37 protein-coding genes and 1 pseudogene are annotated in these 47,427 nt (G+C 69.0%); 18 read left to right on the top strand and 20 right to left on the bottom strand.

The features are described from left to right. Positions 1-1,920, top strand: a 1,920-nt coding sequence (locus FJV41_RS18000; protein WP_246137265.1) for an outer membrane protein assembly factor BamB family protein, incomplete at its 5' end; no start/stop codon positions are given. 40 nt (positions 1,921-1,960) lie between these two features. Here FJV41_RS18000 and FJV41_RS18005 read toward each other — a convergent pair. Continuing rightward, positions 1,961-2,875 carry a hypothetical protein gene (locus FJV41_RS18005; protein ID WP_174456665.1) on the bottom strand — a complete coding sequence of 305 codons (915 nt, stop codon included), beginning with the start codon at positions 2,873-2,875 and terminating at the stop codon, positions 1,961-1,963. 51 nt (positions 2,876-2,926) lie between these two features. On the opposite strand from FJV41_RS18005, the gene FJV41_RS18010 reads away from it, so the two are divergent. Further along, positions 2,927-3,961, top strand: coding sequence for an alpha/beta fold hydrolase (locus tag FJV41_RS18010; protein WP_141643738.1), 1,035 nt, complete (start codon positions 2,927-2,929; stop codon positions 3,959-3,961). Between the two features lie 13 nt (positions 3,962-3,974). On the opposite strand, the gene udk is transcribed toward FJV41_RS18010, so the two are convergent. The 4 genes from udk to FJV41_RS18030 are packed head-to-tail and all read right to left on the bottom strand — an operon-like array spanning position 3,975 to position 9,330. Then, positions 3,975-4,613, bottom strand: a complete 639-nt coding sequence (gene udk / locus FJV41_RS18015) for a uridine kinase (RefSeq protein ID WP_141643739.1) — start codon at positions 4,611-4,613, stop codon at positions 3,975-3,977. Positions 4,614-4,624: 11 nt separating this feature from the next. Continuing rightward, positions 4,625-6,322 (bottom strand): MbnB/TglH/ChrH family RiPP precursor modification enzyme, encoded by a 1,698-nt coding sequence (locus FJV41_RS18020; protein WP_141643740.1) that lies wholly within the window; start codon positions 6,320-6,322, stop codon positions 4,625-4,627. Positions 6,323-6,344: 22 nt separating this feature from the next. Beyond that, the gene (locus FJV41_RS18025; RefSeq protein WP_141643741.1) at positions 6,345-7,235 is read right to left on the bottom strand and encodes a phosphatase domain-containing protein; all 891 of its coding nucleotides are present in this window, start codon (positions 7,233-7,235) and stop codon (positions 6,345-6,347) included. Between the two features lie 7 nt (positions 7,236-7,242). Further along, entirely contained in the window at positions 7,243-9,330 is a 2,088-nt protein-coding gene (locus FJV41_RS18030; RefSeq protein ID WP_141643742.1) for a hypothetical protein, read from the bottom strand. Between the two features lie 198 nt (positions 9,331-9,528). Here FJV41_RS18030 and FJV41_RS18035 point away from each other — a divergent pair, with 198 nt between their 5' ends. After that, a complete protein-coding gene (locus tag FJV41_RS18035; RefSeq protein WP_246137266.1) occupies positions 9,529-11,403 on the top strand; it encodes a vWA domain-containing protein in 1,875 nt (624 codons plus the stop codon). A 155-nt stretch (positions 11,404-11,558) separates the two neighbouring features. After that, positions 11,559-12,308 (top strand): GNAT family N-acetyltransferase, encoded by a 750-nt coding sequence (locus FJV41_RS18040; protein ID WP_306440889.1) that lies wholly within the window; start codon positions 11,559-11,561, stop codon positions 12,306-12,308. A 9-nt stretch (positions 12,309-12,317) separates the two neighbouring features. Here FJV41_RS18040 and FJV41_RS18045 read toward each other — a convergent pair whose 3' ends face one another. Both FJV41_RS18045 and FJV41_RS18050 read right to left on the bottom strand, forming a co-directional pair. Continuing rightward, on the bottom strand, positions 12,318-12,989 hold the full coding sequence (locus FJV41_RS18045) for an RNA polymerase sigma factor (protein ID WP_246137267.1): 672 nt from the start codon (positions 12,987-12,989) through the stop codon (positions 12,318-12,320). 66 nt (positions 12,990-13,055) lie between these two features. Then, positions 13,056-17,102 carry a protein kinase domain-containing protein gene (locus FJV41_RS18050; protein ID WP_141643744.1) on the bottom strand — a complete coding sequence of 1,349 codons (4,047 nt, stop codon included), beginning with the start codon at positions 17,100-17,102 and terminating at the stop codon, positions 13,056-13,058. 195 nt (positions 17,103-17,297) lie between these two features. Between FJV41_RS18050 and FJV41_RS18055 the strand changes: the two genes are divergently transcribed. The 4 genes from FJV41_RS18055 (at position 17,298) to FJV41_RS18070 (ending at position 22,089) form a co-directional block, all read left to right on the top strand. After that, complete coding sequence (locus FJV41_RS18055) at positions 17,298-18,884, top strand: hypothetical protein (RefSeq protein ID WP_141643745.1); 1,587 nt, start codon at positions 17,298-17,300, stop codon at positions 18,882-18,884. Then, on the top strand, positions 18,826-20,403 hold the full coding sequence (locus tag FJV41_RS18060; RefSeq protein WP_141643746.1) for a Dyp-type peroxidase: 1,578 nt from the start codon (positions 18,826-18,828) through the stop codon (positions 20,401-20,403). Before FJV41_RS18055 ends, FJV41_RS18060 begins: the two co-directional genes overlap by 59 nt. Positions 20,404-20,482: 79 nt before the next feature. Then, entirely contained in the window at positions 20,483-21,307 is an 825-nt protein-coding gene (locus tag FJV41_RS18065) for a hypothetical protein (protein WP_141643747.1), read from the top strand. 110 nt (positions 21,308-21,417) lie between these two features. Beyond that, entirely contained in the window at positions 21,418-22,089 is a 672-nt protein-coding gene (locus FJV41_RS18070) for a 2-hydroxyacyl-CoA dehydratase family protein (RefSeq protein ID WP_141643748.1), read from the top strand. A 288-nt stretch (positions 22,090-22,377) separates the two neighbouring features. On the opposite strand, the gene FJV41_RS18075 is transcribed toward FJV41_RS18070, so the two are convergent. Further along, on the bottom strand, positions 22,378-23,388 hold the full coding sequence (locus tag FJV41_RS18075; RefSeq protein WP_141643749.1) for an Ig-like domain-containing protein: 1,011 nt from the start codon (positions 23,386-23,388) through the stop codon (positions 22,378-22,380). Between the two features lie 336 nt (positions 23,389-23,724). On the opposite strand from FJV41_RS18075, the gene FJV41_RS18080 reads away from it, so the two are divergent. The 5 genes from FJV41_RS18080 (at position 23,725) to FJV41_RS52325 (ending at position 28,399) form a co-directional block, all read left to right on the top strand. Then, the gene (locus FJV41_RS18080) at positions 23,725-24,246 is read left to right on the top strand and encodes a hypothetical protein (protein ID WP_141643750.1); all 522 of its coding nucleotides are present in this window, start codon (positions 23,725-23,727) and stop codon (positions 24,244-24,246) included. Continuing rightward, positions 24,240-25,451, top strand: coding sequence for a hypothetical protein (locus FJV41_RS18085; RefSeq protein ID WP_141643751.1), 1,212 nt, complete (start codon positions 24,240-24,242; stop codon positions 25,449-25,451). Before FJV41_RS18080 ends, FJV41_RS18085 begins: the two co-directional genes overlap by 7 nt. A 44-nt stretch (positions 25,452-25,495) precedes the next feature. Beyond that, positions 25,496-27,619, top strand: coding sequence for a hypothetical protein (locus FJV41_RS18090; RefSeq protein WP_141643752.1), 2,124 nt, complete (start codon positions 25,496-25,498; stop codon positions 27,617-27,619). 114 nt (positions 27,620-27,733) lie between these two features. Continuing rightward, complete coding sequence (locus FJV41_RS18095) at positions 27,734-28,147, top strand: hypothetical protein (RefSeq protein ID WP_141643753.1); 414 nt, start codon at positions 27,734-27,736, stop codon at positions 28,145-28,147. 102 nt (positions 28,148-28,249) lie between these two features. Then, the gene (locus FJV41_RS52325; RefSeq protein WP_174462411.1) at positions 28,250-28,399 is read left to right on the top strand and encodes a hypothetical protein; all 150 of its coding nucleotides are present in this window, start codon (positions 28,250-28,252) and stop codon (positions 28,397-28,399) included. A 76-nt stretch (positions 28,400-28,475) separates the two neighbouring features. Here the strand turns inward: FJV41_RS52325 and FJV41_RS18100 are convergent, their stop codons facing one another. Continuing rightward, entirely contained in the window at positions 28,476-29,309 is an 834-nt protein-coding gene (locus FJV41_RS18100) for an endonuclease I family protein (RefSeq protein WP_141643754.1), read from the bottom strand. Between the two features lie 133 nt (positions 29,310-29,442). Between FJV41_RS18100 and FJV41_RS18105 the strand changes: the two genes are divergently transcribed. Genes FJV41_RS18105 through FJV41_RS18115 form a run of 3 tightly spaced genes read left to right on the top strand, consistent with a single transcriptional unit; the run spans position 29,443 to position 32,126 of the window. Next, positions 29,443-30,141 (top strand): response regulator transcription factor, encoded by a 699-nt coding sequence (locus tag FJV41_RS18105; protein WP_141643755.1) that lies wholly within the window; start codon positions 29,443-29,445, stop codon positions 30,139-30,141. After that, the gene (locus FJV41_RS18110; protein WP_141643756.1) at positions 30,110-31,747 is read left to right on the top strand and encodes a sensor histidine kinase; all 1,638 of its coding nucleotides are present in this window, start codon (positions 30,110-30,112) and stop codon (positions 31,745-31,747) included. The genes FJV41_RS18105 and FJV41_RS18110 overlap by 32 nt, the downstream gene beginning before the upstream one ends. 13 nt (positions 31,748-31,760) lie before the next feature. Beyond that, positions 31,761-32,126 (top strand): GatB/YqeY domain-containing protein, encoded by a 366-nt coding sequence (locus FJV41_RS18115; protein WP_141643757.1) that lies wholly within the window; start codon positions 31,761-31,763, stop codon positions 32,124-32,126. On the opposite strand, the gene FJV41_RS18120 is transcribed toward FJV41_RS18115, so the two are convergent. The 3 genes from FJV41_RS18120 to FJV41_RS18130 all read right to left on the bottom strand — a co-directional run bounded on the left by FJV41_RS18120 (position 32,114) and on the right by FJV41_RS18130 (position 36,531). Beyond that, positions 32,114-33,301, bottom strand: coding sequence for a hypothetical protein (locus FJV41_RS18120; RefSeq protein ID WP_141643758.1), 1,188 nt, complete (start codon positions 33,299-33,301; stop codon positions 32,114-32,116). The two genes, FJV41_RS18115 and FJV41_RS18120, sit on opposite strands and share 13 nt — an antisense overlap. Before the next feature lie 7 nt (positions 33,302-33,308). Then, positions 33,309-34,619: a hypothetical protein gene (locus tag FJV41_RS18125; protein ID WP_141643759.1), complete on the bottom strand. Its 1,311-nt coding sequence runs from the start codon at positions 34,617-34,619 to the stop codon at positions 33,309-33,311. A 118-nt stretch (positions 34,620-34,737) separates the two neighbouring features. Then, positions 34,738-36,531, bottom strand: a complete 1,794-nt coding sequence (locus FJV41_RS18130) for a choice-of-anchor X domain-containing protein (protein WP_141643760.1) — start codon at positions 36,529-36,531, stop codon at positions 34,738-34,740. Between the two features lie 214 nt (positions 36,532-36,745). Here FJV41_RS18130 and FJV41_RS18135 point away from each other — a divergent pair, with 214 nt between their 5' ends. Continuing rightward, positions 36,746-37,414 carry a hypothetical protein gene (locus tag FJV41_RS18135; protein WP_141643761.1) on the top strand — a complete coding sequence of 223 codons (669 nt, stop codon included), beginning with the start codon at positions 36,746-36,748 and terminating at the stop codon, positions 37,412-37,414. Positions 37,415-37,423: 9 nt separating this feature from the next. On the opposite strand, the gene FJV41_RS18140 is transcribed toward FJV41_RS18135, so the two are convergent. The 8 genes from FJV41_RS18140 to FJV41_RS18175 form a co-directional block, all read right to left on the bottom strand. Beyond that, positions 37,424-38,845, bottom strand: a complete 1,422-nt coding sequence (locus FJV41_RS18140) for an RICIN domain-containing protein (protein WP_141643762.1) — start codon at positions 38,843-38,845, stop codon at positions 37,424-37,426. Positions 38,846-39,042: 197 nt separating this feature from the next. Beyond that, positions 39,043-40,047: a cysteine synthase A gene (locus FJV41_RS18145; RefSeq protein ID WP_141643763.1), complete on the bottom strand. Its 1,005-nt coding sequence runs from the start codon at positions 40,045-40,047 to the stop codon at positions 39,043-39,045. A 56-nt stretch (positions 40,048-40,103) separates the two neighbouring features. Continuing rightward, positions 40,104-41,336, bottom strand: a complete 1,233-nt coding sequence (locus FJV41_RS18150) for an ABC transporter permease (protein ID WP_141643764.1) — start codon at positions 41,334-41,336, stop codon at positions 40,104-40,106. A 4-nt stretch (positions 41,337-41,340) separates the two neighbouring features. After that, entirely contained in the window at positions 41,341-42,579 is a 1,239-nt protein-coding gene (locus FJV41_RS18155) for an ABC transporter permease (RefSeq protein WP_141643765.1), read from the bottom strand. Continuing rightward, positions 42,576-43,328 carry an ABC transporter ATP-binding protein gene (locus tag FJV41_RS18160; RefSeq protein ID WP_141643766.1) on the bottom strand — a complete coding sequence of 251 codons (753 nt, stop codon included), beginning with the start codon at positions 43,326-43,328 and terminating at the stop codon, positions 42,576-42,578. The genes FJV41_RS18155 and FJV41_RS18160 overlap by 4 nt, the downstream gene beginning before the upstream one ends. Then, entirely contained in the window at positions 43,325-44,590 is a 1,266-nt protein-coding gene (locus FJV41_RS18165) for an efflux RND transporter periplasmic adaptor subunit (RefSeq protein WP_141643767.1), read from the bottom strand. The genes FJV41_RS18160 and FJV41_RS18165 overlap by 4 nt, the downstream gene beginning before the upstream one ends. After that, entirely contained in the window at positions 44,587-45,927 is a 1,341-nt protein-coding gene (locus FJV41_RS18170) for a TolC family protein (RefSeq protein WP_141643768.1), read from the bottom strand. Before FJV41_RS18170 ends, FJV41_RS18165 begins: the two co-directional genes overlap by 4 nt. Beyond that, a complete protein-coding gene (locus FJV41_RS18175) occupies positions 45,924-46,637 on the bottom strand; it encodes a YIP1 family protein (protein ID WP_141643769.1) in 714 nt (237 codons plus the stop codon). The genes FJV41_RS18170 and FJV41_RS18175 overlap by 4 nt, the downstream gene beginning before the upstream one ends. Positions 46,638-46,869: 232 nt before the next feature. Here FJV41_RS18175 and FJV41_RS18180 point away from each other — a divergent pair. Continuing rightward, a pseudogene (locus tag FJV41_RS18180) lies at positions 46,870-47,427 on the top strand (Clp protease N-terminal domain-containing protein); the annotation flags it as partial.

A 47,427-nucleotide genomic window follows, 5' to 3' on the forward strand; every position in this document is an offset into this window, starting at 1 on the left:
CGGCTGATGCGCCCCCCCGTGCGGGTGGACGCCGAGGAGCTGACGGAGGCGGTCCGGGGCACCGGCGCGCGCTTCCTGTCGGACGTCACCCGCGTGGCGCCCCGAGCGGTGTCCGGGCCCCTGGCCCAGGCCCTGGCGGAGCCCCTGAAACAGCTCGGTCGCCCGGCGAGGCCCCCGGAGGAAGAGCCCGCCCGCCCGTCGGTGAAGCGGGTGGAGCCGCCTGAAACACCCGGTTTCGGCTTCGAGCTGAAGGACGCCGGCGCGCGAGCCAGTCGCGAGGGAGGCAAGCGGGGCGCGTCCGGAACCCTGGCCTCCCTGTTGGGCGCCGGTGAGGTGTGGCTGGCGCTGCCCGGCCGGCCGGACGCGTGGAAGGTGCAGGCCCCGCCGTTCCTCACCGTGCTCGAGCTGTCGCGGCAGGCGGTGGAGCTGACCCGGGCGGTGGAGCTGGGGGAGGCGCGCTTCGAATTGGAGCCCGCGGGCGCCCGGACTCCGCTGCTTCTGGACCTCCAGACGGGCAAGGCCCGGACGGGGCGCACCGGAGCGCCCTTCGCGCTCACCGGAGGCACCCTGGCCACCGCCCTCTTCCACCTGGGTGAGGCGCTCGCCGCCGCGTTCGCGGAGGAAGACCGCGCGCAGGTGAGCAACCCCTATCTGGTGGAGCTGGCGGACCGGTGCCGGGAGGGCCTGTCCCACCTGCGCGGCGCGGTGGAGCCCCCGGAGCAGACCGGCGCGGCCCGCGAGAAGCGGACGAGGACGGCGGAGAGCGTGTCGAAGCCACTCAAGGTGCCCGGTCGACTGCGGCGGCTGCGGTTCGACCGCCTGTGGGAACAGCGCGGGCTGGAGGACGCGGAGGAGTCCCGCCTGTTGCTGGGGCGCCATGGGCCCGTGTGCTGCGCGCCCCAGGCGGCGGTGGCCTTCTCGCGCAAGGACGGGTCGCGACTGTGGAAGCGGGCGGCGGCGCTGGGCGTGGCCGCGTCGGCGGATGGGCACGCGGTGGCGGCGGACCTGTCGCGCGTGTACGGCTTCACGGGCCGGGGCACGGGTGCGCGCTGGCTGCATGACCACGACGGCATCCCCCTGGGGCCGTTGCTGCTGCGCAAGGACGGGCTGCTGCTCACGCTCTCCGAGGACCGCACCGTGGTGGCCTTCGCGGAGGCGACCGGACGCGAGGTGTGGCGGCTTGCGCCTCCCCGCACGCAGCGAAGCTGGCTGACGACGCAGGGACACCGGGCCCTGGTGACGACGGACTCCGGCTACGTCTACGGGTTGGATTTGGAGGACGGCCAGGTGCGCTACCGCATGCGCGCGCCCATGCCCTTCCATGGCGCCCCCGTGCCGTGGGGACGGCGCTTCCTGGCGCTGCTGGGACGCGGCTCGCACTGGGCCCTGCTGCTGGCGGACGCGCACACGGGCGAGGCGGCGTGGACGCACGAGCCCAACCTCACCCACCCCTCCGCGCCGCTGCCCGTGGGCTCGCGGGTGTTCATCGCGGGAGAGCGCGAGCGCGAGGGCATGTTGCTGTGCCTGGACGCCAAGGGGCAGCGGGTGTGGGAACGGCCGCTGAACCTGGGGCCGGGCCCCTATGCGCTGTCGCCCCTGCCGCGCGCGGTGGTGGTGACGAGCGCCTCTGGCGCGGCGGCACGGGTGGCCGCGTCGGGCACGGTGGACTGGCGCGTGGGGGCCGCGGGAGAGCCCCTCATCGGCGCGCTGCCGGCACGCACCGCGCGAGGCGTCACGCTGCTGGCCGGCGAGAAGGTGCGCGCGGTGGACCCTCGCGGGGGCCAGGTGCTGGCGGAGGTCCGCGCCGGGCTGGGGCTCGTCGCGCTCCAGGCGGACGTGCGCCTCAACCTCTACTTCCTGGACGACACCGGCACGCTGTCCGCGTACCGGCTCGGCTCCCACTTCACCGTCGTGGAGTGAGGGCGCGAAGTCCCACCGCGCCCCCTCCTCCCCAAGGCCGCTAGTTCGCGGCGGCCTTCTTGCTCGGGTCGATCTCGTCCTCGGGGCGCTCTTCCTGCGTGGCGCCTTCCCACGTCTCGCCCGCACCCAGCTTCCACTCGGAGGGCACGTCCAGCTTCCACACGTAGGAGGCCGTGGCGTCACCGCCCGAGGCCGCGCGCGAGGAGATGTTGATGGTCATGTCCATCTTCGCCACCTCGATGGGCATCAGGTCCAGGTCGTAGTGGCCCAGCACCATCTGCGGAGGGAACTCCGCGATGAAGCGCTCTGGGTGGTCGACCTTCATCGACGGGTCGCTCCCGCGCATCTCGCCCAGGAGCTTCCCCTTCGCGTCGGTCAGCTTCCACACCGTGTCGAACGAGGCGCTGGTGATCATCTTCCGCACCTTGCCCTCGTCCTTGAGCGTCCGCTGCGCGCCCCACAGCGCGAGCTGCAAGCGCACCTGGGGCTTGCCCATCACCATGATGACGTCCGAGGACACGACATCCAGCCGCATGCCCTTGTCCGTGGCCGTCCACACCGGGCGGTAGCGCCCCTCGCGCAGACTGTCGAAGACCTTGCGCGTGTAGTCGTAGAACGCCTTGCGATCTCCCGCGCGCTCGTCCTTGCCGCTGTCGGCGCGCTTCTCCAATTCCTGGAGGTAGTTGTCGAAGTTCTTGTTGCCGTTGAACGCCTTCAGGTGGTCGTCCACCTGCTCGAAGTAGCTTTTGAAGAAGGGCTTCAACTCCTCGCGATACGCGTTGTCGTCAGGGTTGACCCGTATCCAGGAGACGCGCTCCAGATAGTCGGCGTGGATGCGCTGGATGTCCGCCTCACGCTGCGCCTCCTTGGTGCGGGCACTGGCGCTGCGGTAGCTCATGATGGCGCCCAGCAGCACACCAGCGACGAGGACAATGACTCCGAAATAGCGCTTCAAGCGGCAGTCTCCTGTGCGGTGGAGCAGGCAGTGATATGAAAATTCCCCAACGTGATCCAGGCCACCGGCACCCACCTGTTCAACTCGCTGCTTCCTCTGGAGGAGGGAGAGCTGTTGCGCAACCCCCAGGTGGCTTGGGAGGCCTACGGGGAACCGTGCGACGGCAAAGCGGTGGTGCTGCTGCACGACTTATCTCACTCGCACCGAGCGCTCGGGCCCGTGGAGGACTCCGCGTACCAGTCGTCGGGATGGGCGCGGGAGGTGGTGGGGCCGGGGCGGCCGTTGGACCCGGGCATCATGCCCATCGTCGTCCCGGGGCTCCTGGGCAGTCCCTTCGGGAGCACGTCACCGGCGACGGTGGACGTGGAGACGGGCGAGCGGCTGGGGCTCAACCTGCCGCCGCTCACCGTGCTCGACATGGCGCGCGGGGTGTCCGCGCTCTTGAGGGCCCGCGGGCTGAACCGCGTCCGGGGCCTGGTGGGCGTGGGGCTGGGAGGCCAGGTAGCGCTGCGACTGGCGGCCCTGTTCCCAGAGCTGTCGGACTCGGTGGTCGTCATCGGCGCGGCGCGGGCGCTGCCCGAGGGCGTGCGCGAGAAGCTGGGGCTGGCGTGGCAGTTGCTCCGCGCGGACCCGGACTTCCGCGAGGGCCTGTACGAGCCGGACGCCCAGCCTCGCAAGACGATGCGGCGGCTGCGGCTGGACTTCCAGAAGCTGCTGTACGGACGGGAGTACCTGTCCCGGAACTTCCCTGACGTCGACACGGCGAAAGCCGCCCTGGACGCGGAGGCGGAGGACTTCGCCGACCGCTTCGATGCCACGTCGTGGGCCACGCTGTGCTCGGCCTACGCGGGCTGCGACGTGGCGGACTGCTTCTCGCAGATTCGCGCGCGGGTGCTGCTGCTGGCGGGGAGCTCGGACGTGCTGGCGCCGGTGAACCGGGTGCGGGACACGTACCATCTGCTGAGCGCCGCGGGCGTGAGCGCGCGGATGGTGGAGCTGCCCGGCCCCGGAGACCATGGGGCCCTGCTGACGGAGCCGGAGCGACTGCACGCGCCGCTGGGGGATTTCCTCCGGCGCGTGGGCTGAAGACGGCCCTCCGCTACTCGCGGGGCTGCGGCGCGGAGAGCTTCCCGCGCAACGCGCCCACCAGCATGCTGATGGCGATCTCGTTGTTGCCGCCGTGCGGAATGATGATGTCCGCGAAGTGCTTGGACGGCTCCACGAAGCCCATGTGCATGGGGCGCACGTGGCGCAGGTACTGGCTGACGACGTGGTCGAAGTCGCGGCCCCGGTCCTTGATGTCGCGGGTGAGGCGCCGGAGGATGCGCAGGTCATCGTCCGCGTCGACGTAGATCTTCACGTCCATCTCGTCGCGCACTTCCTTCATGTGCAGGACGAGGATGCCCTCGATGAGGATGATGTCCCCCGGGTCCACGCCCATGGTGCGGGGCTGACGCGACGAGGTGACGAAGTCATAGACGGGCTTCTGGATGGGGCGTCCGGCCTTCAGCTCCCGGAGGTGCTTGACCAGCAGGTCCGTGTCGAACGCGTCCGGGTGGTCGAAGTTCACCTCCCGGCGGTCCGCGATGGGGAGGTCCTTCAGGTCCCGGTAGTACGAGTCCTGATCGATGAAGGCCACGCGGCAGTCGGCAAGCGCCTCACGGACCTTTCGGGCGACGGTGGTCTTGCCGGACGCGGTGCCACCCGCGATGCCGATAACCAGGGGTGACGACGTCATTGCGGCGCGACCTACCCTACCGGACGGGCAGGTGCAAGGGTTCGGTCCACTCCGGGGGTGTCACCCAGGCGGATCAGCCGGTGATGGAGCCCCTCCGCCAGCAGGGCCAGGGGCACCGACTCCACCGCCCGGGGCCGGGCGGACAGCTCCCGGAGCAGCTCCGCCAGCCCCCGCGACACGCTCAACAGCTCATGTCCCGGGGACTTGCGTCGCACCGCGAAGGTCCACGGCGAGGCTCCCGGGCGCCGCGCCACCTGCGCCAGGGCCTCCAGCCCGGACAGCTCCAGCTCCCCACATGCCCACGCACGGGAGGTGAGGTGCCGGCGCACGGCCCGAGCCGCGAAGAGCAGCTCGGACAGGTCCGCCGGAAAGCTCCCGGGCCGGACCTCGTCCACCAAACCCACCTGCCCCGCCCCCGGTGCGGGCGCCGCCTTCATGAACGCGGTGGGCGCCATCATCTCCAGGCTCAGCGCGGCGGAAGCCCCGTCATCGGGCCGCTCGCGCAGCCGCCGCATCGCCCAGGTAGAGAAGGATTGCGGCAGCGAGCGCCCTCCCCCCTCGAAGAGGTTCCGGTACTCGCGCGAGCTGGTGAAGGCCACCAGGTCCTCGCGTGTTCCCGCCAGGAGCAGGCGCGACAGCGGCCAGTCCTTGTCCAGCAGCTCCGCCACCACGGCCAGCCGGAAGTCCTGGTCCGCCAGCGTGCCCTCGGGGTCCTCCGTCGCGCCCGTGGGGACCAGGCCGTGGCCCGCCTCGAACAGCTCCCAGGGGCGGCTGTCACCCGTCAGCGGGGGCAGCGTGCGAGCCTCGGGAGCGCGCAGGCGCAGCGGAGGCCGCTCTCCCGAAGGAATCATCGCGCGCAGGCGACGCAGTGACACCTGCGCCACCTCGGCGGGGTGACCATCACCCTCGAAGGTGACGGCGCGCAGCGAAGGACAACGCGGTAGCAAGGACTCCAACAGCTTGAACAGCTCCTCGCGCACCGGCTGCGTGTGGTCATCGACGTAGAAGCCGCGAGCCCCCCTGCGCGTCACCACACCGCCCGCGATGTGGATTTCGACGACCTGCTCCAGGGGGAAACCATCCAGTCCGGCTTCCAGCGGGAGACCGGACGCGAGCTGATGACTGAAGAGGTGCCCCAGGTCGAGCAGCAGCGGCAGGCCCGTACGCGCGTGCAGCTTCGCGAGGAAGTCGAGCACGTGCCACTCGCCCCGCCGCGCCAGCACTGCGGGGTTCTCCAGCACCAGGGGCATGGAGAGGTGGGCCTGGACATGGAGCGCATGCGCCACGCAGTCGCTGAGCCCCGCCTCGTTGAAGGGAGGCGTGATGTAGAGGTAGCCCGGAAACGGCTGGCCCCCCACGTGCCACCAGCCCACGTCGTTGCCCACCCACGGGCTGCCCACGGCGCGCGCGTGCGCGTCGAGGTCCTTCAGCACGGAGACAGGCTCCAGCTCCGGCCCCCAGAGATTCAGGTGCACGGGGTGAAAGAGCACGGGCACGTCCGAGCGGCGGCTCCACATCTCGGGGAACAGCGACGCCTGCGCGCGCGCTTCGTCCAGGGACAGGGGCGCGCTGTACTCGACGAAGTCGAAGAGGCCCGGTGACGCGTCGAGCAGCCGGTAGGGCTGCGGGATGTCCGCCGCGCTCAGGTTGCTGCTCAGCCCCAGGCCCCGCCAGGGCAACGTCCATGCGTCCGAAACAGCCTGCGTCATGCGGCGGACCCTAGACCACCGCTCATCCTTTGTGTTCGGGGTTCATGGGCTGCCGAGCAAGCCACGCCAACCATCCGAGCGGCGCACCGCCGGGGTTCTCCCGTGCATACGCGTGGAACCGCTCCAGGAAGGCCCGGCGCTCGGCGATGTACGGGGCCTTGCGGCTGGTGGGGTCCGCCGCCTTGCGAAGGTCATAGCCACCGAGCCGCGTCTGGCGCGTGAGCAGCGCGTCCAGCGAGAGCCTCTCGGCATTGCGCAGCATGTCCAGCAGGCACATGAACGTGGCGGTGCGCCCCTTGCCTCCCCGACAGTGCAGGTGCACGTGCGCCCCCTCGTCCAGCGAACGCACCTTCTGGATGAAGCGCTCCACCGTCTCGTCGCGAGGCCGCGTGTGGTCGGTGACGGGCAGTCGCACGTAGCGCTCCGGCGGAAGCTCGAAGGCCCGCGCCTCGTCGCGGACGTCGCGGCACTCCCACTCCGTGGAGACCAGGGGCTCACGGCGCTTCACCGTGCCGGCATCCCCCACCCTCGCCGTCCGCGACCGCGCGAGCAGCCACAGCCGGCCGGTCTCCAGCGCCAGCGACTCCTCGTCGGAAAGGCCCGCCGCGCCCCAGTTGGACTCGGCGTACCAGCTCACCGCGACGCCGTTCAGGAAACCATGTGACTCCTGGCGCAGGTCGAACACGTGCAGCGATTCAGCGCTCACGCCCTCGAGTCGCCGCACCAGGTCGCGAAAGCCCGCCACGGAGAGCTGGGCACTCCCCGAGCACCGCAGCTCCGAGAGACCGTGCGTGTCCAACCCCACCATGTCCGGCGGCCGCGTCGTCGTGCGCAGCAGGCGCGCCTCGTCGCCCCCGTCGTCGAGAACGAGCACCGCGGACGTCGCATCGGGAGCAAGAGGAGGTATTCGCATGGGCCTGTCAGACGTGCCCTTCATCCGTGATGGGAGGAAGCCCCAGATTCGGGCCGGCAATCGCCAAGACAGGCCCGGCATTCCCCTGGGTGAGCTTATCGAACATCGAGCGGATTCTCTGAACCTCGTCGTCGCGCTTCCTCTTCTCCTCCTCGTCGGTCGTCTTGTCGGAGGAATGCGTGACCAGCCATTTGTGGAAGAGCTTCTTCATCTGGGGGTCGCCCAGGTAGTTCTGCGCGCCAATCGCGGCGGCGATATCCGCCTGGAGGGTCAACCGCTGTGCGGGCTGGAGGCTGGGCGCCTGTTCCTGGTGCAGCATGAGTGCGCCCATCGACCCATCCAACAGGGGCCGAGGCACGGACTCGCCCCGGACCAGGCGCTGCCACGCCGCGTACTCGCGAAGGACCTCCTGGTTCTTGTCACCGGCCCACACATCCACCTCGGTGCCCGTACGGTCCACGTCGCCCGTCGTGCTCCACCGGGGAATGACCGAGCCCGGGCAGGCCGCGAGCACCTGCTCACGCGCCTGGGCCGTCGCCGCCTTGAGCTCCCGGCCAAGGTTCGCGCCCGTCTTCTTGTAGAGGTCGACGCAGTCCTGCCAGAACGACCGCACCTGCGTCTGTCCACCCGGTGAACGGTTCAACACGGCATTCCACACGTCGTCCCCGTCGACGCGGGGAATGGCGCTCAAATCACGGACCGTCGCGTCGGCGTGCGAGCCCTGGAAGGTCTCGAACATCGTGTGGAAGCCACTCACCCGCTTGTCGTAATACAAGCGCCAGAGCACGGCGTAGCCTGCGGAGATGACGAGCCCCAAGGGGATGTTGGCGAGCGCGGGCACCGTCGGCACGAGCGCGAGCCACGCCAGGATGCGCCCCTGGTTGTGGCCCGACGTGCCCGCGTAGAGCGGCGCGAGCATGAGTCTCGACGAGACGACGTTGGGACAGAACTCGTTGCGACTCCACCCCGTCGCGAACGGAAAGGGATTGGCCGCCGGGTTTCCGTATCCGGGGTCGTGTGGCGTCGCGCTCTGATGGACGCGCATCGACACCGGCCACCCGCCGCATCCCGCGACGTTGCCGGGGAGTCCTCCCAGCGTGGCATGGTCGAACTCCACCCGGATGTGAGCGCTGTGCGCCTTGCCACCCGGCAGGATGCGCGCCAGGTCGCTGATCATCACCTGATACCTCGCCACCGGTGGCAACATCCGCCAACGGCGGTACTCCTTGCCGCCGTCGAGCCCCTGGAAGTCAGCGATGTGTTGCGCGTTCGCTCGGGCACGCGTCGCCGGGGAGTCGTTCAGGCAGTCATGCAGCGCTCCAAGCACGCGAGTCGCCACCTGGAGCGCGGTCAGGGCCTGACCCGGGCCCGACTTCTCCAGCGCGATGCCACGAAGATAGTACGGCAGGTATTCCCACATCGCGGGAGTGGCCGTGGGCGCGGCGACCGCGGCGGCCACCGCGTCGAGCATCTGCAACTGGAGCGCGGCCAGTCCCCTGCTGCGCAGCAGTGACAACACCGAGATCTTCTCGATGGTGCGCGAGGGCCAGGAGGTGACTTCGCCGACGATGGCGCGGGCCGCTTCCGTGACGTTGCGATAGATCTGGATGCGATCCCGGCGACCCGCGACATTCAGCTCACTGAAGAAGGGCAGGTTCGCCAGGTTGTTCAGCGTCGCCTGATTGAGCCCGTGTTTGCTCCACAGCCGGTTGTATTGCTCGTCCACGGTGGAGCGGTGCGCATCGCGACTGCCCAGGTTGCCCGACAGCGGGCTCAGCCAGACCTTGAGCAGCTTCAGGTACTGCTTCTGGACCGCCTCGGTGACGAACGCCCCCGCGTTGATGGAGAAATCCAGCCCCCAGACGGTGGTGGCGCGTGCGACGAGCGCGCGGCACACGGGGTCCGCCGCCGCCACGGTGAGCAGCCGCCTTCCGAACACCTGGGGATCCGCGTCGATGGAGTACCAGGGGACGACGCGGGTGGCGTTGTTCAGCTTGGGGTAGGTCCCGGTGTAGTTCGCGATGAGGATGGCCGGATTGGCCGTGGTGATGGCGGTGTCATTACCGTCGGCGGTGTTTCTCAAGAAGATCATCATGGCGGCGTCACCCTTTTGACGTCGCCTTGAGCAAGGAGCGTACCGACACGGGAGCATGTCCCGTGCGGGCAAGGGTCCCTGACGACCGCGCCCCTGGCGTTCCAACGTGACGCGACTGCGTCTGACGGGAACGCGCGGAACCTTTCGCGCCCGCCTGCTGTCGGAGGTTCCGGCGATTCCAAGACACGGAGGCAGCAAATGAGGCGGAACCCCAGGGCCGTCATGGGTGTCGTGTGCGCACTCGCGGTGGGCAGCATGATGTTCTCGTGCCGTTCGAGCGAGGAGGGCGCCAACGCCCCGGCGAAGGCACAGGGAGACACGGACGGAGCCCCCGCCTTCTCCGACAAGGCAACGCTGATCGTGACGCCCGAGCCCGCGAAGCAAGCGCCAGAGCCCGCGTCCGCATCGGCTCCAGCACCCTCCTCGGCCCCGCCCACTGCGAAGCGCAGCCACCTCGGTGCGCAAGGTCTTGGGGTGTTCGGCACCGGCGCGGGCGGCGGCGGCCTTGGGAGCAATCTGGGCTCGGGCATCGGCTCCATGGGAACGGGCTCCATCGGAACGAAGGGCCGCGGCGGAAGCAGCTCGAACTACGGCTCCGCCAAGGCCCCGTCGGGCTCCAACGGCGCCCACCGAGTGCACCCCATGGCCGTCCTGGCCGGGAAACTGAACACGACGCCCGAGGAAGATCCTGCCGCCGCACAGCGCGCGGAGGCCGCACTCGACACGGTGGTGAATCCCTTCGTGACGACGCAGGAAGACCGGCTCTCCACCTTCGCGGTGGACGTGGACACGGCCTCGTACACGATGACGCGACGGGCGCTGATGGAAGGCTCGCTTCCACCGCGTGACGCCGTGCGCGTGGAGGAGCTGCTCAACTACTTCCGCTACACGTATCCGGACCCTCGGCCGAGCGACGGCCCCTTCGCCGTGCACATGGACGCCGCGCCGTCACCCTTCACCCCGAAGCGACACCTGCTGCGCGTGGGAGTCCAGGGCAAGCGCTTGAGCATCTCCGAGCGGAAGCCCGCGCACCTCACCTTCCTCGTGGATGTCTCCGGGTCGATGAGCTCACCGGACCGCCTGCCGCTGGCCCAGCGCGCCCTGCGCATGCTGGTGGACAACCTGCGTGACGGCGACACGGTGGCGCTCGTCACCTACGCGGGGAACGTGCGCCGGGTGCTCGGCCCCACGGGCATGGAGCGCAAGGCCCTCATCCACTCCGCCATCGAGGACCTCACCGCGGGAGGCTCCACCGCGATGGGCTCGGGCATCGAGCTCGCGTACCAGGAAGCGATGAAGACCCTGGATGGGACCTCCTTCTCGCGCGTCATCATCCTCTCGGACGGCGACGCCAACGTGGGCAGGACGTCACACGAGGACATCCTGAAGACCATCCAGGGCCACGTGAAGGAAGGCATCACCCTCACCACCGTGGGCTTCGGCATGGGGAACTACAAGGACACCACGATGGAGCAACTCGCGAACAAGGGGAACGGCAACTACTTCTACGTGGACTCACTGATGGCCGCGCGCCGCATCTTCCAGGAGCAGCTCGGCGGCACGCTGGAGGTCATCGCGCAGGACGTGAAGCTCCAGGTGGACTTCGACCCCGCGCAGGTCGCCCGCTATCGGCTCGTGGGCTACGAGAACCGGAACATCGCGGACCGCGACTTTCGCGACGACAGGGTGGACGCGGGCGAGCTGGGCTCCGGCCACACCGTCACCGCGCTGTACGAGCTGGAGCTGAAGCCCGGCGCGGGCGAGGCACTGGCCACCGTGCGAGTGCGCGCGAAGCAGCCGCGCGCGGTGAACGCCACCGAGCGCGCGTACCCGTTCCAGGCCCACGCACTCGCGAGCACGTTCAAGGAGGCCAGCGTCGATCTGCGCTTCGCGACGGCGGTGATGGGCGCGGCGGAGCTGCTGCGCAAGAGCCCACACGCGGAGAACTGGAGCCTGGAGACGATGCGCGACATCGCACGCGCGGCGTCACCCGCGGGCAACGCGGAGCGCGAGGAGTTCCTCACGCTGCTGGAGAAGGCCCGGCCGCTGCTGCGCGGTGTCGCCGCGCGCTGAACAGAAGCGGATGGATTCCGGCGCCCCGCGTTTCCAGGCGGGGCTCGTGGGGTAGACTCGCGGGTCCACCCCTACCCTGGAGCCCCTCCATGCACTCCGCGACGCAGGCAGAGATCGACGAGTCCCATGCGCAATTTCGATGCGCGTGGAGGAGGATGGCGCTGGCGGGACGCGCGGGTGAGGTTGTCGAGCGTCCCGAAATCTACATCGCCGCGAGCCACGTCTCGTGGGCCCTGATGAACGCGTCCTTCCTGCGCGCCCCCGCGGAGACGGAGCAGGCCCTGGCGACCTCCGTCGCCTCCGCGGCGCGCTACTTCTCCACGGGCAAGCACGCGTGGACGTTCGTCGTGTCCGACGACTGGCTCGCGCCCCAGGTGCGCGAGCGGGCCGAGTCCATCCTCGCCTGGTACAAGCTCAAGCCGCTCGCGGTCATCACCGGCATGGTGGCGGACGGGCTCGCGGAGCCCACGCATCCCCTGCCCTCTCTCGAGTTCCGCCCCGTGCAAGATACGTGGGGCCGACAGGCCGTGGCGGACATCAACGCCCAGTCATACGACGCGTCTCGCGAGACGGGCCGTGAGGCGTTCGACGTGGAGGCCCTCTACGGGCCGGACTCCCGAGGCTTCGTGGCCTGCCGAGGCGACGCCCCCGCCAGCAGCACCGTGGTGATGCGCGTGGACGACGTCGCATACATCGCGCTCGTGGCGACGTCGCCCGAGCACCGCCGGGTCGGCGCGGCCGAAGTCGTCATGCGACGCGCGCTTCAGGAGGCTCGCGACGCCTGGGGCCTCCAGCGCACCGTGCTCCACGCCACCGAGGCCGGACTGCCGCTCTACCTCCGCATGGGTTATCGGCCCGTGACGCGCTTCCGCGTCTACAAGGCCCCGCCTCCTGGGACGACCTGAGGCCGCGACTCACTCCGCCGACTCCACCTTCTCCGCGGAGATGACGCCCTGTTCGATGGCGAGCGCCCGCAGCCTCGCCTTCACGCGCTGGAACTGCTGGCGCAGCGCCGCGGCCCGCCGGTTCAGCGCCTCGCGCGTCAGCGGCTCGTCGGACTCCACCATGACGCGCGCGATTTCCGTCCAGGGCTGACGCTGGTCCACGCGCAGCATCAACAACATCCGCTCCTGCGGCTCCAGTTGTTCCCGCAGCGCGCGGAAGCGCTCCTTCACGGCGGTGCGCTGCCAGGGGTGCGTGTCCGTGCGGTGCCGCTGGGGCTCGTTCGCCGCGGGCTCGCTCACCGGCTGTTCCCGCAGCGCCGGTGAATGGAGCTGGTGGTAGCAGGCATTGCGCGCCAGCCGGTATGCCCACGTCCGGAAGGAGCTCTCCCAACGAAAGCCCGGCAACCCCTTGACCAGGTTCTCGCTGAACAGCCCGAACGCGTCCTTCGCCAGCTCAGGATGATGCAGCACGGACGCCATCAATCGTCGGAGCTCTGGCCCATACGTGCGCATGGCCAGCTCCACCGCCTTGCCGTACTCGCCGCGAGTGCAGAGCACGTGGAGCACCTCCTCCGCCTGCTCACGGGGCACCGCCACCTCCGCGCCCGAGACTCCCCCTGGCTCGACGTTCATGGACATCATCACGTCACGCTCCTGCTGTGGACCTGCCGGGAGGAGTCACCCCCTCGGCCCTGTGACGACGTCGTCTCACGGCCCAGGCGCGGGCTCCTCCGCTTGAAGGTCCCGCAGGGGAGGAAGCTCCAGGAGCGGATGGCCCAGCCTTCGCTCCCGCACCAGCCGTCCGTACCCCAGTGCCCCCTGCGTCTCCGCGACGCGCAACGCGTGCGCCCGGGCGAGCAGGGCCTCGTCCTCGCGCCCCAGCATGGACAGCGCCTCCGCTTCCAGGCCCCGCAGCACCACCTCGTAGGAGCGCTCGCCCGTCGACCCCGCCTCCCCCAACGCCTCGTGCAGCGAGTCGAGCGCCTGGCGCTTCTGCCCGAGGAGCAGCTGGATTTCAGCCAGCATCCCCAGGTTGTGGGGCAGCCCCGCCTTGAAGCCGGAGCGTCGCCAGTGCCCGAGCGCCGCGTGCATCAGCGCCAGTCCTTCACGCGCATTGCCCAGGAGCGCCTGCGCCCAGGCGCGGATGAGCGTGGACCAGCCCAACCACAGCCGGAAGTGGTGCTCGCGGGAGAGCGCGATGTTCCTGTCACACAGCTCCAGGGCCTCGCGCGGCTCGCGGCGAAGCTGGGCCGCCAGGGCCGCGTACAACAACGCGAACGCGGAGGTGTTCGCATGGCCGATGTCCATCGCCAGCCGCAGCCCCTGTCGCGCGTGCTCGCGGGAAGCGTCGGGGGCGTCCATCACCGCGTGCAGCACCGCCGCGTAGGCCAGCGCCGCCACGCGCGGATTGACCCAGTGCTTCACGGCCAGCATCTGATGCCGCTCCAGCTCGAAGTCCGAGAACGTCAGCGCCAGCTCCACATTCTCCAGCGCTGAAGCCAGCCGCCCCCACGTGAAGAAGTCCGTGGCTCGCATCCGGTAACCCAGGGCAAGCAACTCTCGCTGCCCATGCCGTTTGCCCAGACGCACCAGTCGCTCCGCGACCTCATGGGCCTCGTCCCAGTGCGCCCGCGCGAAGGCGTGCGCGAAGGCCACCCAGTGCGGCGGTTCCAGTCGCGGCAGGTCATCCTCCAGCTCGCGCATCAGGAAGCGGACCCGCGCATGGACGGACTCGACCTCCGGCGACGAGTACCCCTGCACCTGGACCAGTGACAGCGCGAGGCCGAGCAGCAGCCGCAGCTCCTCGCCATCCAGCGTGCGCGACGGGCGCTGCGCGCGAAGCAACGACAGGGCCTGCCGCAAGTGGCTGATGGCCTCCACGTTGGCCATGCGCCGGCTCGCCATCTCTCCGGCTCGCGCCCACCACCGGATGGCCGCCTCGGCCTGACCCGACTCGGTGTAGTGCCACGCCAGCAGCTCCGGCTGGGCCTCGGTCACCTCCGGGAACTGCTCCGCCAGCACCCGAGCCACTCGACGGTGATATTGCCGCCGCGCCTTCCTCGGCAGCGAATCCGCCGCCGCGTCCTGGATGAGCGCGTGCCGGAATCCGTAGCTCGGCTCCACCGTCTCTGCCGGCTGCAACAGCCCCTCGGCCACCAGGCCGGAGAGGTCCGCGCGAAGCGAGGTCTCCGTCCGTCCCGACAGCGCCGCCAGCAGAGCATGGGAGAAGCTGCGCCCCACCACCGCGCAGACCTGCGCCAGCTCCTTCTGCGAACCGGGCAGCCTGTCCAACCGTGTGAGGAGCAGCTCGCGCAGCGACACGGGCACCTCCACCGATGCGGACTCGCCCCCCCGGGGCTCCTCCACCACCCGACGCGTCAGCTCCTCGGTGAAGAGGGGAATGCCGTCGGTGCGGCGCACCAGTTGGGCGACAAGCTCCGACGAGAGCGGCCTGTCCCCCGCGGCCTTCCGCACCAGCTCGCCCGCAACCGGGGGCGGCAGCCGCTCCAGGGCCAGGCGTTGGACCCTCGAATCGTCGCCCCAGGGCGGAGGCAGCGCGACGCGCGAGGTGAGCAACATGCAGACGCGCAGCTCCGGCAGCCGCTCCAGAAGGAAGCCCAGCAATTGCAACGAGGACGGGTCCGCCCAGTGCAGGTCCTCGACCTCGAGCAGCACCGGGCGTTGCTCGGCCAGTCGCGCCAGCAGGTGCGCCAGTGCATCCAGCGTCTCCTGCTTGAGGCGCTCGGGGGCGTAGCGCAGGTGCGGCGCGCCCTCGTCACCGGAGAGCCCCACCAGCCCCGACAACAACTGCGTGCGCCCCGCGCCCAGCCCGAGCACGCCCAGGCCCGCCTCCAGCTTCGCCCGGTGCTCCTTCGGAGTGCCCTCGGCGTCGAGCTGGAGCATGCGGCGCAACAGGTCGATGACCGGCGCGAACGCACTGGTGGTCGACTGGGGCCAGCACTGTCCTCGGAGCAGATGGGCCATGAAGGGCGGCACGCGCTCGCGCACCTCGCGCACCAGCCGGGACTTGCCAATGCCCGCCTCTCCCGTGACGAGCACGCACGACCCTCGGCCCGCGCGCGCCTCCTCCCATTGTTCCAGGAGGAACTGGAGCTCTCCCTTGCGTCCCACCAGCGGAGTGAGGGAGCGCGACACGAGTCCCCGGTCGAAACGACTGGTGACGCGCCGAGGCTGCACCAGCCGATACGGCGTCACATCTCGCACGCCCGACAGCCCGGTGAATCGCAGCGGCGGCATGGCTTGCGTCACGAAGGCCCCGCGCGTGAGCGCATCCGTCGAGTCGCTGATCCACACCGTCCCCGGCGTGGCCTGTCGCGCCAGCCAGGCGGCCACGCGAGGCGCCTCTCCCTGGATGGAAGCATCGTCCAGCACCACCGTGTCCGTGTGCACGCCCACCGTCACGGTCAGCTTCCGCTCCGGGAGCGACGCCAGGGACTCCTGGAGCGTCGGAGCCACGGTGGCGGCGAGTCGCAGCGCCGCGCGCAGTGCACGCTCGGAGTCGTCCTCTCTCGCCACGGGATGACCGAAGCAACCCAGAACCTCTTCCCCGACGCACAGCACGACCGTGCCCCCCTGCTGCCTCAGCACCTCCGAGCAGCTCCGGTGGAAGGCGGCCTCCAACTCGCCCAGGTCCTCCGCGTCGAGCCGCCCGACCAGCCCGGCCAGGTCCGCGAGGCGACAGGCGACCAGCGTCACCTGTCTTCGCTGCGGGGCCCGGACTCGCCTCGGCTCACGTCGTGGCGCCAGGCCCTCTTCCACCTCGCGCAGCCGCTCGCGCAGCTCCGTCGCCGAGCGAAGCCGGGCCTCGGGCGCCTTGGCCAACAATTCGGCCAGGAGGCCCTCCACCGGCTCCGGCACCTCGGGCTCGCGCTCACGCACCGCCGGCACCGGGCCCTGCGACGTGACCCGCTCACGAATCGATTCGGGCGCGCCCAGGAAGGGTGGCTCACCGGCGAGCATCTCGTAGAGCAGCACGCCGGCGGCCCATAAATCCGTCCGGGAATCCTGCGCCTCGCCGCGCCATTGCTCGGGCGCCATGTACGGCGGCGTGCCGGCGGTGGAGAGCGTCACGTCGGGCGCGGCGCTCGCGGCCACCAGCCAGGACAAGCCGAAGTCGAGGATCTTCACCACGCCCGAGCGCGTGATGAACACGTTGCTCGGCTTGAGGTCGCGGTGGACGATGTGCCGCTCGTGCGCGTGAGCCAGCCCCGAGGCCACCGCGTCCAGGATCTCCATCGCCCGCCGGTGCCCCGGTCGACCGCGCCGCAACAGGGAGGACAGGGACTCGCCCTCCAGGCACTCCATGACCAGGAAGGGAACCGGCGGCTCCGTCGGCCCACTGCTCCAGAGGTCCACGTTGAAGATGCGGACGATGTGCTCGTGGTCCAACTGCGCGATGGCCCTCCCCTCCTGACGGAGCAGGGAGATCATCGGCGCCTCCGCGATGGACTCGTGCGGGACGAGGAACTTCAGGGCCACGGGCCGCTGGAGTTCCGAGTCGAGCGCGCGGAAGACCTGCCCCATGGCGCCGCCCCCCAGCTCCTCCAGCACCTCGTAGCGCTTCCCATCCCGGTCGCCGACTCGCATCCCAGGGACAGGCAGCCGAGGGGGCACGGACGCCCGCGCAACCTCCCGGAGAAAGGCGTCGTCGAAGTCCCCGTCCTCGATTGCGTCCGGCCCGTGCTCCAGCACGGAATCAGTACATCGCTCCTCGTCCTGGCCGCTCTCAGGCATCACCGAGTCCCCCGGATGTCTCCGCGCGCGTTGTCCTCCCCTGCCCCCCAACTCCAGGCGTGCCACGCGGCTCCTGCCTGCCCATGAACCGTCGGGTGGGACAAGCGGGCGCAGCCCCTGGTCCCACTCTGGTTCCCACCCGCCCGGGCCAGCGTCACCTCATCGGAAGCAGCCCACGCAACGGGGAAGGTGTGAATGCACCATGGCACATCGACCGTCATCACCCGCGTCCTCCAAGGCAAGCGCGAGGCACTGGATGACTTGCTGAGCTCGGCCGCCAACGCGCGGCGTGAGCTCTTCGCGGGAGTGCCCGGCCTGCACTTCGCGCGTTGGGCCCTCATCGACCTGGGGCCTCGGACCTCGGGAATGGGCCCCGCCGACCCCAGGCTCATCTTCGGCGCGGATGCAGTCCTCGACACACGAGCCACGAAGCCGGACGTGCTGGACCGCGAGTTGCTCCATGCCCTGGTCCGCTGGCTGACGACGCTCCACGAGCGCGGCGCCGATGCCGCCCACCTGTTCGACGCCATCTACCGGAACTGCGCGGGTTATCCCGAGGCGGGACTGGCCGAGCCCGAGGCCGTGGAGGACTACCTCGTGGGCCACCGCGCGCCCGCCGTCACCCGGCACGTGGACTTCGCCTACCGCTTCCAATCTCCCGAGGACCTGCGCGCCTCCGTGGACGCACTGCGCGCGGTGAACGCGCACCTGGACACGCGGGCACCACTGCTCGCGGAGACGCCCTGGCGGGGACGCCCCCGGGACATGCCGGACCTGCACCACGAACTGAGGGACGTCGCACGCGCCGCCGCGACGAACCTGGATGACCCGGGCTGGCGGGAGCGCCTGGCCACCGCGCGCGAATCGGCGGCGGTGTCCACGCTGGGCTACGCCTTCTATCGCTATGCCTGGGCGCTTCCCGGCATCTATCTGCTCAAGCTGCGAATGTGGCTGAGCGCGAGGAACCGGCCCGAGAGCGCGACCTCCTCGCAGGCGCATGCTTCGGAGTCCGCGCCCCCCATCCCTCCCATGAGCGACGCCATGGTGCAGAACCCCATGGTGCATGTCGCGCGCATCGTCGATGACCCGGGCGCGCTGGCCCTGGCGAGACTGGCGCTTCGCAGCGTGAACCTGCGCCTGCGACGGTACGTGGTGGGCCTCAACCACGTGCAGACCATCCACTGCGCGCGCTGGCTGGTGTACAGCGACGAGGACGGTCGGGGCCCGCACCACCTCATCTTCTTCAGCAACTACGACGACACCTGGGAGTCGTACATCGACGCGTTCGTCGACCACGCGGACGTGCGTGGCTTCCTGGAGCTCATCTGGAGTCGGACCGAAGGGTTCCCCGCGAAGTCGCGGGGCATCGACCCGACAATGCCCAAGCCACGTCTGCCCGTGGAGCCGTTCAAGGCCTGGCTGCGCGCGCACGAGGTCCCCACGCGAGTCTGGTACAGCGCCGCGCTCGACGGGACTCCACGCCAACGTCACTCCGTCCTGCTGCTGCACAACGCGCTCCGCCTGCGTGAACTGCTCACGCGCGAGCGCATGGACCAACCCGTCAGGGACAGAGGCGCTCGCCGCGCCCTGGCCGCGTTCCTGTCCAGGGGCGCGTGCGACCCCGGCCGTCCGCTGCTGCGCCCCATGGCCCTCGCCATCCACTCGATGTCCGCGCTGCTCGCCTCGCTTCGACACGGGCGGCGAGAGCCCCGGAGGAAACACCATGAGAACTTCCGAGCCGAGCCTTCCCACGTCGCCCCCATGGAGCACGCCCCCGCCTGAGCTTTCGACGCAGGTGGACCTTCATGATGTGCAGGGCGTGCTGCTGCATGGTTACCGGCACATGGGGGAACTCACCCTGCTCTTCCTTCGCATCGACGACGCTGACGGCTGTCGAAGGTGGCTGCGTGAGCTGACGAGCGATGGGACGCTGACCCAGGCGGACCGCACCGAGCACCCGAGCGACTCCACGCGTGACAAGACGCGCGTCAACGTGGCCCTGTCCCATGCGGGGCTCGTGGCGCTCGAAGTGCAGGAGGACGTCCTCGACTCCTTTCCCCATGAGCTGCGCGAAGGCATGGCCCTCAGGGCCCGGGAGCACCTGCGCGACGTGGAGGAGAATGACCCGGACCGCTGGACGCTCGGTGGGACGCGGCACGAAGGCGCGCTGCATGTCCTGCTGCTGCTCTATGCGTCGGACTCCGCCAACATGGAGCCGCTGCTTCGTGAACACCGCGAGCGGGCACAGCGCCACGGGCTGCGCGAAGTCTTCGCCCAGCGAGGCCAGCGACGCGCTCGCGAGGGAGATCCTCCGGGGTACTTCCGCGACCACTTCGGCTTCCTGGATGGCGTGTCGCAACCTCGGCTGGAGGGACTCGATGGATCCACGGCGTACCCTCGCGACTACGACCGCCCCGTGAAGCGCGGGGAGTTCCTCCTGGGCCACGCGAATGAATACGGCGAATGGCCCCTGTCACCGCACGTCGCGGAGCACCTGCCTGGCGCAAGCGCACTGCCTCCCGTCCCGGGCCTTCCGGGCCGAAGGGACCTGGGACACAACGGGACCTTCCTCGTCCTGCGCAAGCTGGAGCAGGACGTGCCGGCCTTCGAGTCCTTTCTGGACGAGCAGGCCTCGCTCGCGCCGGAAGGAAGCCCCGAGGAGCGACGGGAGTGGGTGGCCTCGAAGCTGGTGGGGCGCAAGCGCGACGGTGCTCCTCTCGCCGCGCCGCGACGACATCGCTTGCTGCGCAGACTGCTTCCCTTCCTGTTCCAGAAGGACGGCACACCCGCGCGCGCGAGCGGCACTGGACGGCCCCAGCCCGACAACGACTTCCTCTATGCGCGGGATGATCCCCACGGGTACGGCTGCCCCATCACCGCTCACACGCGGCGATGCAACCCTCGGGACGCACTGCCTCCCTCGCCTCACGTGTCGAGCGACGTCACGCGGCGCCATCGACTCCTGCGGCGCGGATTCAACTACGAGGACCCGGAGGGCAAAGGACTCCTGTTCATCGCCCTCAACGCGCACGTGGGCCGTCAGTTCGAACTTGTCCAGCGAAGCTGGGTGCACTTCGAACAGCTCGGAGGCATTGAGGGCGTTGAGGACCCACTCGCCGGAGACGGCGGCGGACGCCTGGTCATCCCCACGGAGCCAGTCCGGCAATGCGCGACATCTCTGCGAAAATTCGTGACTACCCGGGGAGGCGGGTACTTTTTTCTGCCGAGCCTGAAAGCGCTCTCGTTCCTGGGCATGAAAGAGCGCGCGGCGGATGACGGAAGAGGGGCCCCCCGCTCGTGAAACCGCGTGGCTGTGGCAGACTTGTTCCTCAGGGGGTTCGACGGATCCATGAGGCGCGGCAGCACACGGGAGTCCGCAAATGGCGACGTGGAATGACCTCATCCAGGCGACGCCCCGGCAGGTGGGCGGCAAGTTCCAGGATGAAGGTTCGGTGGCGCTGCTGGAGGCGCTGCTGGGGACGGAGGGGGAGCAGTTGGTCCTCTTGGGCCATCTGCATCGGGAACCGCATCTGCTGAGGGAGGGGGCTTTTCACCAAGGCCGGCTCCACCTGGAGACAGCGACGCGGCCCGAGTGCACCCGCGAGGCGCAGCTCGAGTTGCTCAAGTCCGCGAGTCACTGCTTCACGGAGGCGCTGGGCGCCGAGCGGGACACCGCGCGCGTCTCGTTGATCTCCCTGCACCTGGGGGTCTGCCGGCTGCTGCTGGGCAGTCCGAAGGACGCCAGGGAGTGGGCGGCGATGGCGAACCAGGCGGCGGTGGAGACGCTGAAGGACATCCTCACGGAGGCAACGGGTGAGCAGGGCTTCACGCGCAACCGCTACCTCGGGGGCGTGCTGAACTTCGTCATCTTCTTCACCAGCTCGGCGACGTTGGGCGCGGGCTACCTCGTCTGGGACCGAGTGATGAGCAAGCGGGCCGACAAGGTGCTGCGCCGGGCGCTGGCGCGCATGGAGCCGCTGGCTGGCTACATCGACTCGATTCGGGAGATGCGGCTGCGGCTGGGTGAGGCGGCCTCCAACGTGCCGCGCTACGTGGTGACGCACGCCGTGGACGACAGCCAATGCCTGTCACGCATCACCATCCGCGCCCTGGTGGGTGAAGGCGAGTCCGTGGACTTCAACGGACGAGAGACACGGCGGGTGTCGCGCACGGGGTCTGAGCGGATCACGACGGTCATCCGCTGAGCGTCGGGCGTCGCATGCATCGGTTGTGATGTGAACCGGTGCGACAGAACGAAGCATGGAACGTTGGAGAGGTACGGGACGTACCAATCCTACCCGCTCGAGGAATCTCCATGCCCGCTCACCGTGCTCCCCTCCTTTCCGCTCTCTTGCTCGTCGCGATCTCCGGCTGTGTCCCTGGCCTCGCGACCTCCAACCCGACCTACTTCACCGGAGGGAAATGGAGCGCGCTGGACAAACCCTACGCGCTCACACCGCTGCTCGCGTGTGCCGAGTCGGCGGACAACAACGACAAGGTCATCCAAAACATCGAGGACTACGTCGCACCGGCGCTCTGGAGCGCCTACGGCCAGGACGTCTCCACCGCGAAGGTGAAGCGCTTGAAGGGGGACAGCGAGTGGTGCGAGGCCCTCCCAAACATCGCCACCGACAAGTTCACCGTCCCGCCGAGGATGAAGCAGGACCTTGCCCGGTACGTGAAGGAGGCCGGCGCCAAGGGCATCATCATCCCGGTCGCGACCCTCTATCGCTCCCCCATCCAACGGGAGCTCCGGACCGAGGACGGGACGCCGTTCGCGAGCGTGGATACGGATCGCTTCACCGCCGACGGCACCGCGCTCTTCTATGTGCACTACATCAACGAGAGCGGAGAGCTGCTCCACACCGAGCGCGCGGGCAGCGGTGGCGACGGAGACTTCAATGATCGGCTCAAGTACATGCGTGACAGCGCGGCGGCGGTCGCCAAGAGGCTGACGCAGGGAGCGCCGCCGGTCGACTTCCAGTAGGGCCCGGCCCGGTCAACGCCACGGCATCGTCCATGAGCCGTGCCGAGACCATCATAGACAAGCGCTCAAGGCAGACCACTCCGGCCGCACCGTGCGAATTGTTCGACGCGCTGCTGGAGTTCGCCATCTCGCGCGGCATCTCGCCCAGGGCGAATAGCCAGACACTCGCGCGCGGGGACACGTTCGTCAGCGAGAGGTCCTTGGATTGAAACGACGGGCCGAGCATGGCGTTCCTCATCCACGAGGACACCGCACCCGGCCCCACGGCGAATCCCCCTTCGCGCTCGACTACGGCGCGGGAGTGGACACCACGCACAGGTGGTACGAACCCGAGCGAACGCCACCCTTGAGGTCTCGCGCCGTCATCGTGACGCTACAGTTGTTGCAAGCGCCCGTGGGGACCGCCGACGGCGTGAAGTTCGACGACTGGCCCGTGGGCGAAGAGAAGGTCCCCGCGCAGGACGACGTCCACTGATACAGCACCGTCCCCAGGTCCGGGTCATGGACGTTGGCGCTCACCGCCGTGCTCTGGCCCAGCACCACCCTGCCCTCGCTCGCGGTCACCAAGAGGATGAGCGGCGGCGTGTTGAAGCTCACCTGGATGGTGGCGCTGCCGCCCACCTCCAGCTCCTCCGTGACCTCCACTGTCACTCGCGCCCGGCTGATGCCGTTGCGCTGATCTCTCACCGTCAGCGTCAGCGTGACGGTCTGCGCGGACGAGGGCGCCGTCCACGTGGGGTTCGCGATGGTCGCGCTGCTCAGCGTTCCCGCGGAAGCGCTCCAGGAATACGACACCAGGTCGTTGGGCACCGGGTCATGCGCCGTCGCGCCCAGGGTGAGCTGCCCACCGGCCTCCACCGTCGTGCCCGACACCGTCACCGAGTCGATGATGGGCGCATCGTTGTCCGTGTAGTGCCCCAACGTCATGTCATGGAGCGTGACGGCCACGAGCGCCGTCTCGCCTTCCACGATGGTGACCTCCGTCGCCTGCCCCTGGTACTGGAGCGAGTTGTTCGAGGCGTAGGCGGAGACCACGACGACCCGATTCGTCCCAGCGGGGATGCCAGCGATGGTGCCGCCCCAGGTGCTGCCCGTCTTCACCAGGTCCTGCTGGATGTCGGAAATGCCCAGGCCGGAGATGACCACCTGGATGCGAGTGACGCTGGACTCGCTCGCCGCGAACTCCTGCGTCCCGATGACCATCTGTACCGCCCCCGAGCCCGAGGGCAACTCCTCACCACAGCCAGCGACGAGCGCCAGCAACAACCCGACGACGGGAAGACGCTTCAAAAGGTGCATGACTGTTCCCCTCTCGCGCGAAAGCGAAGATTCGCTGATGTGGCGCGAGGACTTCGGGGCCCATCAAATACAAGACAATCCATACATCCAACTGGGGCAGGTCCGACACCTTCGCGAAGGGTTTGCGCCCTTCGGGTGACTCAGAAAGCTGCATTCCCTAGGCACCGAGCGGGTCATTCCAGAGGCCCCGGAGTGCCCGAGCCATCACCTCCCGGTGTTTCACGCGCCCGGCAAACCACGGGATTCCTGTCCGTGGACATACACACAGGGAGTGCGCCGGCACCCACCCTCGTGCTAGAGACATCGGCCGAACCGTCCACCTGGGAGTCTCTCTCCATGACCTCGGCTGTCCGAAACGTCCTCGCCCTCGCCCTGTTCTTCGCCTCCACGTCCGCCGTCGCCATCGAGCAGTGGGCCGACGGCCGCGCGGTGCTCCACTCCTGTGTCTACGCCAGCTCCTATGAGGCGGAGATCCGGATGTCGTACCGGAACTACACGCTGCCCTGGGGCACGTCCGTGTATCTCATCCACGGCTGGGGCGGGCTCGACAACGGCGTCGCCATCGAGTGGGACAACACGCAGACGGTCGCCGCCCCCGCGTCCGCCCCGTGGACGTGGACCGTGACGGTCCGGAACACCATCTCCAACCGCACCACCCCCAAGTGGTACGAGCACTTCGACTACGTCTGGAAGGTCGTCCTGCCGAACGGCACCGAGTTCTACGAGAAGGGCAACGGCTCCACCTACGGCTACTACTCCGCCAACCTCCTGGACATCACCAACCGCCCCTGCACGTCGAACGGCACGTTCATCGGCACTCCGTTCGCGCTGACCATCACTTCCATCGAGAAGTGGTAGTCCGTCTGGCTTCGCCGCGACACCTCCGGGCACGGCTGCTGTTGTGGGCCGCCGTGCTCGGCTGTACCTCGAAGCCCCCGCCGTATGCGCTGGATTGCGCGCTACCCACCGGGGACGTCGAGTCCCACTGCACCCGCCTCGTCGAGCATCAGCAAGTCAATCGGCTCGAACTCACGGGCGCGCGCGAGCTGGTGCTCACCGCTCTGTCCGCGACGCGCACCACCACGCACCTGGTGGTGGATGCGACGCTCCAGGGTGGCTTTCGCAACCCCGCGGACCAGAACCTCTACCTGTTCCTGGGCGAGCCCACCGACGGCGCCCCGACGACGTATTCGCTGACGGCGGACCCGCAGTACGCCGCGGACCTGGGCTACCCGGTGCGCACCGCGCTGGAGCTGCCCCATCGACTGGACGTGCGCGTGGGCCTGATGGCGCCGCGCACGCAGGGCTATACGCCCCAGGTCTACGTGCGCGACACGGTCCGCGCGGACGCTGTGGGCCCCGACGCGGAGGTGCTCGTGCAGGTGGATGGCGCCCGGGTCCACGTGGAGGTGCCCCTGGAGCGCTACTACGCCCTCAAGGGTGTTCCCGTTCCTGACGCCCTCTCCGTCACCCTCGCCACCGCCCGCGACTACGTGGGCTTCGTGGACCACCTCACCGTCCCCTCCGTGGGCCCGGGCGACATGAGACTCGCCGCGACTCGCACCACGGAGCCCGTGCTCTACCCTTCGCTCAACGCGCGCGCCCACCGTTTCAAAGCTGTGACATTGCGCCGGGACGAGGCCGTCACCACCGTCGAGCTGGAGATGGCTGCCCCCATCACCGACTGGGCCCAGACAAACCTCCAGTTCTTCTTCATCCCCCTGCCACCCACCGCACCACGCCAGGTCCTCCAGGACGCCGCGCACGCGGTGGACCTGCCCTATGCCTGGTCCTGGTATTGCGCCGTGTATTCCCCCCGCCGCGTCTTTTGCCGAGCCTCCGGGGGGCTCGACTTCTCCTACGACACCGCCTACGCCGAGCGCACCGATCTGCCCACGCTCACCGGCGTCCGCTTCCGCGAGACGGCCCCGGGCCGCTACATCCTGGAGTCCCCCAACACCTCCGTGGGCGCGGGTCCCGAGGGCTTCGCGGTGATGCTCGCCGCGGGGCGAGATGGCTTCGCCCCCACCACGTTCTACGGCAAGCCTCCACCCGCCAGATGACAGACAATCTCACGAGCTGAGTCCAAGCCACGTCCCCGGTATCCATGAAGCAAACACTCACCTCGCGCCCTGCCCTCTTCGTCGCGCTCGCCCTGGCGGCGCTTTACGGGGCGGTGCTCATCGTGACCCGGCTGGATGTCTTCAGCATCGACGTCGCCGGACATCTCGCCAGTGGAATGGCGGTGCGCCGAGGCTACTTCCACCAGTTCAACGACAGCGCCTTCCTGGGCTACGTCCAGAACCTCTTCTACCCGCCGCTCGAGGACCTGCTGTTGGGGGCGCTGCTCTGGCTTCCACTGGAGCCCATCACCACGTTCAAGCTGTTCCTGTCACTGCTGGTGGCGGGCTACTTCGCGGGCGTGGGCGCCCTGGCGCTCCGCTTCGAGCGGCCAGCAGTCCGCTGGCTGTTCGTCCTCGCCTCGGTGCTGCTCTTCTACACGCACAAGGCGGAGGGCTTCGCACAGGGCCTCTGCTTCCTGGACCTGTTCCGGGTGGGCATCACCAGTCAGTTCCTCGGCGCGGTGTTCTTCTTCGCGGTGACTGCCGAGCTGTACGGCACACCGCGACCACTAAGGCTGGCGTTGCTCCTGGCCGGAGTGGTCCTGTCACACCTCATCATGGGCCTGGCCGCGGGAGTGCTCGTGCTCCTGTCGCTGCCTCGGATTGTCAGGGTGCCTCGGCTCATGGGGGCGCTGGTGCTCGGCGCGGGACTGAGCGCGTTCTTCTGGCTGCCCTTCCTCGCCTACCGGGGGTTGATGGTCAGCAACCGCGTCATGGTCGAACAGACGGGCTGGAGCGTCGCGCTCGCGTGCCTGCCCGTGGCGCTGTTCGGCTGGACGCGCGGCATGCGCCTGCTCGCGGCCGGCACCGTGACGCTGCTCCTGCCCTCCCTCTTCGCGCGCCTCTTCGAGGACGCCGCGTGGCTGCCCTCGCTCCACTACTACCGTTTCGACATCTGCGGCCTCGTGCTCGTCCCCGCCGTGGCGGGGGCGGTGCTGGACGCCCTGCCCGCGACGAAGTCCCCGTGGAGAACCCGACTGGTGCGCGGCGCCGCGCTCGTGGCCCTGGGGCTCGTGACCTGGCTCTTCCCGCTGCGCTCGGGCCTCACGCTGCCGGACAGGCTCGCTCAAGGAACTCGCTTCGAGCGGGAGGCCGCGCCCACCCTGGATGAGCGCTTCGGACGCCACTTCGTCCTGGAGTACCGACGGGCCTTCGACTTCGCGGTGGAGAGCTACCTGGGCGCGATGGACGAGGAGTTCAAAGGCCCCAAGGGCCTCTTCTGGGAGAGCAACACCGCCAACCATCTGGTCAGCTCGTACATGGCCACGCTCGTGGGGCGGCCCGTCATCCTCGACCACTTCTACTTCGGCAGCTTCACGTGCCCCTTCCAGCAGTGCGTGCTGGACCACTTCCTCGCGGACTTCAACGTCACCCGCTTCTCGGTGGACGCGCGGGTGCTGGCCGCGCGCCCCGTGGAGCCGGGCACTCCGCTGGAGGCCATCACCGCCCGCGCCGCCTGCTACACGCGGACGCTCGAGCTGGGTGGGACCTCGCGCTTCCGGCTCGTGCCCGAGCCCTCGTTCTCGGTGAATGGCGCGCCCTTCCGTACCCTGCGAGTCGAACCTCGAGAGGACATCCCGGGCGGCCCCGCCCTCAACTCCGCCGTGGAAGTGCTTCCTCCGTCCGAGCTGATGCCCTTCGAGCGAGAGGAGCGGTTCTTCTACAACGCCTATTTCCATCCCATCGGCCCCGCCTGCGAGGCGCGCATCCACCTGCGACAGACGCTCGTGGGCGATGCGGAATGGCAGCCGTTGCACGACGCGCTCGCCCACGCGGGACCCTCTGTGAATCTGCCGCCCGCGCCCGTCTCGTTCCACAAGGAAGGGCGAGGAACCTATCGCCTGGAGCTTCCCGAAGGAGGCCCGCGACTCTTCAAGGTGAAGCTGGCGTGGTTTCCCGGCATGCGGCTGGTGGATGAGCAGGGCATCGAGCAGCCCCTCTTTCGCGCCTACCCGCATCTGCTCGGACTGGGACAAGGCACGCTGCGACTGGAGTACCGGCGACCGCCCATCCTCTGGGCGGGCTATGTCATCAGCGCGCTGTCCTGGGCGCTGCTCATAACCATTGCGGTCATGGCGCGGAGACAGTCCAGACACCCGTCCGCCTGACGCCCCGCGACGGCACACAAAGATTCGCAACGCTTTCGCGGGATTTAAAGACTTTGCACTGATGATATTGTTGAAGCGCGGTCCTTCACCCGAATCACGTTCCAGGAGACGCGCATGGCGACGAACTTCATGGCAGCGACGATGCTCGGAGCTGGGTTGGTATTGATGGCCTGTGGTGGCCCCGCCGACATCGAGGACCCAGGTGGGGATTCGCTGGCCACGCAGGATGCGGCCCTGTCGGCCTCGCTCGCCTGCTCCCAGGACTTCAGCGGCGTCACCTGCACGGCGACCGTCACGGACGGCATTCCGCCGTTCACCTACTCCTGGACCCAGCAGCACTTCCTGTATGCGACGAACAGGACCTACACGTCCGGGCCGACTGCTGGCGGCGCCACCCGGCACTTCTCGTGTCCCGGGCCTGATGAAACCGGAACGTCCCTCTACGACTTGAGGGCCAGGGTGACGGTGACGGACTCCACGGGAGCTTCGGTGGGCACCGGGTACGGCCCGTACTTCTCCTGCTCCTGAGCCGTTCCGTCACACCCCGCCCCACACCCGGAGTCCGGGCTCTTTCAGGTTTTGCAGGGACTGAGCGTCAGACCCCACCGCCATAGTTCCAGGAGGAGGGAGATGGTGACGGCTCAAGCGTTGTTGGTGTTCGTTCCGGTGGTGCTCGCGCTCGTAGCGGCGGTGGCCATCCGGCGCCCGCGGCGGCGGACGCGGCGACTCAAGGTTCGCGAAGGGTACCCGCCGTACCCTTCGCCCACGGTGACTGGGTGAGCCGGGGCTCGGACTGACGCCCCGGCTCGGCCCGGACGAGCCCCTCCCCCGAGGTCGCTCGTCCCTTTCCGTCAATTCAGAAGTCCTTGATGCGGTCGACCAGGTCCTCGTGTTCGACGAACTGGTTGACGTTGCCCTGGATGTCCGCGACGCGCTGGTTGCGCGCGTGCTCCGCGGTGTCCACGACGTCCAGGTCATTCCATTCGCGCAGCACGGCCTCTTCCGCATCCGGGATGGGCTTGCTGTAGGTGGAGGAGAAATAGAACATCGCGCGGGCGACGTTGCCCTTGTGCGAGTCGGGCGGCTCGAACACCGTGCGCCCCTGCGCGTCGGTGCCGAACTTGGCGCCGTTCTCACTCCACTTCACGTTGACCACCTCGCCGAAAGGCCAGTTGCCCCGCTTCGAGTTGGCCTTGCTGTCGGTGGGGAACAGGTGGTGCAGGTCGCTCTTCGCGACGCCCGTGGCGCCCTTCGACTGGGGCCAGGTGTGCTCCACGTTCATGTCGGAGTTCTTGGGCAGCTTGCCGCCCTCGATTTCCCGGCCGGTGTACACGCACGCCACCTTGCCGTTCACCACATCGAGTTCGCCGAAGATGACCTTGCGCGCCTCGGTGTAGCTCTTCACGTGCTTGCCGGAGGACGACTCCTTGATGGCGCGAAGCAGCGCGGCGTCCCGGAGCCCCTCGAAGGGGTCATTGCCCTCCGACGGCGCCGGCGGGGTGGGCGCCTCCGTCCTGGCCGGGCCCTGCTTCGCGGCGGGCGCCTGCTCGAACGTATCCTTGAGGCCCAGGGCGGCGACGTTCCGCGCCTGGGGCGACGACACGTCTTGAGAGGGACGGGTCCCCACGCCAGCGGTGGATGAATTGACGAGCAGACGAGTCAGCGGGCGGGGGGAACCGACAACGGTCATGCCGGGGTTATCGACCGACCCATCCGGCAGTTGCGTTCCGTGACGACAAAAAATACGACTGTGACGGCAAGTCCCTGAGGAGGGGTGGCGGAGCTACACTCCGAGTCTCGCCCTCCCATTTTCCGAGTGTCCCTTGGCCGAGCGTCCCACCATCCTCGTCGTCGATGATGATCCGCACCTGCGGGACATCGTCCGCTTCGCGTTGGAGCAAGGAGGCTTCCGGGTGGAGGAGGCCGCGGACGGACGGGCGGCGGTGGCGCAGGTCCAGCGTGCTCCCCCCGCGCTCATCGTCCTGGACATCATGATGCCGGAGATGGACGGGCTGGCGGTGTGCCGCGAGGTCCGCCGCGCGCACGAGTTGCCCATCGTCTTCCTCTCCTCGCGCGACGACGAGGTGGACCGCATCCTCGGCCTGGAGCTGGGCGGCGACGACTACCTCACCAAGCCCTTCAGTCCGCGCGAGCTGGTGGCGCGCGTGAAGGCGGTGCTGCGCCGCGCCCGGCCCGCTCCTGAAGCCGCCGCCACCTCGGCGGCGCCCCAGCCGCTCTCGCGGGGGCCCTTGAAGCTGGACGAGGAGCGCTTTCGCGCCTGGTGGGGCGAGCAGGAGGTGGTGCTCACCGTGACGGAGTTCCACCTGCTCGCGGCGCTGCTGCGCGTGCCCGGCAAGGTGTTCACCCGCGACGAGGTGATGACCCGCGTCTATGACGACGGCGTGGTGAGTGACCGCACCATCGACAGCCACGTGCGCCGGGTGCGCCAGAAGTTCGCCGGAGTCGGCGGAGAAGTCATCGAGACGGTGCATGGCCTTGGCTATCGGCTCGCCATCCCCTAGGCCCCGCGCCAGGCCCCGGCTGTGGATGGTCTTCGCCTCGGTGGGGCTGGCGGGCTTCGTGCTCACGCTGGGCGGACTGTCCTTCGTGCGCGTCTACGACAACCAGCTCATCCGACAGACGGAGACGGAGCTGCTCACGCAGGGCGCCGTGGTCGCCGAGGTCTACCGGTCCATGCTGGCCGAGCAGGTGGGGACGCTCGACTACGGAAAGCCTCGCACCGCGAAGTGGCCCTTCCCCATTCCGAGCGACGACCAACTGCGGCCCGTCCTCCCTTCCCTCCGGGCCTCGGACGAGCCCTTACCGCCGGACGACCGCCCACCCCTTTCGCGCGTGCCAGGAGAACCCCTGGCCCAGGACGTGGGCCAGCGACTGCGTCCCCTGTTGGAGAACGTGAGGGCGGCCACGCTCGCGGGCATCCGCGTCGTCGACGTCAGGGGCGTGGTGGTGTCCAGCAGCAGCGCCGAGTTGATTGGCGCGACGCTGGGTGACCGGCTCGAAGTGCAGGAGGCGCTTCACGGCGTCCCCACCAGCGTGCTGCGTCGCCGCCACGCAGAGCCCGAGGACACCCCCCTCGCCTCCCTCAGTCGAGACACCGGCATCCGCGTCTTCGTGGCCCTGCCCGTCCTCCACGGTGAGCGCGTCTGGGGTGCGGTGGTGCTGGCGCGCACGCCCATGACGTTCGCCAAGGCCACGTATGCGGACCGCTGGAACCTGACGGCCACGGGGCTGGTGCTGCTGGGCGCGGTGGCGCTGATGTCGCTCGCCGCCGCCGCGCTGCTGGGCCGTCCCGTGCGTGCGCTGGTGAGGCAGACGCGCGCCATCGCCGCGAGCGCGCCCGAGGGCTTCGAGCCCGTGGCCCGCCCCGTCGTCGCGGAGCTGGCCGAGCTGTCCGAATCCCTGGCCGGCATGGCCACCGCCCTGCGCGACAGGAACCAGTACATCCGCTCCTTCGCCGCCAACGTGTCGCACGAGTTCAAGACGCCGCTGGCCTCCATCCAGGGCGCGGTGGAGCTGCTGCGCGACAGCGCCGAGGTGATGACGCCAGAGCAGCGCGCGCGCTTCCTCTCCAACATCGACGCCGATGCGAAGCGCCTCACCCGACTCGTGCAACGGCTGATGGAGCTGGCCCGCGCGGACTCGATGACTGCCCGCCCCGCGCAGGTGGAGTTGGCGCCCTTGCTGACGGCGCTCTCCACCCGGGCAGCCGCGGAGGGACTCGCGCGCGTCGACGTGGGGCCCGTGCCGGAGGGGCTCACCGTGAGCCTGCCCGCCGAGGTGATGGATGACGTGCTCTGGCAGCTCGTCACCAACGCGAGGCAGCACGGGGGCGAGGACGTCCAGGTGTCTCTGTCCGTGGAGACGAACACCGAGGGGTCCGTTCGCGTCGTCGTGCGAGACACCGGCCGAGGCATCTCCGAGGCGAACCGGGCGCTCATCTTCGACGCCTTCTTCACCACGGCGCGTGAGCGCGGCGGCACGGGTCTGGGCCTCACCATCTCCCAGTCGATGCTGCGAGCGTTCGGCGCGGGACTGGAGCTGCTCCCGGCCCGCCCCGCGGAGTCGGGCGCGGCCTTCGCCGTGGCGGCGCCCCTGGTTCGTCGCTAGGTTGGGCAGGCCCATGAAAACCGTGGATGAATGGAAGGCGATGCTTCGCGCCGCGATGAAAGAGGCGCTTCGTGCTCGGAACGCACCTGCCTCGGCGGTGCTTCGTGAAGTGCTGGCGGCCCTCGACAACGCGGAAGCTCCCGATGTGAGCGGCGCTCCAGCGGCCGTGGATGGCGCCTTCGCGGGGAGTGCCGGTGGCCTGGGGAGTGGTGAAGTGGCCCGCCTGGCCCTGACGCCCGAAGCCGTGAACGCCGTCATCGAACGCGAGGTTCAAGAACGGCGGGACGCGGTGGCCCTCTACGTCAGCCTCGGCAGACACGACGAGGCCAACGCGTTGAGGGCCCAGTTGAACGTGCTCCTGGAGCTTCAGCGGAAGTAGCTGTTGGAGATGTCCACCGAGTAGCCCAGCTCGAGCGTGGGCGAGGACGCGGCCACCAGGTACTGACGGAAGTGCAGCACCTTGCCCGGAAGCGGCGCGCTCTCCGCCACGGCGGCGGCCTCATCCACCTGCTCCAGGCTTCCACCCTCGCGGCGGTAGTTGAACACCGCGGGGAAGTGCGCGCGGGCCCGCAGCTCCGCCACCGGCCACGAGACGCGGGGCAGCGCCAGCTTCAGCCGACCGGACAGGTGGAAGACGCCCAGCTCCCGCGCCAGCACCACTTCCAGCGCGCCGCCCGTCTCACCCAGCCGCGCCGGAGCGACCTTCAGCTTCAGCACGCCGTCCGTTGCCTCCTCCACCGGCACGGGCACCGCGTTTAGGGTGACACGCTCCAACTTGTGCCCTTCCGGCACCGTCAACTCCAGCGGCTGCTCGCGGTCCAGGCTCAGCGTGTAGCTGACGCGCAGCGAGGCACGCCCCTCCAGGGTGGACACCCACGTCGCGGTGGCCTCGGCGATGCGAGGCTCCATCGGCGGGCGCACCTGCGGCTTCATCGACTGCGACACCAGAGAGGCCGCTCGCCACCCCACCCGCAGCACGCCCTGCACGGGATAGACGGCGTAGCCCTCCCCCGAGGTCGGCAGCGGCTCCATCAGCGTGAAGACGGACGTGTCGGCCTCCAGTTCGAGCGGCACCGGAGAGGCCTGCGGTCCGAACCGAAGCTGCGCGCGACGCTCAGGCCCCGTGCCCGACGAGCGCACCGTGAGGCCCACCTCGAAGGCGTGACGCCCCGCCTTGCGCGTGAGCAGGCACAGAAAGCCGTCCACGACTCCCACCGTGGCGTCCTCCAGCGTGGGCAGCGCGGTGGGGTACGTGTCCGCGTCGAGCTGGAGCAGGCGCACCTGCGTCCAACGTCCGTCCGCGAGCACCTCCACCTGGAAGGTCGCTTCCACCTGGAGGGCATCCGTCGACAGCCGGCCCTTGAGCTCACTCTTCACCAGGGCCTCGGTGGGAGGCGCGGGCACATCCGCCTGGCGCTGCGTGTAGAGGGGAATGAGCTGCTCCAACGGCACGGTGGCGGTGCCCGAGGGAGAAGTCGAGGCCGCGGTGGCGCCCGTGGCCAGGGCCTCCGGGGCGAGCAGCATGAATCCGACGAGGAGAGAAAGGGTCCGCATGGTGGGCTCAGCTCGCTTCCGGGGTGACAGGGGTGGCGGCGGCCTCGCGAGGGGCGGCGCCGGGCTGGGACAAGTCGGAGAGGAAGGCCCGCACGCTGGAGCGGGTGGAGAGGACCATCAGTCCGAGCAGGCCGGCGAGAATCTCCAGCGTGTAGATGAGGCCGGTGTAGCCCTCCAGGATGACGGCGCCGGTGGGCACCAGCAGCGTGGCCGCCCAGAGGCCCGCGAGCACCGCCATGCGCTCCTTGGGGAACAGCCAGCGGGCATAGGCCACCACCGCCGCGCCCAGTCCCAGCGCGCTGAGGACGTAGGCTCCATAGAAGTTCATGAAGGCGGCCAGGTACGCGAGGAGCACGAAGAAGAAGCCGTACACGGCGGCCAGCAGATACGCCTCATGCAGCGCGAGCTGTCGCTTGTGCCGCATGCCCAGCGCCGCGAGCAGCGCCACCAGGGCGAGGAACGGCACCCACGCGCGGCTCGCCATGCGGGACACCATGGAGTCGAACGTCTTCTCCGAGGGCAGGATGACGCCCAGGTTGACGCCGGACTCCAGCGACTGGAAGGCCCAGTCCAGCGTCACGGTGTCGCTGCCCGTCTGCACGGACGAGGCGGACAGCACGCCTCCCGGATAGTCGTAGTTGTCGCCCCCCTCCACGGCGAAGTGCAGGCGGACGTCGCGCGCGGAGAGCGCCGGGTCCAACTTGTAGATGAAGGAGTCGAGCCCTCGGGCACGGTAGCGGATGACGAAGCGGGCCGTGGCGCCCTTCGCGATGCGTCCCGTCCACACCAGCCGGTTGCCGGAATCACCCAGGTCCAGGCTGGCCTCCTGGCCATCCACGAGGAACTGGAGCTCAGACAGCAGCACCTGCGACTTGTCCATCTCCATGGGGAAGATGAACGCCACGTCGATGTCGTGGCCCTCGCGGTTGACCACCGCGTACTCCGCGCCCAGGTTGAAGTCGAAGCCGGAGAAGTAGCGCAGGCCGCGCTTGCGGTAGTTCATCTTCGCCAGCACCTCCACGTGCTGACGGTCGAAGGCCAGCGGCTTCAGCTCGGTGAAGATGGTGCCGCTGTGCACGAAGCGCAGCGAGGGCGCGGGTTGGACGACGGGAGCACCCCACCGGTCCTCCACGCCCGCCGCCAGCTCCGAGTTGGCGAAGTCCGCCCGGTCCGCCACCTGGCCGGCGATCACCGCAGTGGCGAAGATGACGATGAAGAGACTGCCGAAGACGTGGTGGGCGACGAGCCACCGGAAGGCCCGGCGGATGGGGCCGTCGGACGTCCGCTGCGGACGCGGCGCGGAAACAGGGATGTTCATGGGCCCAGACTGGCCCCCCGGTGTGCAACCCGGATGGCCAGCCTGTGCGCTTCATGAGGAATGTTCGTGCGGAATTTGTGCAAGCCCGGGGAGATTCCCCCCGGACCGGCGTTTCACATCAGTGCACCGCGAGGTTGCGCACGTCGAACGCGCGGGTGAGGCAGGACTGGTTCGCGGTGGAGTCCAGGTGCTGCGCGCGGTCCCGAATCTCGAAGAAGCTGCGCACCGTGCCGTCCACCGGGTCCGCCACGTTGAAGGGCGTGAGCGGGTTCACCATGCCCGTGGAGAGGAAGGCCGACAGCGCGCCCGTCTCGCCAATGTGCGTGAAGGGCGTGTTCGTCTCACGCGCGTGACAGCCGTTGCACGTGTTGAACGAGAACTTGTGCCGCGCGGTGTTGTTCACGATGCCGGTGGCCCGCCAGAACGTGCTGGACGGCGTTGGGACGCGCGGGTTGGCGCCCAGGAAGTTCACGCTCGCGAAGGTGGCCGGCACGCCGTAGGTGTTGGCGAGGATGGCCGCCTGGTTGGTGTTCACGAAGTCGCGGAAGATGGTGGTGTTGTTGCGCGCGTCTCCCGGCGTCAACGCCACCGTGGTCTCCGACAGGAAGTTCGGCGTCGCGCCCGTGTCGAACAGGTGGAACTCCCGCAGCTCCCAGGGCGAGGCGAGCATGAAGTCGTTGGTGCGAATCTGGTTGATGGCGTTGCCGTTGGGCTTGGTGGGCGCCGCGCCGGCGACGACGACCTGCTCCGTGAGCGCCTGCAGCGCCGCGTTGTAGGCCGGGCTGCCCAGCACCATCAGCGGGTTCGACAGCTGCATCCACTGCTGCGCCCAGCTCTTCACGTTGAGGCAGCCGGAGATGGGCACGCCGTACTCGAAGATGACCAGCAGCGGCCGGATGACGCAGCCCGCGCTCTTGTCCACCGCGGCGAAGACGAAGCGCAGCTCACCGCCACCGCTGGAGCCGCCGTAGCCCACCGGGCCGTTGCCCTTGCCCAGGTCCAACCGGTTGAAGATGGCCACCAGCTTGAACGCCGACTTCGTCATGTCGAGCGTGCCGGCGATCTTCGGCCACGGGTTCAGGATGCGCGGCACCACCTGCGTGCGCGCCGGGACGGTCCACCCGTTGAGCGTCTGGTTCGCGTTCCACTGCAGCAACCACTGCTCGGTGAGGGCCGACGGCGTCACGAACGTGCTAGCCATCTCCGTCATCAGGTGGTTGAACGTCCACACCCCGTTCGGGTTGCCAGAGTTCGAGCACGGGTCATACGTCCGCGTCGGGTCGTTGATGACGTTCGGATGGGTGATGATGAGGGATTTGGCCGGCCTGACGTCGGCGAGCAGGCCCACGGGCGTCACCGGGATGGGCACGCGCGGACGGAAGACGTCCGACGACAGCGCCACCACCCGGCGCTCCTCCACCAGCTCGCGGTTGTTGAAGACGGCGAACGTCAGCGGCTCGTTGGGCTGCCGGTTCTGCGCCGCGGTGATGCGGTCCTGCGTCTTGCGGTGCAGCTCGAGGTCGACCTCGGCGAAGCCGGAGAACACACCGTCTCCGGCCTGCTCGTCACCCTCCGTGCCTTGATCTCTCAGCACCACGGGCTTGCCCGTGTCGGACACCACGGGGACCTCCGTGAAGAGGCCCTGCTGACTCTGGGCGAGCCGCACTCGGACCAGGCTGCGGGTCGCGGTGCCCAGGACGTCGTCCTGCGCCACCACGTCGAGCGACTGGATGATGGGCGCGGGCTTGTTGGTGGGCGTCGGCTCGGCCACCGCCGCCTGGGGCCGCTCCTCCAGGGGAGCCGGGCTCTCCAGCGCCTCACCACCACAACCCGTCATGCACAATGCGATTGCGAGCACACCGGACCCAGCCCACTTCAGGCCCAGGGCCTTCTTCGGGGACCACTTCTTCATGGATGTCGCCTCCAGGGGATTTACGGCGACCCCTCCACGTGCACCCCGCAGGCCAGGACCAGCACCCCGAGAGAAGCCCACACACACCAGAGGGATGTGTCTCTTGAGGCAACAACCGTCACTCGGACTGTGACTTTCCGCGCTACAGCGCCTCTCCTTTCCCGAGAGGGCCCAAAGATTTACGGCAGCCCAGAAACCGGCTCAAATCCAGGAAATGGAGAGAGTCGAGGAGATCTACCAGGGCTTCGTGGTTGATCATCAGCTCGAGCGCGCGGGCCTCTTCGAGCTGCTCCGCGAGCGGTTCGTGGCCGTGGACACCGTGCTGTACCCGGGGTGCTTCGTGCACATCACCCCGTCGTTCTTCTTCCAGCACGTCGTCTACGTGGACCGGAACGATTTGGCGCAGGGGTTCTTCGCCAACAAGGACGGCGTGCTGCGGAAGATCTCCTCCCGGCAGCAGTACGCCCAGAAGGCCCACGTGCGCTTCGTCTCGCAGGACTACCTGCAGCCCATCCCCGCGCTCGAGGAGAGCTTCGACCTGCTCCTGGCGCTGTATGCCGGAGGAATCTCCCGCGCCTGCGGCAAGTACCTGAAGGTCGGCGGGCTGCTGGTGACGAACGACCACCACGGCGACGCGGCGGAGGCCGCGGCCGAGGAGAATCTGGAGCTGGTCGCAGTGGTGAAGGAGCTGCGGGGGAAGTACACCTTCAGCGACCAGGAGCTCGCCGCGTACCTGGTCCCAAAGCTACCGCCCCGGGGCCCCGCCGCGCTCGACGACGCGGGCGGCTCCCACTGGGCCCGGCCCGCCGACTACTACGTGTTCCGCAAGACGCGCCCGGGCGCGGCGTCGCTGGAGACCGGGCGCTTCTCGGCACCGCACTGAGGCCCCTCGTTACTGGGCCTCCAGCCGGAACTGCTGGCAGTCGTTGTTGGACCAGGTCCACTGCTGGATGACGGTGCCGTTGGCGCTCGTCCCGCAGGTCGTGACATCCAGCACCTTGCCGCTGTGTCGGGCCTCGATGCGATGGAACCCGCCGGAGGTCGCCACCGTGCGGAACTGCTGGTTTCCACCGTTGGACCAGGTCCACTGCTGGAGCCCCGCGCCATCCGCGGTGCTCACGTCGCGCACATCCAGCACCTTGCCGCTGTACTGGGACACGATGCGGACGTAGCCGCTGTCGGTGGGCTCCAGCACCCACTGCTGGCTGGCGCCCGTGTGGCACGCCCACTGGTGAATCGTCGCGCCGTCCGCGGTGCTGGGACCGTTGATGTCCAGGCAGCGGCCGGAGGACTTGTTGACGATGCGGTAGCGGGTGGCGCCACCGCCGCCCTGCGCGGCGTTGAAGATGGCGAGCAGCAGCGACGTGTCATTGCGCGTGTCCTGGGTCAGCTCCCAGATCATCACCCCGCCGCCCTGCTGGAGCCCCAGCCGCGTCTTCGCCTGGATGGTGGCGATGCCGTTGTAATAGACGTCGCCCACGTTGTCCTTGTACGGCGCCTGCGAGTCGCGAGCGACGAGGTCCGCGTAGCCGACATACGACGACGGCGAGCGCCCGTAGAACGGCACGCCCAGCACGGCCTTCGATGCCGGCAGGCCCCGCCCCTTCCAGTAGTTGAGCGACTGGACGGCGTAGTCATACGTCGAATGCGGCTGCCCGCCGTCGTACGCCATGATGTTGAGGAAGTCGAAGTCGGCGAACGTCGAGGTGGGGATGCCCTCGCCGTAGTAGCCGTTGGCCACCACCGCGGCCGTGAGCAGCTTGCCGCGCGAGCGCATCGCCGCGCCCAGCTCCCGGATGAGCGCCGCGTAGTTCTGCGCGGAGGCGCCCGGGTCCGGGTACTCCCAGTCGATGTCCACGCCGTCCAGCCCCGCCGCGTTGACGTAGTTGACCAGGTTGTTCACGAAAGCCGTGCGAGTGCCCGCGTTCGCCGCGAGCGACTCGAAGCCACTGTCATTGCCGTCGTTCCACCCGCCCACGGCGATGAGCACCTTCACGCCTCGCGCGTGTGCCGCCGTGACGAGTGAGCGAAGCCGTGCGTCCGTCCCGCTCGGCCCCGTGAGCCCCCCCTGCGCGGTCGGCACCACGAAGGCGTAGTTGATATGCGTGAGCCTGTCGTAGGGGATGGTGTTGACGTCGCCCGCCCACGTCGGGAAGTAGCCGACGACGCGGGTCGCCAGCGCCGTGCCCTCTTGCCGGCCCAGCGGCTCTTCTCCGGAAGAGGCGGCGTCCGGCGGCCCGGAACAGGCCAGCACCACGGCCGCCAGCGCGGCTTGCACCACCAGGGCTCTCAACGGCAACACCATGCGCGACATGCGGACTCCATGAGGTGAGCCCCCGCCCCCGACATGGGGACGGATGGGTCGCGCACCTGTAGCGTCGCCCTAAACCCGCAACAACAGTTTTTCCAGAAAACGAAGAAAGACTATCCAGTCCTGTCGGACAGTTGAGAGGACCCTGAACGCGCTTGCGCCGGGGTCCGCATTTTCGGCGCGGGCTGGACGGGCCCGGCTCAGCGCGCGGGGAGGTTGACGGGCAGCGGCTTCACCCGGAGCTGCTTCGAGGCGAGGAACTCCGCGTTGAAGACCTTGGAGGCGTAGCGGCTGCCGTGGTCGCACAGGAACGTCACGATGCGCAGGCCCGAGCCGGGGTGCTGGCGGGCAATCTCATACGCGGCGCGCACGTTGAGGGCGGCCGACGTGCCCACCACGAGCGCGTCCTCGCGGGCCAGGTGGTAGAGGGTGTCGAGCATGTCCTCGTCCCCCAGGCGCATCGCCTCGTCCACGCGCGCGGCCTTGAAGTTGGCGGTGAGCCGCATGATGCCGATGCCCTCGGTGATGGAGGAGCCGGACGACTCCAGCTTCCCGTCGCGCACGAAGCAGTAGAGGCCGGAGCCCGGCGGGTCCACGAGCACCACTCGCAGCGCGGGGTTCTTCTCCTTGAGGAAACGGCTGACGCCGGACATCGTCCCGCCGCTGCCCACGGAGACGACGAGCACGTCCACTCGGCCCTCGCACTGCTCCCAGATTTCGGGCCCCGTCGTCTCGTAGTGGAAGTCGCCGTTGGCCGTGTTCTCGAACTGGTTGGCCCAGAACCAGCCGTGCTGCTCGGACAGCGCGCGCGCCTGGTGGAAGAAGTGGCCGGGGTTGGCGAAGGGCACGGGCGGCACCTTGCGGACCTCCACGCCCATGGCCTCCAGCAGCTCGTACTTCTCGCGCGCCTGGTTGTCCGGCATCGTCACCACGACGCGGTAGCCGCGCTCGCGGCCCAGGAGCCCCAGGCCGATGCCGGTGTTGCCCGCGGTGCCCTCGACGATGGTGCCGCCCGGATGGAGAAGTCCCTCCTCCTCCGCGCGGCGAATCATCCCCTTGGCGGCGCGGTCCTTGATGCTGCCGCCAGGGTTCATGAACTCCGCCTTGCCCAGAATCTCGCAGCCGGTGATGCGGCTGAGAGAACCGATGCGAAGCAGCGGAGTGTTTCCCACCGAGTCCCACAGCGAGCCGATGCGTGGCGCCATCCCCCTCCCCTAATGGAGTCCGGGGAGGGAGGCAACCGACGACGGACCGGGGCCCGCTACTCGTTGCGCATCGCCTCGACAGGGTCCAGCTTCGCGGCGCGGGCGGCCGGGTAGATTCCGAACAGCAGCCCTACCCCGCAGCTCATCGACAGGGCCAGGCCCACCGCCCAGGGAGGCACGGACATGGGGAAACCCACCATCCAGTCGCCCAGGAAGACGAGCCCGAAGCCCAGGCCCACGCCCAGGCCACCGCCAAAGAGCGCCAGCAGCACGGCCTCCGTGGCGAACTGCCCGAGGATGCGCCGCCGCTTGGCCCCCAGCGCCTTGCGCACGCCAATCTCCCGCGTCCGCTCCATCACCGACACCAGCATGATGTTCAGGATGCCGATGCCGCCCACCACCAGCGACAGCAGGCACACGCCGATGCCGGCGATGGTGATGACCTGGGAGAGCTGGTTGAAGGACGCCGTCACCGACTCGTTGGTGTGGATTTCAAAGTCGTTGGGCTGGTCCGGGTCCACGTTGCGCCGACGCCGCATCAGCGTCGTCACCTCGTCCTGCGCCTTGCGGAACAGGCTCGGGTCCTTCGCCTGGATGTCGATGTCCAGCGAGCGCTCCTTGCCGTAGAGCTGCTGGAACACGCGCAGGGGGATGAGGGCCTGGTTGTCCATGCTCACCATGCCCAGGAAGCTGCCGCGCCGCTGGAGCACGCCAATCACCCGGAACGGCCGGTTCTGGATGCGCACCTCGAAGCCTACCGGGTCGATGCCGGGGAAGAGCAGGTCCGCCACGTCCACGCCCAGCAGCACCACGTTGCGGCCGTCCATGCCCTCCACTTCGTTGAAGTAGCGGCCGGACTGCACAGAGACGCCGCTCGTCATCGGGTACGTCGTGGACGCGCCGATGATGCGCACCGACGGCCGCGTCTCCGCGCTCACCGTCGACACCTTCTGCCCGCCCTGGTCGTCCGACGGGGCCACCACGCCCACCGACGGACAGAACATCTCGATGGCGCGCACGTCCTCCAGGCCCATGTCCGGGCGCTTGGCGAACTTCGCCCAGTTGAAGCGGCCGAAGCCGCCCGCGGGCCACTTGGTGAGCTGGAAGGTGTGCGCCCCCAGCCGGCCCAGGTCGCGGTTCACCTTGGTGCGCAGGCCCTCGATGAGGCCCATCATCGTGATGACCGTGGCCACGCCGATGACGATGCCCAACAGCGTCAGCAGGGAGCGCAGCGGGTTGCCCAGGAAGGTCCCCAGGGCCAGCCGCAGATTGTCCAGGAAGGCTCGCATCGACTCACTCGTACCGAAGGGCTTCCACGGGGTCCAGGTTCGCCGCGCGCGCCGCCGGCCAGATGCCGAACAGCAGGCCCACCAGCGCGGCGAAGAACACCCCGCCCAGCACCGTGGACGTCTGCACGTCCGCCGCCAGGGGCGTTATCAGCGACACCACCTTGGCGGTGCCCAATCCCACCGTCGTTCCCAGCAGGCCTCCCACCGCGGACACGCTGGCCGCCTCCATGAGGAACTGGACGACGATGGTGCGCTTGCGCGCCCCCAGCGCGCGCCGCACGCCAATCTCCCGCGTCCGCTCGCGCACCGACACCAGCATGATGTTCATGATGCCGATGCCGCCCACCAACAAGGTGATGAGCCCCACGCCCACCGCCACGCCGTACAGCGCGCCGGTGAGCTGCGCGTACGTCTGCGCCATCGCCTCCGGCTTGTTGATGTTGAAGTCGTCGGGCTGACCCGGCTCCGTGCCGCGCAGGCGCCGCAGGATGCCGATGAGCTGGTCCTCGGCCATGCGCACCTGGGACGCGTCCGCCACCGCCATGGCGATCTCGAACGGCCGGCCCTTGCCGAAGTTGCTGTAGAACGTCTTGAAGGGGATGAGCACGAGCAGGTCCATGCTCTCGTTGACCACCTTCCCCTTCCGGCTGAGCGTGCCCACCACCTGGAAGGAGCGGTTGTCCACGCGGATGCTCCGTCCCACCGGGCTGATGCCGGGGAACAGCCGCTCCGCCACGTCCGCGCCCAGCACGGCCACCGGACGCGTCACCTCTTCATCCGACTCCGTGATGAAGCGGCCCCCGGTGATGTCGAAGCCCGCGATACCCAGGTACTCGTGGTTGACGCCCTGGATGCGCACCGACGACATCTGCTCGCCGCCGTACGACACGTCCGACAGCCGCGAGACGGACGGGGACATCGCGGTGATGAACGGCGCCATGGCGCGCAGCCGGGGCAGCTGCTCCAGGGTGAAGTTCTTGCGATTGCGGTACTTCCACCAATCGCCCTTGATCATCCACGGGAACTTGGAGACGTAGAGCGTGTTGGCGCCGAAGCTCGCGAGCTGTCGGTGGAAGGACGTGTTGAGCCCCTGGATGATGCCGACGATGGCCAGCAGCGTGGCCACGCCGATGCCGATGCCCAGCGTCGTCAGCACCGTGCGCAGGCGGTTGGCGCGCAGGGAGAACACGGCGATGCGCGCCCCCTCCAGGACATCCACCCGCAGGCTCGTCGCGTTCTTCATACGCCTGCCACCATCGGGCCGGCGACGCCCATGGCCACTTCACGCCCGGGACCGTCGGCGACAATCTCTCCGTCGCTCAGGCGGATGGCCCGAGGGCAGCGCGCCGCCAGCTTGGGCTCGTGCGTGACGAGCACCAGCGTGTGGCCCGCCTGGTGGAGCTGCTCGAACAGCCGGACGATCTCCTCGCCCGTGGCCGAGTCCAGGTTGCCCGTGGGCTCGTCCGCCAGGAGCATGGAGGGCTCAGACACCAGCGCGCGGGCGATGGCCACGCGCTGACGCTGACCACCCGACAGCTCATTGGGCCGGTGGTGCATGCGGTGCGTGAGCTGCACCTTGTCCAGCGCCGCCTTCGCCCGCTCCCGCCGCTCCTTGGCCGCCATGCCCCGGTACACCAGGGGCAGCTCCACGTTCGCCAGCGCCGTCTCCTTCGGCAGCAGCTGGAACGTCTGGAAGATGAAGCCGATCTCCACGTTGCGGATGACGGCGAGCTCGTCGTCGCTCATGCGCGACACGTCCTTGCCGTTGAGCATGTAGCGGCCGCTGGTGGGCGTATCCAGGCAGCCCAGCACGTTCATCATCGTGCTCTTGCCAGAACCGGACTGGCCGATGATGGCCACCCACTCCCCTCGGCTGATGCCGAAGGTGACGCCTCGCAGCGCGCGCACCTCCTCGCCACCGACATGGAAGACGCGGGTGATGTCGTCCACCTGGATGAGCCGGCCTGTGCCGGCGCCGCTGCCGTCACTCACGACTTCTGACCGCCCTTCGCGCCAGGACCCTCGCCCGGTTCGGGCGCCTGGACATTGTCCCCGTGGTTCAGCTCCTTCGACAGCGTGCGGTAGGGCCCTTCCACCACGCGGTCCCCATCGCTCAGCCCGGAGAGGATCTCCAGCTCCGTGTCGGAGGCGATGCCCGTCTGCACCCGCCGCACCTGCGCCTTGTTCGCCGCGTCCACCACGAACACCACCTTGGCGAGCGTCTCGGTGCGCTTGGCCTTCAGCGCGCCGCCCTCCACCGACTCCTTGAAGTCCGGCAGCGAGCGCTCCGCGCGCACCGTCACCGCCTGGATGGGCACCAGGATGACGTCATCGTGCGTCTCCGCGGAGATGCGAGCCTCCGCGCTCATGCCCGGCAGCACGCCCGGCGGCCGCATGTCCAGCGCCACCGTGACGGGGAAGCTCGTCACTTCCGCCTCCGTGCCCGGGTTCTTGATGAGCGCCTTCTGGGCAATCTCCACCACCGAGCCCTGGAACGTCTGCCCCTCCAGCGCGTCCAGCGTCACGTCCGCGGGCTGGCCCGGCTTCAGGTGCACCACCTCGTGCTCACCCACCTCGAACTTCACCTCCATGGCGCTCAGCGCGGCGATGGTCATCACCACGTCCTCGGCCAGCTCCGAGCCACGCACGCGCTCACCCACCTCGCGCGACAGCTCGATGACGTTGCCGTCGATGGGCGACGACAGCGTCGTCCTCGACAGGTCCGCCTGCGCCTGCTCGACGATGGCGATGTTGCGCGCCAGCTGCTGGCGGGCGGACGCGAGCCGCGCCTCCGCCGTGTTCTTGCTCGCCTTCGCGATGTCCAGCTCCGCGCCGGACGCCAGGCCCTTGGTCACCAGGCCCTCCACCCGTCCCAGCTCCGACGTGGTGCGGCTGACCTCCACCTCCGCCACCTGGGAGTCGGCGCGCGCGGCGTTCTGCGACGCCATCGCCTGCTTCATCGCGGCCTCGTAGATGCGCTTGTCGATGCGCCCGAGCACCTGGCCCTTCTTCACCGGCTCGCCATCCTTGACGAGCAGCTCCACCAGGTCTCCGGAGAGGCTGGAGGAGATCTTCACCGTGGTCGCAGCCTGCACCTTTCCCGCACCGGTGATGGTGCGGGTGATGGTGCCCTTGCGAGCCTTGGCGATCTGCACTTCCTGGGACGGCGGCGGACGCTCCTTCAGTCCTCCAGCCGTGATGGCAGCGGCACCCAGGAACAGCGCACCGGCAATCGCACCCTTCCACCACTTCATTTCGTCTCTCCCGGGCTCAGGGCGCCCATGGCCCGCAACAAACTGAAGCGGGCGATTTCGACATCAATCCTGTTTTCCAACAAGCTCAGCTCCGCTTGCGTGAGGTTCAGCTGGGCGTCGCGGACTTCCAGCGTGGAGCCCGCACCGGCCTTGAAGCGCTCCTCCGCAAGCCGGAGGCCCTGGAAGGCGGCCTCCTTGTTCTCGGCGGACAGCCGGGCGGCGACCATCTGCGCCTCCAGCGACTGGTGGGCGGCACGCACCTGGCCCTCGATCTCCCGGGCCGACTGCGCCAGCGTGAGCTGCGCCTTGCGGATGCCGGCCTCGGCGCGCCGCGTCTGGGCGGGGGTGATGAACCCGTTGAAGACGTTCCACTCGAGGTTGATGCTGCCCAGGAAGTTGTTCTGCAGGCGAGGCTCGGTGAAGACCTGCTCCGCGTCCGGGCCCTGGCGGGTGTAGAGGCCACGGGCCGACAGCACGGGCAGGTAGTCCGCCCGGGCGATGGAGCGCTGCAGCTCCGCCGAGCGCACCTGAAGCTGGAGCGCCTTGAGCAGCGGGCGCCGCTCGCGGGCCGAGTCGATGGCCTGCTCGATGGTGGGCGCGGGCGCGGGCTCCGAGGTGAGCACACCCGGGTCCACCGCCTCCAGGGGCTCGGTGCCGGGACGGGTCAACCACACGGCCAGCTGCGTCTGGTCCGTCACCAACGTGGTGAGGGACTGGACGAAGGTGATGCGGTCATTGCCCAGGTTCACCAGCGCGGAGATCTCCTCGACCTTGCCCACGCGTCCGGCCTGGAACAGGGAGCGCGCGCGGTCCAGCTGCTCCTCGCTGCGCTTGACGGTGGCCTCCAGCACCTGGCGGGTGGCCTGGGAGCGGAAGAGCGTGAAGAACCGCCGGATGGCCTCCAGCTCGGAGGTGTCCGCCTCTTCCTGCGCCTGGCTCGTCTGCGCATCGCGCAGCACGCCGCTCTGCTCCAGCTGCTTCCAGCGCGCCCTGTCGTAGATGACCTGATTGAGGATGAAGCCCAGGTCGTAGTCGCCCGTGCTGGTCGGCTTCGACTCGACGGGGATCTGCACGAACTCGCCCGGGTTGTTCGGGTCCGGCACCAGGTTGAAGGACTTGCGGCGACCGAACCAGTTCTTGCCGACGGACGCGTTGACCGAGAGCTGCGGCAGGAGCGCCGAGCGCGTCACGCGCACGTCTTCACTGGCGATGTCCAGGTCGAGCAGCGCCTGGAGCGCGGTGGTGCTCTGGCGGCCCTGGGTGCGGACCTCGTCCAGGGTGAGGCGCGTGGGCGCGGGAGCGGCGGTGAGCAGCACGGCGACGAGGAGCGCGTTCATCGGCCACCTCCCGCCATCTCCGCTCCGGGAAGGCCCACCATCAACACCCCCGCGAACATCACGTAGAGCACCAGTGCCAGGATCAGCGCGCGGCCGCGGGGCATACCGGTGGCGGCGGCGAAGCCCAGGCCCAACAGGCCCGTGCTCCAGAGGTTGAAGAAGTCCACGGTGGACGCCACCCGCGCCATCTTCGGGCTGAGGGTCCCCAGGAACGCGCCCAGGTGCGACGGCACCAGCTGCGCGACGCGAGCGACGCTGAGCGTGTGCTGCGCGGCGATGCAGAGCGTGAGGACCGCGTGGTACAGCGCGATGGGCAACAGCGCCAGCGCCGCCACGGACATCAGCTGCTCGAAGTGTGCGGGGCGATCAAACAGCCAGGACACCACCCAGAGGATGGCGGCCAGCAGCAGCGCCACCATCGGCATCACGAAGACGCCCTTGGCGATGCCTCCGACGAGCGCCTTGCGGGTCGTCGTCTGGATCTTGTCGGTCAGGTCGGCCTCGGAGATGGTCGCCATCTCCCCGGACGCCTGGAGTTCACGGATGACATCCGGGGTCGCGTCCCAGCGAAGGGAAAACAGCGTCCCGGAGGCGGACACACAAAGCGCGAGGATGAGCAGGGGCCAGACCCAACGGCGGGCTTCGACGGCGGCGGGCGTTCCCTCGACAGGGTCGATGAAGACGCGCACGGGTTGGACGAGTGAGGTCATAGAGTGAGTGGTCTCGGAGGGATGTACGGCGCTCCCCCTCAGGCAATTGCTCGGCCAGTCGAAAAATCGCGGCGGTGAACGGGCAGCCGGCCAACCGAATTCCATCCTCATGGAAGGTTGCGCGGCTTTCTACCTCAAGGATTCCGCAGACCTGTAGCAACCTGTTGCGGAAATTTTGCCGTCGGGATCGAGAGGGTGTATTCCGCTCGGCTGCACGCTTGCCGGAGCTCGAATGGTCGAAAGCACGGATCTGGCCCAGGTCCTCCAAGAAGCGAATGACATCGCCCGGAGCGTGGCCCAGAAGATTACTTCGGCCCACGTGCTGTTGGCGCTCTTCACGGTGGAGAACCGGGCGCAGCTCCTGCTGAAGGAGCGGGGCGTGGACGAGGATGCCCTCCTCCACCTGCTCACCGCGGCCCCGGCGGAGACGGACGGCCAGGTTCGCGAGCTGCGGGAGAAAGCCCGGGAAATCGCCACGAGCTGCGGCTCGCAGGAAGCCGACTGCCTGCACCTGCTCATCGCGGTGACCCGGGTGCGCTGCGTCGCGCAAGAGCTGCTGGTGCAGACGGGGTTGGATCTGGCGACCCTGCGGACCACGGCGGTGTCCTACTTCGTGAGTGGGCGGATGCCTCGCAAGCTCCAGCCCGGTCGCACGCACGTCCTGGGCGCGCGCCCCGCCCCCAGCCGGCCGCTCGGTGCGCCTCCGTCTCCCCTGCCCGCCTCCGCCGTGGCGGTGAGCCTGCCGCGCTCGCTTCCGAGCCCGCCCCCGGCACCTCCCTCGCTGCCGACC

This window comes from Myxococcus llanfairpwllgwyngyllgogerychwyrndrobwllllantysiliogogogochensis (genome assembly GCF_006636215.1).
In the GTDB taxonomy this organism is placed as follows: Bacteria; Myxococcota; Myxococcia; order Myxococcales; family Myxococcaceae; genus Myxococcus; species Myxococcus llanfairpwllgwyngyllgogerychwyrndrobwllllantysiliogogogochensis.

Coding starts and splice junctions, on each gene's coding strand:
- udk (WP_141643739.1), bottom strand. CDS start 4,613: ATGACGTCGTCACCCCTGGTTATCGGCATCGCGGGTGGCACCGCGTCC.
- FJV41_RS18020 (WP_141643740.1), bottom strand. CDS start 6,322: ATGACGCAGGCTGTTTCGGACGCATGGACGTTGCCCTGGCGGGGCCTG.
- FJV41_RS18025 (WP_141643741.1), bottom strand. CDS start 7,235: ATGCGAATACCTCCTCTTGCTCCCGATGCGACGTCCGCGGTGCTCGTT.
- FJV41_RS18030 (WP_141643742.1), bottom strand. CDS start 9,330: ATGATGATCTTCTTGAGAAACACCGCCGACGGTAATGACACCGCCATC.
- FJV41_RS18035 (WP_246137266.1), top strand. CDS start 9,529: ATGAGGCGGAACCCCAGGGCCGTCATGGGTGTCGTGTGCGCACTCGCG.
- FJV41_RS18040 (WP_306440889.1), top strand. CDS start 11,559: ATGGCGCTGGCGGGACGCGCGGGTGAGGTTGTCGAGCGTCCCGAAATC.
- FJV41_RS18045 (WP_246137267.1), bottom strand. CDS start 12,989: ATGATGTCCATGAACGTCGAGCCAGGGGGAGTCTCGGGCGCGGAGGTG.
- FJV41_RS18050 (WP_141643744.1), bottom strand. CDS start 17,102: ATGCCTGAGAGCGGCCAGGACGAGGAGCGATGTACTGATTCCGTGCTG.
- FJV41_RS18055 (WP_141643745.1), top strand. CDS start 17,298: ATGCACCATGGCACATCGACCGTCATCACCCGCGTCCTCCAAGGCAAG.
- FJV41_RS18060 (WP_141643746.1), top strand. CDS start 18,826: ATGAGAACTTCCGAGCCGAGCCTTCCCACGTCGCCCCCATGGAGCACG.
- FJV41_RS18065 (WP_141643747.1), top strand. CDS start 20,483: ATGGCGACGTGGAATGACCTCATCCAGGCGACGCCCCGGCAGGTGGGC.
- FJV41_RS18070 (WP_141643748.1), top strand. CDS start 21,418: ATGCCCGCTCACCGTGCTCCCCTCCTTTCCGCTCTCTTGCTCGTCGCG.
- FJV41_RS18075 (WP_141643749.1), bottom strand. CDS start 23,388: ATGCACCTTTTGAAGCGTCTTCCCGTCGTCGGGTTGTTGCTGGCGCTC.
- FJV41_RS18080 (WP_141643750.1), top strand. CDS start 23,725: ATGACCTCGGCTGTCCGAAACGTCCTCGCCCTCGCCCTGTTCTTCGCC.
- FJV41_RS18090 (WP_141643752.1), top strand. CDS start 25,496: ATGAAGCAAACACTCACCTCGCGCCCTGCCCTCTTCGTCGCGCTCGCC.
- FJV41_RS18095 (WP_141643753.1), top strand. CDS start 27,734: ATGGCGACGAACTTCATGGCAGCGACGATGCTCGGAGCTGGGTTGGTA.
- FJV41_RS52325 (WP_174462411.1), top strand. CDS start 28,250: ATGGTGACGGCTCAAGCGTTGTTGGTGTTCGTTCCGGTGGTGCTCGCG.
- FJV41_RS18100 (WP_141643754.1), bottom strand. CDS start 29,309: ATGACCGTTGTCGGTTCCCCCCGCCCGCTGACTCGTCTGCTCGTCAAT.
- FJV41_RS18110 (WP_141643756.1), top strand. CDS start 30,110: ATGGCCTTGGCTATCGGCTCGCCATCCCCTAGGCCCCGCGCCAGGCCC.
- FJV41_RS18115 (WP_141643757.1), top strand. CDS start 31,761: ATGAAAACCGTGGATGAATGGAAGGCGATGCTTCGCGCCGCGATGAAA.
- FJV41_RS18120 (WP_141643758.1), bottom strand. CDS start 33,301: ATGCGGACCCTTTCTCTCCTCGTCGGATTCATGCTGCTCGCCCCGGAG.
- FJV41_RS18125 (WP_141643759.1), bottom strand. CDS start 34,619: ATGAACATCCCTGTTTCCGCGCCGCGTCCGCAGCGGACGTCCGACGGC.
- FJV41_RS18130 (WP_141643760.1), bottom strand. CDS start 36,531: ATGAAGAAGTGGTCCCCGAAGAAGGCCCTGGGCCTGAAGTGGGCTGGG.
- FJV41_RS18135 (WP_141643761.1), top strand. CDS start 36,746: ATGGAGAGAGTCGAGGAGATCTACCAGGGCTTCGTGGTTGATCATCAG.
- FJV41_RS18140 (WP_141643762.1), bottom strand. CDS start 38,845: ATGTCGCGCATGGTGTTGCCGTTGAGAGCCCTGGTGGTGCAAGCCGCG.
- FJV41_RS18145 (WP_141643763.1), bottom strand. CDS start 40,047: ATGGCGCCACGCATCGGCTCGCTGTGGGACTCGGTGGGAAACACTCCG.
- FJV41_RS18150 (WP_141643764.1), bottom strand. CDS start 41,336: ATGCGAGCCTTCCTGGACAATCTGCGGCTGGCCCTGGGGACCTTCCTG.
- FJV41_RS18155 (WP_141643765.1), bottom strand. CDS start 42,579: ATGAAGAACGCGACGAGCCTGCGGGTGGATGTCCTGGAGGGGGCGCGC.
- FJV41_RS18165 (WP_141643767.1), bottom strand. CDS start 44,590: ATGAAGTGGTGGAAGGGTGCGATTGCCGGTGCGCTGTTCCTGGGTGCC.
- FJV41_RS18170 (WP_141643768.1), bottom strand. CDS start 45,927: ATGAACGCGCTCCTCGTCGCCGTGCTGCTCACCGCCGCTCCCGCGCCC.
- FJV41_RS18175 (WP_141643769.1), bottom strand. CDS start 46,637: ATGACCTCACTCGTCCAACCCGTGCGCGTCTTCATCGACCCTGTCGAG.